Annotated in this window: 41 protein-coding genes, 1 tRNA gene and 1 pseudogene (2 of these 43 running past the window's edge); 26 read left to right on the forward strand and 17 right to left on the reverse strand. The window is 62.0% G+C overall.

Annotation, left to right across the window (positions count from 1 at the left end):
* From G1C98_RS01570 to G1C98_RS01615, 10 genes are all read left to right on the forward strand, one after another.
* Positions 1–727 carry the 3' portion of a glycosyltransferase family 2 protein gene (locus G1C98_RS01570; protein WP_169078605.1) on the forward strand. 497 nt of this gene lie to the left of the window's left edge, so the window shows 727 of its 1,224 coding nt (coding positions 498–1,224); its start codon lies beyond the left edge, outside the window; the stop codon is at positions 725–727.
* A 114-nt stretch (positions 728–841) separates the two neighbouring features.
* The gene (locus tag G1C98_RS01575; RefSeq protein ID WP_169078607.1) at positions 842–1,660 is read left to right on the forward strand and encodes an ABC transporter ATP-binding protein; all 819 of its coding nucleotides are present in this window, start codon (positions 842–844) and stop codon (positions 1,658–1,660) included.
* Complete coding sequence (locus tag G1C98_RS01580) at positions 1,657–3,264, forward strand: ABC transporter permease (RefSeq protein WP_169078609.1); 1,608 nt, start codon at positions 1,657–1,659, stop codon at positions 3,262–3,264. Before G1C98_RS01575 ends, G1C98_RS01580 begins: the two co-directional genes overlap by 4 nt.
* Before the next feature lie 23 nt (positions 3,265–3,287).
* Complete coding sequence (locus tag G1C98_RS01585; protein WP_417852286.1) at positions 3,288–4,724, forward strand: D-alanyl-D-alanine carboxypeptidase/D-alanyl-D-alanine-endopeptidase; 1,437 nt, start codon at positions 3,288–3,290, stop codon at positions 4,722–4,724.
* 77 nt (positions 4,725–4,801) lie between these two features.
* Positions 4,802–5,365: a hypoxanthine phosphoribosyltransferase gene (gene hpt / locus G1C98_RS01590; RefSeq protein WP_205831830.1), complete on the forward strand. Its 564-nt coding sequence runs from the start codon at positions 4,802–4,804 to the stop codon at positions 5,363–5,365.
* Positions 5,362–7,440, forward strand: coding sequence for an ATP-dependent zinc metalloprotease FtsH (gene ftsH / locus G1C98_RS01595; RefSeq protein ID WP_169078611.1), 2,079 nt, complete (start codon positions 5,362–5,364; stop codon positions 7,438–7,440). The genes hpt and ftsH overlap by 4 nt, the downstream gene beginning before the upstream one ends.
* A 4-nt stretch (positions 7,441–7,444) precedes the next feature.
* A complete protein-coding gene (gene folE / locus G1C98_RS01600) occupies positions 7,445–8,044 on the forward strand; it encodes a GTP cyclohydrolase I FolE (protein ID WP_169078613.1) in 600 nt (199 codons plus the stop codon).
* Positions 8,045–8,155: 111 nt separating this feature from the next.
* On the forward strand, positions 8,156–9,028 hold the full coding sequence (folP, locus tag G1C98_RS01605; protein WP_169078615.1) for a dihydropteroate synthase: 873 nt from the start codon (positions 8,156–8,158) through the stop codon (positions 9,026–9,028).
* A gap of 82 nt (positions 9,029–9,110) precedes the next feature.
* Positions 9,111–10,727, forward strand: coding sequence for a 2-amino-4-hydroxy-6-hydroxymethyldihydropteridine diphosphokinase (folK, locus tag G1C98_RS01610; RefSeq protein ID WP_169078617.1), 1,617 nt, complete (start codon positions 9,111–9,113; stop codon positions 10,725–10,727).
* Between the two features lie 36 nt (positions 10,728–10,763).
* A complete protein-coding gene (locus G1C98_RS01615) occupies positions 10,764–11,300 on the forward strand; it encodes a DUF3180 domain-containing protein (protein WP_169078619.1) in 537 nt (178 codons plus the stop codon).
* 169 nt (positions 11,301–11,469) lie between these two features.
* Here G1C98_RS01615 and G1C98_RS01620 read toward each other — a convergent pair whose 3' ends face one another.
* The 8 genes from G1C98_RS01620 to G1C98_RS01655 all read right to left on the reverse strand — a co-directional run bounded on the left by G1C98_RS01620 (position 11,470) and on the right by G1C98_RS01655 (position 19,573).
* The gene (locus tag G1C98_RS01620) at positions 11,470–12,372 is read right to left on the reverse strand and encodes an acyl-CoA thioesterase (RefSeq protein ID WP_169078621.1); all 903 of its coding nucleotides are present in this window, start codon (positions 12,370–12,372) and stop codon (positions 11,470–11,472) included.
* A gap of 312 nt (positions 12,373–12,684) precedes the next feature.
* Complete coding sequence (gene ettA / locus G1C98_RS01625) at positions 12,685–14,364, reverse strand: energy-dependent translational throttle protein EttA (RefSeq protein ID WP_169078623.1); 1,680 nt, start codon at positions 14,362–14,364, stop codon at positions 12,685–12,687.
* Between the two features lie 250 nt (positions 14,365–14,614).
* Positions 14,615–14,917, reverse strand: coding sequence for a HigA family addiction module antitoxin (locus G1C98_RS01630; protein ID WP_169078625.1), 303 nt, complete (start codon positions 14,915–14,917; stop codon positions 14,615–14,617).
* The gene (locus tag G1C98_RS01635) at positions 14,889–15,104 is read right to left on the reverse strand and encodes a type II toxin-antitoxin system RelE/ParE family toxin (RefSeq protein ID WP_240944876.1); all 216 of its coding nucleotides are present in this window, start codon (positions 15,102–15,104) and stop codon (positions 14,889–14,891) included. Before G1C98_RS01635 ends, G1C98_RS01630 begins: the two co-directional genes overlap by 29 nt.
* 223 nt (positions 15,105–15,327) lie before the next feature.
* Positions 15,328–15,762, reverse strand: coding sequence for a hypothetical protein (locus G1C98_RS01640; protein WP_169078629.1), 435 nt, complete (start codon positions 15,760–15,762; stop codon positions 15,328–15,330).
* Between the two features lie 168 nt (positions 15,763–15,930).
* A complete protein-coding gene (locus G1C98_RS01645) occupies positions 15,931–16,356 on the reverse strand; it encodes a peptide deformylase (RefSeq protein ID WP_169078631.1) in 426 nt (141 codons plus the stop codon).
* A 103-nt stretch (positions 16,357–16,459) separates the two neighbouring features.
* Positions 16,460–17,779 carry an ATP-binding protein gene (locus G1C98_RS01650; RefSeq protein WP_169078633.1) on the reverse strand — a complete coding sequence of 440 codons (1,320 nt, stop codon included), beginning with the start codon at positions 17,777–17,779 and terminating at the stop codon, positions 16,460–16,462.
* Positions 17,780–18,121: 342 nt separating this feature from the next.
* On the reverse strand, positions 18,122–19,573 hold the full coding sequence (locus G1C98_RS01655; protein WP_169078708.1) for an amidohydrolase: 1,452 nt from the start codon (positions 19,571–19,573) through the stop codon (positions 18,122–18,124).
* A 279-nt stretch (positions 19,574–19,852) separates the two neighbouring features.
* Here G1C98_RS01655 and G1C98_RS01660 point away from each other — a divergent pair, with 279 nt between their 5' ends.
* Positions 19,853–20,761, forward strand: coding sequence for a DUF559 domain-containing protein (locus G1C98_RS01660; protein ID WP_169078635.1), 909 nt, complete (start codon positions 19,853–19,855; stop codon positions 20,759–20,761).
* Between the two features lie 334 nt (positions 20,762–21,095).
* Here G1C98_RS01660 and G1C98_RS01665 read toward each other — a convergent pair whose 3' ends face one another.
* Both G1C98_RS01665 and bilR read right to left on the reverse strand, forming a co-directional pair.
* Complete coding sequence (locus G1C98_RS01665) at positions 21,096–22,379, reverse strand: O-acetylhomoserine aminocarboxypropyltransferase/cysteine synthase family protein (RefSeq protein WP_169078636.1); 1,284 nt, start codon at positions 22,377–22,379, stop codon at positions 21,096–21,098.
* 214 nt (positions 22,380–22,593) lie between these two features.
* Entirely contained in the window at positions 22,594–24,687 is a 2,094-nt protein-coding gene (gene bilR, locus G1C98_RS01670) for a bilirubin reductase, long form (RefSeq protein ID WP_205831831.1), read from the reverse strand.
* Between the two features lie 195 nt (positions 24,688–24,882).
* Here bilR and xylA point away from each other — a divergent pair, with 195 nt between their 5' ends.
* Together xylA and G1C98_RS01680 are read left to right on the forward strand one after the other, a co-directional pair.
* Positions 24,883–26,232, forward strand: coding sequence for a xylose isomerase (gene xylA / locus G1C98_RS01675; protein WP_169078638.1), 1,350 nt, complete (start codon positions 24,883–24,885; stop codon positions 26,230–26,232).
* A 641-nt stretch (positions 26,233–26,873) separates the two neighbouring features.
* On the forward strand, positions 26,874–28,238 hold the full coding sequence (locus G1C98_RS01680; RefSeq protein WP_169078640.1) for a sugar porter family MFS transporter: 1,365 nt from the start codon (positions 26,874–26,876) through the stop codon (positions 28,236–28,238).
* 289 nt (positions 28,239–28,527) lie between these two features.
* Here the strand turns inward: G1C98_RS01680 and G1C98_RS01685 are convergent.
* Positions 28,528–30,049, reverse strand: a pseudogene (locus tag G1C98_RS01685) (xylulokinase).
* Positions 30,050–30,208: 159 nt separating this feature from the next.
* Between G1C98_RS01685 and G1C98_RS01690 the strand changes: the two are divergent.
* On the forward strand, positions 30,209–31,441 hold the full coding sequence (locus G1C98_RS01690) for an ROK family transcriptional regulator (protein ID WP_169078642.1): 1,233 nt from the start codon (positions 30,209–30,211) through the stop codon (positions 31,439–31,441).
* Between the two features lie 28 nt (positions 31,442–31,469).
* Here G1C98_RS01690 and G1C98_RS01695 read toward each other — a convergent pair whose 3' ends face one another.
* Positions 31,470–32,117, reverse strand: a complete 648-nt coding sequence (locus G1C98_RS01695; protein ID WP_169078644.1) for a YesL family protein — start codon at positions 32,115–32,117, stop codon at positions 31,470–31,472.
* Between the two features lie 295 nt (positions 32,118–32,412).
* On the opposite strand from G1C98_RS01695, the gene G1C98_RS01700 reads away from it, so the two are divergent.
* The 8 genes from G1C98_RS01700 to G1C98_RS01735 all read left to right on the forward strand — a co-directional run bounded on the left by G1C98_RS01700 (position 32,413) and on the right by G1C98_RS01735 (position 45,807).
* Positions 32,413–33,456 (forward strand): ABC transporter permease, encoded by a 1,044-nt coding sequence (locus tag G1C98_RS01700; RefSeq protein ID WP_205831832.1) that lies wholly within the window; start codon positions 32,413–32,415, stop codon positions 33,454–33,456.
* A 34-nt stretch (positions 33,457–33,490) separates the two neighbouring features.
* Positions 33,491–34,411, forward strand: coding sequence for a carbohydrate ABC transporter permease (locus tag G1C98_RS01705; protein WP_240944877.1), 921 nt, complete (start codon positions 33,491–33,493; stop codon positions 34,409–34,411).
* A gap of 392 nt (positions 34,412–34,803) precedes the next feature.
* Positions 34,804–36,558 carry an ABC transporter substrate-binding protein gene (locus G1C98_RS01710; protein WP_169078646.1) on the forward strand — a complete coding sequence of 585 codons (1,755 nt, stop codon included), beginning with the start codon at positions 34,804–34,806 and terminating at the stop codon, positions 36,556–36,558.
* A 172-nt stretch (positions 36,559–36,730) separates the two neighbouring features.
* The gene (locus G1C98_RS01715) at positions 36,731–38,212 is read left to right on the forward strand and encodes an alpha-L-fucosidase (RefSeq protein WP_169078648.1); all 1,482 of its coding nucleotides are present in this window, start codon (positions 36,731–36,733) and stop codon (positions 38,210–38,212) included.
* A gap of 73 nt (positions 38,213–38,285) precedes the next feature.
* Entirely contained in the window at positions 38,286–40,415 is a 2,130-nt protein-coding gene (locus G1C98_RS01720) for a beta-glucosidase family protein (RefSeq protein ID WP_169078650.1), read from the forward strand.
* Between the two features lie 91 nt (positions 40,416–40,506).
* Complete coding sequence (gene yicI / locus G1C98_RS01725) at positions 40,507–42,537, forward strand: alpha-xylosidase (RefSeq protein WP_169078652.1); 2,031 nt, start codon at positions 40,507–40,509, stop codon at positions 42,535–42,537.
* 123 nt (positions 42,538–42,660) lie between these two features.
* Positions 42,661–43,749, forward strand: a complete 1,089-nt coding sequence (locus tag G1C98_RS01730; RefSeq protein WP_169078654.1) for a glycoside hydrolase family 5 protein — start codon at positions 42,661–42,663, stop codon at positions 43,747–43,749.
* Between the two features lie 27 nt (positions 43,750–43,776).
* Positions 43,777–45,807, forward strand: a complete 2,031-nt coding sequence (locus G1C98_RS01735) for a beta-galactosidase (RefSeq protein WP_169078656.1) — start codon at positions 43,777–43,779, stop codon at positions 45,805–45,807.
* A gap of 212 nt (positions 45,808–46,019) precedes the next feature.
* Here G1C98_RS01735 and G1C98_RS01740 read toward each other — a convergent pair whose 3' ends face one another.
* Positions 46,020–48,812 (reverse strand): InlB B-repeat-containing protein, encoded by a 2,793-nt coding sequence (locus G1C98_RS01740; RefSeq protein ID WP_169078658.1) that lies wholly within the window; start codon positions 48,810–48,812, stop codon positions 46,020–46,022.
* 353 nt (positions 48,813–49,165) lie between these two features.
* Here G1C98_RS01740 and G1C98_RS01745 point away from each other — a divergent pair, with 353 nt between their 5' ends.
* Positions 49,166–50,077, forward strand: a complete 912-nt coding sequence (locus tag G1C98_RS01745; RefSeq protein ID WP_169078660.1) for an ROK family protein — start codon at positions 49,166–49,168, stop codon at positions 50,075–50,077.
* 55 nt (positions 50,078–50,132) lie between these two features.
* Here G1C98_RS01745 and G1C98_RS01750 read toward each other — a convergent pair whose 3' ends face one another.
* The 3 genes from G1C98_RS01750 to G1C98_RS01760 all read right to left on the reverse strand — a co-directional run bounded on the left by G1C98_RS01750 (position 50,133) and on the right by G1C98_RS01760 (position 54,504).
* Positions 50,133–50,939: a TetR/AcrR family transcriptional regulator gene (locus G1C98_RS01750; protein WP_169078662.1), complete on the reverse strand. Its 807-nt coding sequence runs from the start codon at positions 50,937–50,939 to the stop codon at positions 50,133–50,135.
* A 96-nt stretch (positions 50,940–51,035) separates the two neighbouring features.
* The gene (locus tag G1C98_RS01755; protein ID WP_169078664.1) at positions 51,036–51,857 is read right to left on the reverse strand and encodes an alpha/beta hydrolase; all 822 of its coding nucleotides are present in this window, start codon (positions 51,855–51,857) and stop codon (positions 51,036–51,038) included.
* 142 nt (positions 51,858–51,999) lie between these two features.
* Positions 52,000–54,504: a glycoside hydrolase family 94 protein gene (locus G1C98_RS01760; protein ID WP_169078666.1), complete on the reverse strand. Its 2,505-nt coding sequence runs from the start codon at positions 54,502–54,504 to the stop codon at positions 52,000–52,002.
* Between the two features lie 185 nt (positions 54,505–54,689).
* Here G1C98_RS01760 and G1C98_RS01765 point away from each other — a divergent pair.
* Positions 54,690–54,763, forward strand: a tRNA-Ile gene (locus tag G1C98_RS01765).
* Positions 54,764–54,854: 91 nt separating this feature from the next.
* Here the strand turns inward: G1C98_RS01765 and G1C98_RS01770 are convergent.
* Entirely contained in the window at positions 54,855–56,450 is a 1,596-nt protein-coding gene (locus tag G1C98_RS01770; protein ID WP_169078668.1) for a PucR family transcriptional regulator, read from the reverse strand.
* 146 nt (positions 56,451–56,596) lie between these two features.
* On the opposite strand from G1C98_RS01770, the gene G1C98_RS01775 reads away from it, so the two are divergent.
* Both G1C98_RS01775 and G1C98_RS01780 read left to right on the forward strand, forming a co-directional pair.
* Positions 56,597–57,487 (forward strand): carbon-nitrogen hydrolase family protein, encoded by an 891-nt coding sequence (locus tag G1C98_RS01775; RefSeq protein WP_169078669.1) that lies wholly within the window; start codon positions 56,597–56,599, stop codon positions 57,485–57,487.
* A 59-nt stretch (positions 57,488–57,546) separates the two neighbouring features.
* On the forward strand, positions 57,547–57,671 hold the 5' end (the start) of the coding sequence (locus G1C98_RS01780) for an APC family permease (RefSeq protein WP_169078671.1). The gene runs 1,276 nt beyond the window's last position; 125 of the gene's 1,401 nt are visible here — the first part of the coding sequence; its start codon is at positions 57,547–57,549; its stop codon lies off the right edge, out of view.

Below are 57,671 nucleotides of genomic sequence, written 5' to 3' on the forward strand. Positions count from 1 at the left end.
CAACTCGGTGAACCTGGCCGACAATTGGGTCTCGTCCGGCTCCGCACTATGGTTCATCCGCGAATCGAGGTTCCTGAACAACTCCCGCATGCTGTTCGGTTCCAGCTGCCACGTGGGCGGCACCGGCTTCATGTTCTCCAAGGAGATCATGAAGCGCAACAAGGGCTGGAAGTTCCATCTGCTCACCGAGGATCTCGAATTCACCATGGACTCGGTGCTGCACGGCGACCGCGTCGGCTATTGCGGTAGCGCCATCCTCTACGACGAACAGCCCATCACCTTCGCGCAGAGCTGGCGTCAGCGCCTGCGCTGGAGCAAGGGCTTCCTGCAGGTCTTCCGCTATTACGGCCCGCAGCTGATCCGCCGCGCCATCAAGGAACGCGACTTTTCCGCGGTCGACTTCACGTTGCTGCTGTGCCCGTTCACCATGCTCGGCGTGATCCGCGTGGCGTTGGGAATCATCTTCGCCGCCTGCGGCTTCGTCACCTGGCAAAGCCAGCTGGGCGCGGTCAGCGGCTGGGGCAGCGGCATCGTGCTCGCCGTGCTGGGCATGATGGCGCTCGCGGGCCTCACGATCATCGCCGAACGCAAGCAGATCGGCGCGACGAACAAGGAGCTGTTCGCCTACGTGCTGAGCTTCCCGATCTACATGCTCAGCTATGTGCCGATCTCTTTCCAGGCCATCTTCTCCAAGGTGCAGTGGAAGCCCATCGAGCATAAGGGTTGAAGCCGGGCGAGCGATGCGAGGCGGGGCGGAAGGCCCGGAACGGCCCCGAATGCCGCCCCGCTCCGCCACGCGTAGCGTCCCGTGTTATTCGTTGCGGCACCTACCATGGGGAGTATGAGCAATACCACAGCAGTTCCCCATGTTTCCGCGGTTCCGGGCACCGCGCCGGACCCGCATATGGCCGTCTCCATGCGCGGTCTGGTCAAGCGGTTCGATACCAAGATCGCAGTGAACAATCTGAGTCTCGATATCCCCATTTCCTCTTTCTATGGCGTGGTCGGTCCGAACGGTGCCGGCAAGACCACGACGCTGCGCATGCTGACCGGTTTGCTGCAGCCGGATGCGGGAAGCGCCATGATTCTCGGCCATGATGTGTGGAGCGACGTGAATGCCGCCAAGCGCATGATCGGCGTGATGCCGGATTCCAGCCAGATCTTCGACCGGCTGACCGGCTTCCAGCTGCTGGTGTACTCGGGCATGCTGCGCGGCATGAAGCGCAGGGAATCCGCCGCACGTGCGCGCGATCTGCTCAAGGCGTTCGATCTGCAGGGTTCCTCGGACGTGATGGTCGCCGACTATTCCGCCGGTATGACGAAGAAAATCTGCCTGGCCACCGCCATGATCCACAGTCCGCGCGTCCTGGTGCTCGACGAGCCGTTCGAGGCGGTCGACCCGGTCTCCAGCGCCAACCTGAAGGACATTCTGCTGGAATACGCCGCCACCGGCGGTACGGTCATCATCTCCTCGCATGTCATGGCCCTGGTGGAGCGTATGTGCACGCATGTGGCCGTGGTGAGCAACGGCGCCGTCTGCGCCTGTGGAACCGTGGAGGAGGTGGCCGCGGGTCAGGATCTGGAGGATCGGTTCCTGCAACTGGTCGGCGGACGCCATTCGGCCGCCCACCTTTCGTGGCTCGACGGCGGTGCCCGATGAGCGATATCGTGTCGATCGTACGTCTGCGCTGGGCGATGCAGATCTCGGCCCTACGTAAAAACCCCAGGGCGCTGGTGTCGCTTGTTCTTGGTCTGCTGCTCGGTGTGGCCGTCATCGCCATCGCCGGGGTGCTGGGCTGGTATGCCGTCGGCGTCGCCGATTCCGAGGCGTTCCGTTCGGCGATGATAATGGCCGGCGCGTTCCTGATCTTGTTTGCGCTGCTGGTGCAGATCATGAGCCTTGGTCAGGGGACCACGCTGAGCCCGTCGAAATTCGCCCTGTACGGCATCTCGGACGGCAAGCTGACCGTCGGCCTGCTGGCGGCCAGGCTGAGCGGCGCACCCAGCATCGCCATCTTCGTCGCCTTGTCGCTGATGGCGTTGTCCTACCGTTCCGCCGGGCCCGCGGCGGCGGTTGTCGGCGTGGTCTGTGCGGCCCTGACGGTCATCACCATGTTCGCGATGACCAGCACCCTCACGGCGCTGCTGTCTTCGGTGAGCGTTTCGAAAAAGGGCAAGAACATCCTGTATGTGGTGATCTCCGTCATAGTGATAGCGTTCAGCCAGCTGGGCAGCTTCCTTGGCGACCAATTCACCTCCGTGATGCTGCAAAGCAAGGCGGCGCTCATGGTGTTCGCCATCCTGGCGTGGACGCCGTTCGCGGCGACGTTCCAGATTCCGTTCGATGTAATCGACGGCGCCTGGTTCGCCGTTGCGGGCAGGGGTGCCGTCCTGCTGGCGACATGGGTCGTCTGCTATCTGATCTGCACGTGGCATCTGCGTACGGAACGCCTGGCCTCCGGCACGAGCGGAGCGAAGACCAAGTCCGGCAAGCGCCGGATCGACATGTTCCGCCTCATGCCGGACGGTGTGTCCGGTGCCGTCAGCGCTCGCCTGGCCTTGTATCTGGGCAAGGATGCCCGCCAGGTCTTTCCGATGACGGTCCCCGTGCTGCTGGTGGTGCTTGCCGCATTCCGCGCTCCCGGTCTGGTATGGCAGGCGTTGGCCATCGGGCCGATGTTTGCGCTGGTCTATGAGGGCAACGGGCTCGCCAGCGACGGGCGCGGGCTCTATATGGCCGCGATGAGTGGCATTTCGGGGTGGAAGGAACGCATCGGACGCGCCCGCGTGTACGGCGTGATGATCACCGTATACATGCTGGTGCTTGCGCTGGTGTCGTTCGCGATCACGGGGTATTGGAAGACGTCGGAGCTCGTCATGCACGGTCTGGCGTTCACCGTGGCGAGCGTCGCGGTGGGGCTGTGCTGCGTGGGCGTCGCCGAGACCGTCTCCTGCATCATGATGTATCCGATGCCTCCGATCGACCGTCCGTTCTCGACCCCGCAGGGTCGCGGTGCCCTGCAGATCGTGTCTCCCGCCATCCAGATCGTCGTCTCCGCGGTGTGCGCGCTGCCGACATTGCTCCTGGTGCTCCTGCTGCCGAATATCGGCACCCCCATGGCGCTGGGCGTCATAACGCTCGTCTCGCTTATCGACGGTCTGGTCGTGCTGGTCGTCGGTTCATGGCTAGGCGGTAAGCTGTTGGATGCTCGGATGCCGAAGATCCTCGCGACGCTCGACGACTTCGCCTCCCTGCAGCAGTAGACGAAGATTTCCTAAACCCAGAGGTGAGATGCGTGCGTAGAGCTGCTGTCCGTCCGAATCATCGGATCGCCGTGGTCGCGGTGAGCGTGGTGGTCACGCTGGCCGTCTGCATCGGCTATACCATCGCGGACATCTACGACGTGGCGCCCGGCCTGCTGACCGCCAAGTCGGCGCCCACACGCACCTACACCTCCGTCCCCGAACCGGTCGCCGCCGGTGCCGTGGCGGGCAAGGTCGACCGTTCCGTGCCCATCGACGCGAAGAAGGCCAAAGCGCTGGTGGACGAGCTGATCAAGTCGCAGGGCGTGGGGGACGGCACCTCCGTGGCGATCGCCTCGGCGGACGGCACGGTGGTGGCCGAACGCAATCTCGATACGGAACGCGAACCGGCCTCCACAGTCAAGACGCTCACCGCCTTCGCCGCCGCCAACACCTTGGAGATGAGCGGCACACTGGACACTGAGGTCTACCTGACCCATGCGGATTCCACGCCGACCATCGTGTTGCAGGGGCATGGCGATATGCTGCTCGGGGCCGGGCAGAACGATCCGTCCCATATCAACGGCCGTGCCGGGCTGGCCACGCTCGCCCAGCGCACGGCCCAGGCGCTTGCCCAGCGCGGCATCGGCCAGGTGGCGCTCGCCGTGGACGATACGCTGTTCGGCGACGACAACATCTCCTCGGCGCTGGAGCAGAACAACGACGGCGACGCGATGTACACGCCGCTGTCGAGCATGGCCGTCGACGGCGGTCGCATGAGGTACGGCATGGCCGCCGACCCCGACGCGTTCACCGACTATCCGACGCTGTCGCGCACCACGGCGAGCGATGCCGCGGAAACCTTCAGGGAACTGCTCTCCGCGCAGGGCATCACCGTCACCGACTCGTCCGATACCAGCGGCATCGACGCCTCGGCACGTATCGCCACGGTCAGCTCGGCGCCGTTGAACGAGATCATGGCGTTCATGCTGCGCCATTCCGACAACACGCTCGCCGAACTGTTCGCCCGTCTCACCGCATTGAAGCTCGGCACGGGCAACTCCATGAGCGCCGACATCCAGGCGGTCACGCAGGTGCTGCGCAAACAGGGCATTCCGACGCAGGGGCTTCGCCTGACCAGTTGTTCGGGGCTTGCGGCCGGCACTCGCCTGCGCATCCCCACACTGCTCGCCGTGCAGCGGTCCCTTGTCGCCCTGGATACGCCAGGTGCCGCCGAACTCGAAGGGCTTTCCGTGCCGGGGCTGACCGGCACCGCGAAGAACAGGGCCGCCAGCGACGGGGTCAAGGGGCTCGCCCGTGTCAAGACGGGAAGCCTCGGCGGTGTGAGGGCCATGGCTGGCAATGTGTCGCGCGAACACGGGGGAGTGCTGCTGTTCGCCGTAATCGTCAACGACTCGTCCGACGAGCTGGCGGCCAACGACGCCATCGACGAGTTCATGGCGGGGCTGGCCAAGCTATAAAACAAGCCGTCGGATTCCCAGCTTTCCTTCAGGTAACGGCTAGAAACACGTCATTCGCCTGTGACAATATAGTGCCCATGCGAATCGCTGATGTACAAGAAGATATCGACTACGAACTGATCAGTTCCGAGGAAATCCACGCCATCATCGCCAAGGCCGCGGCTCAGGCGAGCAAGGATTATGCGGGCAAGGACCCGCTGCTCATCGCGGTGCTGAAGGGCGCGATCAACACCCTGGCGGCGTTTTCCCAGGCAATGTCCATTCCCTGCCAGCTCGACTTCATGAGCCTGTCGAGCTACGGTTCGGGAACCACGTCATCCGGCACCATCACCGTCCGTCAGGACCTGTCGACCGATGTTCGCGGTCGGCACATTCTCATCGTTGAGGATATCGTGGATTCGGGGCGTACGCTGGCATGGCTTGTCGAGGAGCTCAAGAGGCGCGGAGCCGCGTCCGTCGAGGTCTTCGCACTGCTCGAGAAGCCGTCCCGCCGCGAGGTCGAGGTCGACGTGAAGTACCCGGGCAAGGAGATTCCCGACGAATTCGTCGTCGGATTCGGTCTTGACTATGACGAGCGATACCGCAACCTCGACTCCATCGCGGTGCTGAAGCCCGAAGTGTATCAAGGAGAACAAGCATGAGCGTTCCTCAGGGACCGGGGCAGCCGAACAACAACGGCAACCCCTTCAACAACCCGTTCCGCCAGAACGGGAACAAGAACGGCGGGGGCAACAAGCAGAACCAGAACAATGGGGGCAATAAGCCGTTCTGGCAGTCCCCGTGGCTGTGGGGTGCGGTGATCGTCGTTCTCGTCATCACGATGTTCCAGATGTTCGCCGGCATGGGCACCCAGACCATCGACACCAAGGACGGCCTGGACCTGCTGAAGGACGGTCAGGTGAATTACGCCAAGATCGTGGACAACAAGCAGAAGGTCACGCTGCAGCTGAACAGCGACTTCACCAAGCGCGACGCCAACACCGGCAAGATGCACAACTACGGCAAGAGCGTGCAGTTCTATTACACGTTCGCGCAGGGGCAGGATGTCGTCAAGGCCGTGGAGAAGGCGGATCCGTCCAAGGGCTGGAGCGCCGACATCGAGTCCAGCAGCATGATGACCTACCTGATCCAGTCGATCCTGCCGTTCATCATCTTCTTCGCCTTCGCATGGTTCCTGATGAGCCGCATGGGTGCCGGCAACATGCTCGGCATGGGCGGCAAGAAGAACAATGGCAAGCTGCTCGAAGGCCAGACCCCGACCACCAAGTTCTCCGACGTGGCCGGCGAGGACGAGGCCCTGGCCGAGGTGGAGGAGATCAAGGACTTCCTGAAGGATCCCTCCAAGTACAAGGCGCTGGGTGCGCGCATTCCGCGAGGCGTGCTGCTGTATGGCCCTCCGGGCACCGGTAAGACGCTGCTGGCGCGAGCGATCGCAGGCGAGGCCGGTGTGCCGTTCTATTCGATGGCGGGCTCCGACTTCGTGGAGATGTTCGTCGGCCTTGGTGCCTCCCGTGTGCGTGACCTGTTCGACGAGGCGAAGAAGAACGCCCCGGCCATCATCTTCATCGACGAGATCGACGCCGTCGGCCGCAAGCGTGGCTCCGGTATGGGCGGCGGCCACGACGAGCGCGAGCAGACGCTGAACCAGCTGCTGGTCGAGATGGACGGCTTCGACAACGACACCAACCTCATCATCATCGCCGCCACCAACCGCCCCGACGTGCTCGACCCGGCACTGCTGCGCCCCGGCCGTTTCGACCGCCAGGTGGGCGTCGCGGCCCCCGATCTGGAAGGCCGCGAGGCGATCCTGAAGGTGCACGCCAAGGGCAAGCCGTTTGTGCCCGACGTGGATCTGCACATGGTCGCCGTGCGTACGCCCGGTTTCACCGGCGCCGATCTGGCCAACGTACTCAACGAGGCCGCGCTGCTGTGCGCACGCGCCGGTGCCCAGCTCATCGACAACAGGGCCATCGACGAGGCCATCGACCGCGTTCAGGCCGGCCCGAAGAAGCAGTCGAAGGGCATGGCGCTGGAGGAGCTGCGCAACACCGCATACCATGAGGGCGGCCATGCCCTGGTCGCGGCGGCGCTCAACGACACCGACCCGGTGACCAAGGTGACGATCCTGCCGCGTGGCCGTGCACTCGGCTACACCGCTGTCATGCCGACCTCCGACCGGTACTCCCAGTCGCGCAACCAGCTGCTCGACCAGATGGCCTACGCCATGGGCGGCCGCACCGCCGAGGAGATCGTGTTCCACGACCCGACCACCGGTGCCTCCAACGACATCGAAAAGGCCACGAACATCGCCCGCACCATGGTCGGCGAATACGGCTTCTCCGATCGTCTGGGCGCCATCAAATGGACCGAGGACGACGATCAGAGTGATATGGGCGGGCTCGCGCCGCACAAGTACTCCGAGCGCACTGCGGAGACCATCGACGAGGAAGTGCTCAAGCTGGTGGAGACCGCGCACACCGAGGCGTGGACGATCATCAACGAGAACCGCGACATCCTCGACGAGCTCGTTCGCCAGCTGCTGGTGAAGGAGACACTGAACGAGAAGGAGCTGGCCGAGATCTTCGCCCCCATCAAGAAGGCGCCGAAGCGCGAGGTGTGGCTGTCCAACGAGCATCGCCCCGATTCGGACAAGCCTCCGGTGGAGATCCCCGAATCGCTCAAGAAGTCCGTTGGCATGAAGGCCGAGGAGCACTGACGGTATGGCGGAACAGGCGCAAGGCACGGGCATTGCCCGCGGAACATACGATGAGGAGGGCGTGCGCCGGGCCGTACGCCTGTTCCTGCAATCCATCGGCGAGGACCCGGAACGCGAGGGACTGCTCGAAACCCCGGATCGCATCGCGCGTGCATGCAAGGAGATATTCTCCGGGCTTGACGCCTCGCCGGCCGATGTGCTGGAGAAGCATTTCGACGTGGACACCGACGAGCTGGTGCTGGTCAAGGACATCGAACTGTATTCGGTGTGCGAGCATCACCTGCTGCCCTTCCACGGCGTGGCGCATGTGGGGTACATCCCCGCAAAGAACGGCGTGATGGGACTGAGCAAACTGGCCCGGCTGGTCGAGGTGTACGCCAGACGTCCGCAGGTGCAGGAACGGTTGACCCAGCAGATCGCCGACGCCCTGGTGGATTACGCGGGGGCGCGTGGCGTGATCGTGGTCACCGAATGCGAGCATCTGTGCATGTCGATGCGCGGCATCAAGAAATCCGAGGCGCGAACGGTGACGTCCGCGGTAAGAGGTCTGCTGCGCAACCCCGCCACGCGAGCCGAGGCGATGAGTCTCATCCTCAACCACTAACGTCCAAGGCCCCGTTGCCGGCGCAGCAGAGACTGCCGGCACGGGGCCGCCTTATTAGAGGACTGGAAGCGTGATAGCCGATATCCGTTCAAAGGATTCAGAAAGGAAGCAATGACCGATCTGCAATCGATCCGCAATGCCGGGCGCACGCTGGTCATGGGCGTGCTGAACATCACCGAGGACTCGTTCTCCGACGGCGGCCTGTGGCTGGAACCGGGCAAGGCGGCGGAACACGGCCGCGCCATGCTGGCCGCCGGCGCGGACATCATCGATATCGGCGCGGAATCCACCAGGCCCGGCGCCAAGCGCGTGTCCGAAGAGGACGAGCTGACTCGCGTCCGCGGCGCGGTCGGGGCGTTGATCGAGCAGGGGGCGGTGCTGTCCATCGACACCACGCGGTCGAGCGTGGCCGCCGGCGCGCTGGAACTCGGCGCGCAGATCATCAACGACGTATCCGGCGGCACGCTGGACAAGGACCTGCCGCGGGTCGTCGCCGACCACGATTGCCTGTACATCGTGCAGCATTGGCGCGGCTGGCTGGCCGGTTCGCACGGTTCCACGCCGGACGCCGACACCTCGCATTACGAGCATGGCGTGCTCGCCGACGTGAAGGACGAGCTTATGCGGCAGGTGGACGCGGTGATCGCGGCGGGCGTCGACCCGGAACGCATCATCATCGACCCGGGACTGGGCTTCTCCAAGCCTGGTGTGGAGCACAACCTGCCGCTGCTGGCGGGACTGGAGACCTTCACCGGCACCGGCTATCCCGTGCTCATCGGGCAGTCGCGCAAACGCTTCGTCTCGTCCATGCTGGCCGATGCCGGCTTCGAACACGTCGATATGGACGATCGGGACAACGCCACCGCCGCGATCTCCGCGCTGTGCGCCGAACACGGAGCGTGGGCCGTGCGCGTGCACGATGTGGCACGATCACGGGCCGCCGTCGCCGTAGGAAACGCCTGGCGCGCCTACTCGAATCGGTGAACACGATTCACCGCGAACACGGTTTCATATGGATTCGGCGCAGCCGGTACGGCATGCGCCTAGCGAATGGGGAAGGACATCTATGGATCGCATCGTTCTTACCGGTGTACGCGCCAACGGAACGCACGGCGTGCTTGACTTCGAGCATGAGCGTGCGCAGCCGTTCGTCGTGGACGCCACGCTGTATCTCGACCTTGAGGCGGCCGGGGCAAGCGACGACCTGAACGACACCGTCGACTACGGTCGTGCAGCCAAGGAGATCGTCGCCGTCATCGAAGGCGAGCACGCCGACCTGATCGAGCATCTCGCGCAGCGCATCGCGGACAGGCTGCTGGGCATACCGCCCATCCGCCAGGTGGACGTGACCGTGCACAAGCCGCACGCGCCCATCACCGTGCCATTCGATGACGTGGCAGTCAGCATCAGCCGGTCATGCAAGGCGCAGCACGAGGCGGACGACGCCTCGAATGCGGAAGGTGACGTTCGACGTGGTGGAACCCATCATGCCGTCATCGCACTCGGCGGCAACCAGGGCGATGTGGCGGGCACGCTGCGCGACGCCGTCCGCCGCATCGACGCGCTTTCCGGCACGCAGGTCACCGGGGTGTCGCCGCTGTACCGTACCGCCGCGTGGGGCATGGCTGACGGCACGCCTGACTTCCTGAACGCCGTGGTGGAGGTGACGACCGCTCTGGGAGCGCATGATCTTCTCGAAGGTCTGCAGCGCATCGAACACGATCATGGCCGCACACGCGAAACGCATTGGTCCGACCGCACACTCGACTTGGACATCATCGACTACGACGGCGTCGAATCGGACGATACGGCGCTTACCCTGCCCCATCCGCGCGCATGGCAGCGGGCCTTCGTGCTGGTGCCATGGGCCGCGCTCGACCCGGATGCCGATCTGCCGGGCGTGCATGGCGGCCCGGTGATCGAACTCGCCGAAGGGCTGATGGACGAATCCGACGAACCGCCTGTCGAACTGATGGCCTCCGACTGGCTGACCGGCACGAACGGCTCGCATGGCTCGCACGGCAGGCACGGAACCGATGACGGCAAGCCCGAACGCCGGCAGTCCGGTCAAGCGGAACGCCGCCCACGGCATGCCGCGGATCACAGGCGGCCCAGCGCACCAGCAATGCAAGATGAGTCCCGCCGCAGCGCCTCCCATAGCGCATCCCGTGCCGGCATGGACGGCGCGGACGGCATGGACGGTATGCAGACCAGACCCGCCGTCATCTCGCTCGAATCCTCCAGCACCAATGCGGAGAACCTGTTCCGCGAGGCCATCGTCGCCATCGACGGCATTCCCGGCAACCAGGTCGAAGGCATTTCGCCGCTCTACCATGTCAGCAATCTCGACGGTCCGGACTCCATGAGCGCCGTCATCCAGATTCTCACCAAGCTTGGGCCGAGCGAACTCATTGAGGCGCTGGGCACCATCGACGCCATGCACGACAAGGCGGTGGACCTCGATCTGGTCGACATGCACGGCGTCACCTCCGATGAGCCGGATTGCCGGGTGCCCTGGCCTTCGGCCGGCAAACGTGCCGCCGTACTTGCCCCATGGATGGACATGGATCCCAACGCCACGCTGGGCGGTGACCCGGTATCGTTCCTGCTGGCCATGGCACAGGATGCCGGGCGCGTGGGCATGCTCAGCGACGCCTGGATCCTTGGAGCCGGAGCGCAGTGACGGGCGGCGAAGCGACAACGGGAAGGAGACCCGAGAATGAACGCGCGTAGGACGCCATGGTGGCATGCGGCCATCGCGATGGTGCTTGGACTGGGTGCCGGTGCGGGCGTTGCCATCCTGGGCGAAAGCTCTGGCACAACGCTTATCGGCACGCCATGGTTCGTGCCCGTGGCGCTGGGCGTGATCGGCGTGATCGCGCTGGTGCTGGCCGTCAACGTGCACCAATACGCCGCCACGGACCCGAAGAAACGCCCCAAGACCTTCGTGAACCCGTCGGTGGCCTTCAACACGCTCGTATTGTGCAAGGCGATGATCCTGGCCGGTGCGGCGCTCGCCGGTTGGTACGGCGGGCAGATCATCCCCACCATCACCCATATCGAGGGTTCGTTCTATGAGCAGGCGGTGCTGCAGTGCGCGGTGACCGCCGCCGTGTGCCTGGCGGATATGGTGATCGGCTTCGTGGGGGAGTGGCTGTGTAAGCTGCCGCCCACCGAGGGGCCGGAAAATCCCAAGATGAAGGAGCAGCAGCGCCAGAGCGGTCTTGCCGGGGCCGCCGCGAAGACCACGCGCTGACCGTGCCGCCGGCTGTACCACTGTTCGTTGTGCCACGGCAATACGGGGCATGCGGGAACGCGTGGCATACCCCGTGGAACATGCTATGGAAAAACGCCGAGGGGCATCTGTCATCAGCATTGACGGATGCCCCTCGGCGTTCCTGAAATAGGAATCGGAAGCCTGCCGATCAGTGCTGCGGCACGCGCAGCATGGCCTCCTGGCAGATCACGGCGACCAGCTCGCCATCCTGCGAATACACCTTCGCCTCGCACAGACCGCGCCCATGCGCCGCGGTGGGCGTATCCTGCACGTACAGGTGCCACTGGTTGATATCCACGTCACGGTACCACCACATCGAATGGTCGATCGACGCATACGAAATGCCCGGCGTGGCGATGCTCAGGCCGGCACGGCGCAGCACCGGTTCCATCATCACCTGATCGCAGCCCAAGGCCAGCAGCGCACGGTGCATGGTCTGCGGCACGTCCACCTCACCATCGCTGCGCATCCATACCATCTGCTTGCCGGAATCGGCTTCGGCGGAAGCCTTGTCGGGCTTGAGCATCACGGTCGGCGTGACATGGCGGATATCGAACGGCGACTGCTGCGCATAGAACCGCGCGAACGGCGACTTGTCGGAATACGGTGCCATCAGCTGCTTGGCGCTGGTCAGACCTTCCGGATCGGGCACGTCCTCCGGCATCGGATCGGCGAATTCCACGCCGGTCTGCCCGGCCTCCTGGAAGCTGGCGATCGCGGTCAGAATGGACCCGTCGGCCTGCGTCACATTCACTCGACGGGCGGAGAAGGAACGGCCGTCGCGCAGCTTCTCCACATCGAACAGCAGATCCTGGCGAATATCGCCGGGCGCGACGAAATAGCCGTGAATGGAATGAGGCAGGCGGGAAGGCGTCACGGTCTTGGCCGCGGCCATCAGCGACTGTGCGATGACCTGGCCGCCATACACGCGACCGGTGGGGAAATACATGCTTTCGCCGTTGATATACGTGTGATCGCGATATTCGGACGGGGTGCCGAGAGCCAGAACCTTCACGATGTGTTCCAATGGGGTGAGGGTCTCTTGGGTCATGGTATCTCTCGATTCGACGTTGGTTCGATTTGGACTTTCGATGCTGCCACTCTATACCGCACGTGTTACACCCCGCCGGACGCCTATGTTGTGACGGTGTTACAGGCGCAGCGCGGGGAGGTGTTGCCGTGCACCGCCTGTTTGCCCATACGGAAAGCCGTTTGAACCGGGTACAGGTGCGCCTAGCGAGACGGTCCGTCAGACATGCGTTCCCGTCTTATACGCCGAATGGCGGCCTCCCGAAAGGAAGAGCCGCCATTCGATTTCGCTGAAAGCCGAGCGGACCACCGCACCGGAACCATCGGCTGTGAATCAGCCGCGCACCAGCTTCTTGTGCAGACGGTGCGGACGGGCCGCGTCCTCGCCCAGACGCGCGACCTTGTTCTCCTGATAGGCCTGGAAGTTACCCTCGAACCAGTACCACTTGGCCGGGTTCTCGTCATCGCCCTCCCATGCGAGGATATGCGTGGCCACGCGGTCGAGGAACCAACGGTCGTGGGAGATGACCACGGCGCAGCCCGGGAACTGCAGCAGTGCGTTCTCCAGCGACTCCAGGGTCTCCACGTCAAGATCGTTCGTAGGCTCGTCGAGCAGCAGCAGGTTGCCGCCCTGCTTCAGGGTCAGGGCCAGGTTCAGACGGTTGCGCTCGCCGCCGGAGAGCACGCCCACGAGCTTCTGCTGGTCGGCACCCTTGAAGCCGAAGGACGCCACGTAGGCGCGGGTCGGTACCTCGACGCCGGCCACCTCGATGAAGTCGAGTCCATCGGACACGGCCTCCCACAGGTTCTTGTTCGGGTCAAGACCGGCGCGGTTCTGATCCACATAGCTGATCTTGACGGTGTCGCCGATCTTGAGCGAGCCGGAAGTCAGCGGCTCAAGGCCGACGATCGTCTTGAACAGCGTGGACTTGCCCACGCCGTTCGGACCGATCACGCCGACGATGCCGTTGCGCGGCAGGGTGAAGCTCAGATCGTCGATAAGCACGCGATCGCCGAACGCCTTGTGAATGTGCTCGGCTTCCAACACGGTGGAGCCCAGACGCGGGCCGGCCGGAATCTGGATCTCGGAGAAGTCGAGCTTCTTGTTGTTGCGTGCCTCCTGCTCCATCTGGTCGTAACGTTCCAGACGAGCCTTGTTCTTGGCCTGACGGGCCTTCGGCGAGGAACGCACCCAGTCGAGCTCGTTCTTGAGGCGCTTGGCGAGCTTGGCGTCCTTGGCGCCCTGGATCTCCATACGCTTGGCCTTGGTTTCCAGATAGGTGGAGTAGTTGCCCTTGTACGGGTACAGGTGGCCGCGGTCCACCTCGCAGATCCACTCGGCCACGTTGTCCATGAAGTAACGGTCGTGGGTGACGGCGATGACGGCGCCCTTGTACTGGTGCAGGAACTGCTCCAGCCACAGGATCGACTCGGCATCGAGATGATTGGTGGGCTCGTCGAGCAGCAGCAGGTCCGGAGCCTCAAGCAGCAGCTTGCACAGCGCCACACGACGGCGCTCGCCACCGGAGCACACGTTGACCGGGGTGTCCGGATCCGGGCACTGCAGGGCGTCCATGGCCTGTTCGAGCTGGGAATCGAGATCCCAGCCGTTCGCCGCGTCGATCTCGGTCTGCAGCTTGCCCATCTCTTCCATCAGGGCGTCGAAGTCGGCGTCCGGATCGGCCATTTCCTCGCCGATCTGATTGAATCGCGTGACCTTGTCCGCAATCGGGCCGAAGGCCATCTTGATGTTCTCGCCTACGGTCTTGGTGTCATCCAGCGGCGGTTCCTGCTGCAGAATGCCCACGGTGTAGCCCGGGGTGAGGGATGCCTCGCCGTTGGAGACGGTGTCGAGCCCGGCCATGATCTTCAGCAGCGTGGACTTACCCATGCCGTTGGGGCCGACGACGCCGATCTTCGCGCCGGGCAGGAAGCTCAGTGTCACGTCATCGAGGATCACGCGGTCGCCGTAGGCCTTGCGAGCCTTGATCATCTGATAAATGAATTCAGCCAATGTTGTGTTCCATCCTTAAGAAACGTTGGAATTCCAGCGTTTTGCGTAATCAGGTCGACGGATGCCCCGCTTTCGGATCGTCGTGTGAGGCGCTTCGGGTGCGATTGTGGCGGTGCACGAATCGCCAATCGACGCGCATCGACGAGAAGCTGGGATATTCCGGACCAGGACTTGCGCAAAGTACCGTCCGTAATTATCCCATACCCCGTCTACACGCCACGGCACGAGTCCCCGCCGCATTGCGCGCCCGTCAGGCGGAGACGAGCGGTTGGATGTCGCCTAGTTGGCTGGAATCGAAGCTCAGCAGGTCGTAGTCACGCTGAAGATTGACCCAGAACTCGGGGGTGGTGCCAAAGGCCTTGGCCAGTCGGTATGCCATGGGAATGGTGATGGCGCGTTTGCCGTTGATGATTTCGCTGATGGCGGTCTGCGACACGTTGATGGCCTTGGCAAGCCGGTAGCCGGTGATGCCGAGCGGCTGCATGAACTCCTCGCTCAGGATCTCGCCGGGCGTGCTGAGGAATTCATCGGTGGTAGTCGTCGAAGTAGACATCGTAGGCCTCCTTGGCTTCGTCGTCCCATTGGAAGATGAGACGCCATTGTTTGTTGACGCGGATGCTCCAGTGACCCAACAGATCGCCCTTCAATGGTTCGAGCATATTGCCGGGCGGAACCTTGAGATCCCTAAGCGCGTGGGCGGCCTTAAGCATCTGGAGCTTGCGCTTGAGGGGCTTTTCCATGCCAGCCGGATATCCTCTCGGATATGCACCGCCGTAAAGATAATCGTTGAGCTCCCGGTTCCGTGTTCTCATGCAACGATACTATCGCAAGACGTTAGTATCGTCAAACGTTACTATCGGATGCATGGCGTGGTCGCATGACTAAGTCAATCAACGACGGTAACGGAGCACAGGCAAAAGCGGAATCGAATCCTCAAAGCGTCTAAAGCGTCAGCCTTGTGCGTCACCCGATAAGCATCAACACGCAGAGACCGAGGAAAAATCCCTGTATCAGCGTTGCCAACAGAACAATTGCCGTGACGCAGCCGGCAAGGATACGGGCTGCCATCATGTCCTGTTTCAATGATGGGGCCGCATGCTCGTATTCCGGATCCGTTCCCGTATACATGCGAAGCGCTGCGACGACTATCCAACAGAAGACGCCTATGGCCAACACAAGAAATACTCGAATAGTGAGCGGGTCAGACTGCCCATGCGTGTCGCGCGTCAAATCCAATAGCGATGGATGCTCGTCCAGTATGGGCGGGATAAGACATAATATCCGCTCCATCAGAAGGTAGAAATCATTGAAGTGCAACAACGTCAGATCGATTGGCAGTTGCAGCAACAGACCGAGCCACCACAGCACACGGCGCCAAACGCGTAACGCAGGTTTCATCTTGATGGTCTCCCCTCTGTATCGCGTGGGCAGAAAGCCCCTGCCGGCGAGTATACGTTCCGGTTCAGAACCTGCGCAAAGTAGACATGTTCCGTGTCTACCCCGTCTACACGCCACGGCGTGAATCCCCTGCACAATAGCGGTTGCTCGGTTGCTTCCGCCGAGACCTCAGATGATCACGCCGTCGCAGTGGTCGATCTCATGCTGGATGATCTGCGTGGTAAAACCGGTGAACGCGGCATGATGCTCGCGCCAGCGGCGATCGAGATACGTGACCTCGATGCGCTGATAACGCAGCGTGCGGCGCTCGCCATTCAGCGAGAGACACCCTTCGGCGGTGTCGTAAGCGCCATCCTGCGCGGTGATGCGCGGATTGAACATGACGGTGATGCGGCCGCCCAGATCCTCGTCCACGAACGCGATGATGCGCTTGGACACGCCGATCATATTGGCCGCCATACCCACGCAGCCCTCGCGGTGCGCGTCGAGCGTATCCTTCAGATCCTGCGCCACGGCAAGATCGGCCTCGGTGTTCCGCGCATCCTCGGACGGCTGGCTGAGAAACGGGATCGATGTCATGATCGGACGCTGCATGGGGCTCCTTATATGTGTGGTTATTGTTGCGGCCGGTATGGTATGGCCGGTCGGTTCGATTGTATGCGTTGTGCACGCCGGGTGCGTGCCGGAAGGCTCAGGCTCAAGCCTGGTTTGTGGAATCCGCTAGCATCGCCGGAATCGTGATGCGGAACGAGTCGATGGAATTGTCGATCCGCGCGGCCGGTCGATGCTCGTTGCGCAGTATCGCCTCGATACGCCGATAGCCGGTGCCATTGTCCTGAAGCACCATGCCGTCACCCGGGTAGGGGACGGCATTCAGCAACGAGAACAGGAACGGGTTGCGTGTGGAACCGGAAATCGGCTGCCTTAGCGTGTGCTTGGTCACTGCGCCGAACAAGCCGCCCGGATTGGTGATTTCGATGCGGTCGGTGAACATGTCGACATGCACCGGTGTGCCCACGGCGTCGGGGGAGTAGTCGCGGTGGATGAGCGCATTGGAAATGGCCTCGCGTAGTACCGTTTCCGGGTATTGCGGGCGTCCGGCCGCACCGCTTGTACCAGGCGTGCCGGCGGAACGGCTCCAATCAAGCAGCGTTTCGACCGCATCGCTGACCATGGTGGGAATAGGGCCTACGAACACAGCAGTGCGTACCAGTTCGCGGCCGGTGGAGAACACCTCGTCGCGTGAGATGCCGGGGAACATGGCCGCGGATATGGTTAGGCGCGGGTAGAACTTCTGCGGATAGCGTCCCAAGGCCAGCAGGCCGGCCAAAGTGGGCCGAAGCATGGCCTCGCCGCTCTCGCCACCTTCACGGTCTTCGTTGGCGAAGGAACGTCCGACCGCACGCAGATCCAGCAGCATCTCCTCGTCGCTCGTATCCGCGAACACGTGGCCGTGCCTTGCGCGTTCGTCGGCGAGCAGCGCCCGTACCAGCGCCGGGGAGAGATCGTCGAGCGTGGCGTCATCGACCACCGCGATGTCATGCTCCGGCTGGCGCTGCTCCTCCAGCAGACGATCCACCTCATAAGTGGTCATGCGCCGATCGCCGTCGCCGGTACGGATGTACGAGCCGTTGTAGGGGCCGGCGGCGGTGAAATAGCAAGGCTTCTCGCGTGGCAGCATCTCGTCGACCACGGCGAAGACCAGATTGGCACCCTCGAACGGGCAGGTCACGATCACCGGGCGCACCACGGGGGTGAGCTTCTCGCAGGCCTGGCTGAGCGACTCCTGCATGGATCGCGCGTTGAACCCCTCCACTGGGGTGAAGCCGTTCTTCTCGCTCAGTCCGAGGATGATATAGCCGCCGTTGCCGTTGGAGAACGCCGAAAGGGTGTCGGTGATGGTGGTGCTGATCTTGTGGGCGCACTCCTTGACCTCGCACTGCTGCGTGTCATTGCCGATGGCGCGCATGAGCCGGATCAGCTCGGTCATCTTGGCCGTGTAGTCGTCATTGTCCATAATCCGCCGCCTTGCCTAGATATGTTCCCAGCATACCCGCGCGAATCATACTGTCGGGTGGTGTGGATTACGGCATGTGCACCGACCTGTGGGTGCAGCGTTGGCGATACGCCCCTGTATTTCGCTTACGTGTGGCAGATATGACGTCATGACGCGATGTATTTCGCTTACGTGTGGCACTTGCTTGGAGAGTTCTCGTTCTTCGTCGTTGGAACTGCGTCATTCTCATGGGTGAACGGCACAGCTAGGTGCCACACGTAAGCGAAATAGAACCCGTCCAAACCGCAAATCTGCCACACGTAAGCGAGATAGTCGTTATGAGCAGGTTGATTCCGCTATTTGCTACTTCCGGTACGTCCACCGACCTGCGAGCATGGTGGCCTGCACATGCCGCGGCATCGCGCGCATCTCCTCGGGCGAATCCACCGCCGAGGGGTCGCGGTCCAACAGCACCAAATCAGCGGCGTCGCCCGCCTTGAGGCATTTACGCCCCACCGCCGTGGACGAGGCCAGCGCCGTGCCGAAGTCGAGGCACTGCTCCGGCTGGAACGGCTCGCGCGCAGAACTCTCGGTGCCGAACACCGCCGCGGAAATGGCCAGCCACGGGTCAAGCGGTGCCACAGGCGCGTCGGAACCCATGAGCAGACGGGTCCCGGCATCGCGCAACGACCTGAACGCATAGGGGATGCCGGCCGGACGGCCCCAGAAACGGGCGATGACATCTCGATCATCCATGGCATGCTGCGGCTGGATGCTCGCGGCAAGCCCAAGCTGGGCCAGACGCGGGATATCGGTGGGTTTGAGCATCTGGGCATGTTCGATGGAGCCATGCGCCTTGGTGCGCTCGGCGCAGTCAAGCACAATGGTGTTCGCCTCGTCGCCGATGGCATGGCAGGCGATATCAAATCCGTGTTTCGTCGCCACGAACATATAGGACTCGATCTGCTCTGGCGTGTAGCTCATCGTGCCGAAGGTCTCGGGTTCGATGCCGGAGTATGGCGTCGAGCAGTATGCGGAACGGGTGTTGAGCGATCCGTCGGAAATGAGCTTCATCGCGCCCACATGCCCAAGACCATTGCTGCCGGGCAATTCGTCGCCGGTATGCCAGCCGTCGTCGATGGCTTGGTTCAGACGTTCCGGATATACGCCCGACTGGACCCGCAAACCATTGATGCCCTTGGCGAATCGGCCAATCCAGGTATCGATGTTTTCGGCCATTTCGTAGTCGCGGATGCCGACGATGCCCTTGCTTGCGGCATCATGTTCGGCCTCGCGCAGCAGACGGTCCAGCTCTTCGTCCGCGCCCGGAGCGTTGTCAAGACGGCAGTATGCGTCGAACCATTCCAGCTCGCCCACCAATCCGGATTCCCCGACCTGCACGCCGAGCATGCGCGCCGCCACCGAATTCACCCAGCCGCAATGCATGTCCGCGCTGGACAGCGCCACGGGCTGGTCGCCCGAAGCCTCGTCGATGGCCGCGAGCGTGGGCTGCTCGTCATCGGCCCACAGCGAGTGACGGAACCGCATGCCGACCACAAAGCGGTTTGGGTCGAGCCGCCCTTCGGAGCGCAGCTGGGAAAGATGATCGCGCAGCATATCCATCGCCTCGTGCGCGCTGCTGGCCCCGATAAGATCCAGTCGTCCCAACGTATACGACCATTGCGTGAAATGCGTATGGCAGTCCCATAGGCCGGGGATGACCCACATGCCTTCGGCATCAACCGTGGCAAGAGTGCGGTTCCGTTCCGCCTCACCGGGCGCGATGGCGGCGATCCGTCCCTCGTTGATCACCATGTCCATGGGTTCGCTGGAGCCCGGTGTCCTGACATTCCGGATGCAAAGCGATTCATTCACGACTGTGTGTCCTTCTCTCGATGCCTTTCCGACATGCCATGATATGCCGCAGATGCACATGGAGCGTCTGTTTTTCTACAGTGCGGAATCCATGATCGATTGGGTGGCAGCTGCTTAATTCGCGCGATCGCCGCCCGAGGATGTCGACGGTTATCCACATATCCACATTTTCGCAGGGCGCTGTGGACGGGTGTCTTGATATTTCCTATTCTCGGGCTCATGGGTAATGGGGCACGATATTCGCAGGAACTGCATGACCTCAGAGGGTCGGCGCTGGTTTCATGCAAGGCGGCAATGCGGCGGACCGCGCGTAATTTGGTATTCACGCTGTCCACGGCATTGGCACTGATGGGGATCGAACAGCCGCGGGAGCCGGGAGACGGCAGATGCTCGGATTGCCTGTATGTAGTGGTCGGCGGCAACTCGGGAAGAACGCATCTCAAAGGTGTTTGCTTTGTTATCTGGGGTGTGGAATTGGATACGGTGTTCGTCGATCACGGAAGAATCGAGTGCGCGGCCCCGGTATATGTGTGGGCCATGTATTCGGCCAGGTTGTCTCTTGAGGAACTGATTGCGCTTGGGGATTCGATGATGCGAAGGGACGGGCGTGTGAGAAGAGCCTGCCTTGAGGATTTCCGCGCGATGTTGAATCGTCTGAGGGAATGTGCCGAACAAAGCGGTCGTAAACGCGCCGTTCGAGGCATTCGCAACATGGAGCTGGCTCTGCGCGCTATGCGAGAGGGAACGGACTCCTCGCAGGAAACTAGGACGAGACTTGCGCTTATGAAGTATGGTCTGCCATGCCCGGAAGTCAATTATCTTATCCGCGATGAGAAGACGGGAAGAGTGTTTCTGCTGGACATGGCGTATCCGGAGTGGAAAGTCGTTGTCGAATATGATGGCGGGCACCATGCCGGTCAATGGCTGGCCGACAGCGAGCGGCGAAAGAGAATCGAGGATATGGGATGGCTGTACGTTCAGGCCACGAAGCTTGACCTTGGCGATGAGGAACGGGAGCGTGAATTGGCCGAACGAGTCGCTTCGAGGATTCGGGAGTGTAATCCACGGCTGGCGAAGCTTTGCGATCGGATGACGATGGAGCAGGTGCTTGACCGGAGACGGCGGTGAAGAAGCCGGGCTATTGCTAGGAAGCGAGAGGTAGCGATGCGCCAATCGGTCTATTTCGCTTACGTGTGGCAGATACGGGAGTGTGACGCGATATATCTCGCCTACGTGTGGCAGAGGATAGCGGAGACTCGTGAATCAAATGGCATGATTTCAACGGGAAAGGACGGTAAACCGCGATGTACGTGCCACACGTAAGCGAAATAGAACCGGTCGAAAGCGTATATCTGCCACATGTAAGCGAAATGGGGGTTCGTAGAGCGGAATCGGCATAGACAGGTGAGGCCCCGGAAAGAAAAGATCCTGTGTCTCACCTGTCTAAAGAAAGGATGCCGTATTACTCCTGCACGGCGGCCAGCGCCTGGTCAATGTCGGCGATGATGTCGGCCGCGTTCTCGATGCCGCAGCTCAGTCGCACCAAATCAATACCCACGCCGGCTTCCTCAAGCTGTTCCTCGGTGAGCTGACGGTGCGTGGTGCCTGCTGGATACAGCGTACAGCTGCGAGCGTCGGCCACATGCGTGGCGATGGACACCATCTTCAGATGGTCGAGGAACGCGGAGACCTTCGCGCGGCCGCCCGGCACGCCGAAGGAGATTACGCCGCAGGTGCCGTTCGGCATGTACTTGTTCGCCAGCACATGGTACTTGTCGCCCTCAAGCCCCGGGTAGCTCACCCAACTCACGCGCGGGTCGGCATCGAGCCACTTCGCTACTGCCAAGGCATTGGCGCAATGGCGTTCCATGCGCACTCCCAGCGATTCCAGATGCATGCCCATGATCCACGAATTGATCGGAGCCGGCGTGGAACCGAAGTCGCGCATGAGCTGCGCGGTGGCCTTGGTGATGTATGCGGCCTTGCCGAATTCCTTCGCGTAGGTCACGCCATGGTACGAGTCGTCCGGAGTGGTGAGTCCGGGGAACTTCTCGGCATGCGCCATCCAATCGAAGTTGCCGGAATCCACGATCGCTCCGCCCACGCAGGAGCCATGCCCATCCATATATTTGGTGGTGGCGTGCGTGACGATGTCCACGCCGTACTGGAACGGGCGGCAGTTGATCGGGGTGGGGAAGGTGTTGTCCACGATCAGGGGCACGCCATGGCGGTGCGCGGCGCTCACGAATTTCTCGAAGTCGAGCACGATGAGTGCCGGGTTGGAGATGGATTCGCCGAACACGGCCTTGGTGTTCGGACGGAATGCGGCTTCCAGTTCCTCTTCGCTGCAGTCCGGGCTCACGAAGGTGCACTCGATGCCCATTTTGCGCATGGTGACGTTGATGAGGTTGAACGTGCCGCCGTAGATGGCGGACGATGCGACGATATGGTCGCCGTTGTTGCAGATGTTGAACAGTGCGAAGAAGTTCGCGGCCTGGCCGGACGAGGTGAGCATGGCAGCCGCGCCGCCCTCAAGCTCGCAGATCTTGGCGGCGACGGTGTCATTGGTCGGGTTCTGCAGGCGCGTGTAGAAGTAGCCGGACTCGGACAGGTCGAACAGGCGGCTCATCTGTTCGCTCGACTGGTATTTGAAGGTGGTGGCCTGAATGATCGGGGGAGTGCGTGATTCGCCGTTTCCGGGCTGATAGCCTCCCTGTACACAGATGGTGTCGACGTTTTCTGTCATTGATTCCTTCTTTCGTTTTTTTCGCGCGTCTTTGCGTTGCGCCTCGTTGCAGACAAACATGCACACTCTACCACCGCTGTGCGGGTTCCAATGGAATGGACGGATAAATGGATAATGATATGGCAAGACGAACAATGGGCTAAGAACGTGATTCGCCTGTCCGCGCATTTGTAGGGAATGCGCGGACAGGCGAATTCATGTGAAAGGCAGCGACTCAGGCGGTTGCTGCCAGGTACCCTTCCTCGACGGCTCGATCGATATCGGCGGTCTTGCCGTTGCAATCGCCGATTCGACGCACCGTGATGTTGGCCGATTCAAGGGCGGAGACATCGAATTCTGCCGGCATGGTGCCGATGGCCATCACCACGCTGTCGCATGGCAGGGTGATCTGCGTCGATTCCGAGGAGTCATCATCCGTATTCTTGCGGCTGGCTATGATTTGCCCTGGCTCGATTCTTTCGACTTTGGTGTCGGTATACAGCGCCACCTTGTGATCGGCGAAATCCTGCATCATAACCGGTTTGATGGTGCTGGACTCCTCGGCGGCGATCTGCCCTGTCATCTCCACGATGCTCACCTCGCAGTCCGGGTGGTTCTGTGCAATGAACTCCGCGGTTTCCGCGCCTACCAGTCCTCCGCCGATGACGATGGTGCGACCAGTGGGAGCTGCGTTCCCTGCGAGCAGATTCCATGCACTGATGACGTGCGGCAGATCGGCCCCCTCGATGTGCGGTTCCGCGTTGCGTCCGCCAACCGCCACAATCACCTCATCCGGTGATTGTCCCACCAGCATTTTGGCATCGGCGGCGGTGTTGAGCTTCACTTCGACGCCGGCAGCTTCCAGCGACCTTGAATACCATGCGACAACGCGTGACATTTCCTTCTTGCGCGGTGGAGTGCACGCGATTCCGAGTTGTCCTCCAAGATGGTCGCTTTGCTCGAACAGAGTCACGTGATTGCCGCGTAGTGCCGCTACGCGGGCTGCTTCCATGCCGGCCGGGCCGCCGCCGACGACAATGATGTTGCGCTGCTGTTTCACTGGTTGGATGGTGCGCTGATATTCGTACCCGCCTTCCGCGTTGAGAACGCAGGAGATGAATCGGCGGCTGGCTATGGCGTCGGTGCAGCCGCGGTTGCACATCATGCAGGGGCGAATGAGCTCGGTCTGATTTTCGGCTACTTTATTGGCATAGTCGGGATCGCAAAGCATGGGGCGGCCGAGTCCGATATAGTCGCAGGCGCCGCTTTCGATGAGCTCTGCGCCCTGCTCGGGCGTGAGAATCCGTCCCACGGTGGAGACCGGAACACTCACGGCTTCCTTGATTCGGCGTGCGTAGGGCTCCATGAAACAGGCGGGACGTGTGCCCATGGCCGGGATGGTGTCGTTGAGATTGCCGGTGTGATTGGCTTGGGCTACGTGGAAGGTGTCGACGCCGTCTTCTTCGAGCAATTTGGCGAGTTTGACAGCTTCGTCGATAAACAGGCCTCCACGACCTATTTGCGGATTTTCGGTGACGATGGGCAGCTTGTAATCGATGCAGATATCCGGCGATCCTTCGCGAATCGCATGGACCACGGCTCTTGCGAAGCGAGTGCGGTTTTCGAATGAGCCGCCGTATTCATCTGTTCGCTGGTTGATCAGGGTCGAGCAGAGGGATCCGATAAGTCGGTCGCCGTGCACTTCGATGGCGTCGACTCCGGCTTTGGTGGCACGTGCGGCCAGAGCCTTGATGCTGTCGAGGATTTCCCCGAGCCGTTGTGCGCTCACTTCGTTGATGTAGTGGCTCATATCATGATGCAACTTGGCCCGTGCGCCGGCCATGTCTCCCTGTCTGAACAGCTCGGCTACGGCCACGGTGTCGTATTCGGGATGAAATACCTGGATGCCGAGTTTGCAGTCGAATTCGTGCAGGGCGTCCGCAAGTGCGGCGAAAGATGGGATTTGTTCGTCGGTCACGAGTTTTGGTGTGGGGGAGATGGTGTATACGGGTGCTACGTCTCCCAGCACGATGTATGAGGCTCCGCCCTGCGCCACGCGTCTATAGAAGTTGATGCTTTGCTGGGTGATGGAGCCGTCCCTTGCCTCATAGCCAGTGGTCATCGGAGGGAACATGATGCGGTTCTTCAGCTGCATGTGGTTGATTTCCAATGGGTTCATGAGAGTGGTCAGCGACATTCTCTCCTCCTTGAGTGGTATGTGCCTGTGGCTTTTTTTGTGCATGACGGTGGTGTTTTTTCTAGGGCGGAGGCCCTGATCATGCGATACCTGCACATTATCACCGTAGATAAGAAGGGGATGGTTGAGCATGTTGAAGCATCGCATCAAGGTGTGAGAGGCCTGTCAGGGTAAGTGCGGAAACGGTGATATCCCAAGCGAAACACCGTAAAAGTAAAACGAATTGACAAAGATAGGTAATTCATTTTATTATGTATCGCAAGACGGGTTCAGGCCCGCCAGAACAAAACGCTTGTAAGGCAAAGCCAAATAGCAAAGGAGCAACCCATGGGTCTGTGGGATATTGACAAGATTCCGTACGTCGGCCGCGAAAAGGGACCGCAGGAGGGTCTGGCCTTCCATTACTACGATGCCGACCGCGTCGTCGCCGGCAAGAAGATGAAGGATTGGCTGCGTTTCGGTGTCGCTTGGTGGCACACCTTCGATCAGCAGCTCGTTGATCCGTTCGGCACCGGCACCGCCCAGCGTCCGTGGTACGGCAAGTACTCCGATCCGGAGGACGAGGCCCTGGCCAAGGTTGATTACGCCTTCGAGTTCTTCCAGAAGCTCGGCGTCGAGTACTTCTGCTTCCATGATCGCGATATCGCTCCGGAAGGCGATACCCTGCGCGAGACCGACAAGAACCTGGACAAGGTCGTCGACAAGATCGAAGAGAACATGAAGTCCACCGGCATCAAGCTGCTGTGGAACACCTCTTCCCTGTTCACCAACCCGCGCTTCGTGTCCGGCGCTTCCACCTCCCCGTTCGCGGACATCTACGCCTACGCAGGCGGCCAGCTGAAGCACTCCCTGGAGATCGCAAAGCGCCTGGGCGCTGAGAACTACGTGTTCTGGGGCGGCCGTGAAGGCTACGAGAACCTGTGGAACACCCAGATGAAGCGCGAGCAGGAGCACATGGCCAAGTTCTTCCACATGTGCCATGACTACGCGAAGGAAATCGGCCTGGATGCCCAGTTCCTGATCGAGCCGAAGGCCAAGGAACCGACGATGTTCCAGTACGACTTCGACGCCGCCACCGCCATCAACTTCCTGCGCACCTACGACCTGATGGACGTCTTCAAGCTGAACCTGGAAGGCAACCACGCCAACCTGGCCGGCCACACCTACCAGCACGAGATCCGCACCGCCCGCGAGGCCGGTGTGCTCGGCTCCCTCGACGCCAACCAGGGCGACAAGCTCATCGGCTGGGATATGGATGAGTTCCCGACCGACCTGTACGAGACCTCCACCGTCATGTGGGAAGTCCTCGCCGAAGGCCAGATCGGCCCTCACGGTGGTCTGAACTTCGATGCCAAGCCGCGTCGTACCTCCTTCACCGCCGAGGATCTGTTCCGTTCCCACATCGCCGGCATGGATTCCTTCGCAGCCGGCCTCCTGGTCGCCGCCAAGATGCACGAGGACAAGGTCATCGAGAACCTGCAGGCCGAGCGCTACAGCTCCTTCGATTCCGGCATCGGCGCAACCGTCGAGAACGGCACCGCCTCCCTGGCTTCCCTGGAGGAGTACGCTCTGGACATCCCGCAGTCCAAGCTCATCGCCGCCACCAAGTCCGATCACCTCGAGTCCGTCAAGGCCACGATCAACAACTACATGATCGACGCTCTGGCCGAGGCATGAGCCGAAACCCCTGTGGGGTTTCGGGTAGCCTCGGGCGATGTCCGAGACGATAGTCGAGGACGAGCAAAAAATGGGTGCGTGTAGCGCTCCGAAATTGCCGGACCGGGCGTGAGCCGAAACCCCGGGTTACGGGGCTTGGCACGGCCTCAGGCGAAAGCCGGGTAACGTCCAAGCCCCACGGGGCTTACATAATCGAGATAACTGAGATAACTGAAAAACGAAAAGCCGACCGGTGCTTACGGAAAATGTGCGATTGATACGGCAAGCGCCGGCGGTTTGAAGGTCATTGACGCTGCGCCTGCACGCGTAGAGAGGTCAGCTGCATGCGGGCGTGCGTCGATGCCGATACGAAAACGATGGCCGCTGGACTTTCTGCACGGCTCAGCGGCCATCGCGTAGTACATGGAAACACTGTGGTTGCCATGACGAGTTTCATTGTAGCAGTGGGTGCCGCAACGACTTCTCGCGATGACGCGATGATCACCTCTCGTATGCCTGTCTCGACGTATGCCATGATGCGCTTTCGTGCGCGTTTGGCGGCGGTTTCGAAGATGACTGGCTGTTCGCTCCCGCAGTGTTCCGCATGGCCGTGTGCCATGCGCGGTCCCGAGGATCGCATGCCTCAAAGAAGGGAGAAACCAATGAAACATATGCCTAAGGGTGTCGTGTATTTCTTCGGCGCGTTGGGTGGCCTGCTGTTCGGTTACAACACGGGCGTGATTTCCGGAGCCATTCTGTTCATTCAAAAGCAGATGCATCTTGGCGAATGGCAGCAGGGATGGGTCGTCAGCGCGGTGCTGCTTGGCGCAGTGCTCGGCGCGGCGTTCATCAGCCCGCTGTCCGATTCCCTGGGCCGCCGCAAGCTGCTGCTGATCTCGGCCGTCATCTTCGTTGTCGGCGCGTTGGGTTCCGGCTTCGCGCTGGGCTACTGGGCGCTGATCATCTTCCGTATTATCCTTGGTCTGGCCGTCGGCGCGGCGTCCGCACTGATCCCGACCTATCTTGCCGAGCTGTCCCAGGCGCATAAGCGTGGCACCGTTTCCGGTCTGTTCCAGCTCATGGTGATGACGGGCATCTTCCTCGCCTATGTCACCAACTACACTTTCTCCGGCATGTACACCGGCTGGCGCTGGATGCTTGGCTGCGCCGCCATCCCGGCCGTCATTCTGTTCCTTGGCGGTCTATTCCTCCCCGAATCCCCGCGTTTCCTGGCTCGCCGCGGCGAGATCGACAAGGCGCACGAGGTGCTGCTGTCCATCTATGACGAGGACGACAAGCGTGCCAGCCACGAGCTTGAGGAGATCGAGAAGCAGGCCAAGATCGAAAGCAAGGGTCTTGCCGAACTGTTCGGTCCGACCGTCCGCCCGGCACTGGTCATCGGCATCGGCCTAGCCATCTTCCAGCAGATCATGGGCTGCAACACCGTGCTGTACTATGCCCCGACCATCTTCACCGAAGTCGGCTTCGGCGTCTCCGCCGCACTGCTTGCGCATATCGGCATCGGCATCTTCAACGTCATCGTCACCGCCGTGGCCATCGCCATCATGGATAAGGTCGATCGCCGCAAGATGCTGATCGTCGGCGCCATCGGCATGGGCGTCTCGCTGTTCGTGATGAGCATCTGCATGAAGTTCTCCGGCAACAACATGACCGCCGCCATCATCTGCGTAATCGCACTGACCGTCTACATCGCGTTCTTCTCCGGCACGTGGGGTCCGGTCATGTGGATCATGATCGGCGAGGTGTTCCCGCTGAACATCCGTGGCCTGGGCAACTCCTTCTCCAGTGTGATCAACTGGGCCGCCAACGCCCTGGTCTCCCTGACCTTCCCCTACTTGCTGAACCTGTTCGGCACCGGCAGCCTGTTCATCGGCTACGGCGTGCTGTGCTTCCTGTCCATCTGGTTCGTGCACTCCTACGTGTTCGAGACCCGTGGCCGCTCCCTTGAGGAGATCGAGTCCGAGCTTCGCAAGCGCATGCACAACACGAAGAAGGTGAACGCCTGATAACGCACCGGGTGCCTGCCTTAGGCACGGCACCCGCCTTGAATTCTTCCCCCTGAACTCCTTCCAAACAGCCGGCCGTGGATTCGTCCGCGGCCGGCTTTCCTTATCTGTGCAGCCAGCGGATGTGCCTGGGCGCGCTGATGAGTCGGTTGCTGATTACTGTTGCCGGTTACTGGTTGCCGTGATCCGGGGGAGCGCGAGGATCTGCACATATACGAAACGGGCCGTGCGGCGATCGAATCGCTGCACGGCCCGTTTCTCTGGAAGGAAGGAGAAAAGGAGAAATGAATCAGCCGCGGGCCTTGGCGTAGGCCTCGTAGACGGCTTCGGTCGGCTCGCCGGTCTCCACGCCGTCGATGGTGAGCTTCCATGCCGGAGGCTCGGCTTCGCCGGACAGGACCCAGGCGGCCTGACGCGCGGCGCCGATGGCCACGTATTCGTCGGTTGCCGGGCGGGTCACGTCCATGCCGAGGATGCTCGGGGCCAGTGTGCGGATGGCTTCGGACTTCGCGCCGCCGCCGATGAGCAGGATGCGGTTGATCGTGGCACCCAGGGAGCGGATGAGCTCCAGGCAGTCGCGCTGGGAGCACAGCAGGCCTTCGACGAAGGCGCGCGCCAGATTCTCTTTGGTGGTGTTGGCCAGCGTCAGGCCGGAAAGCGTGGCGGTGGCGTCCGGGCGGTTCGGGGTGCGTTCGCCGTCGAAGTACGGCACCAGGGTGATGCCTTCGGCACCCGGCTTGGAGGCGAAGGCCAGCTTGGCCAGTTCGTCGTAGTCCACGCCGAGGGCCGCGCGGCCGGCGTCGAGGATGCGCGATCCGTTGATGGTGCAGGCGAGCGGCAGGTAGTGGCCGGTGCAGTCGGCGAAGCCGGATACCGCGCCGGTCAGGTCGTAGGTCGGGTTCTCGGAGATGGCCGCGGCCACGCCGGAGGTGCCCAGGGAAATGGATACGTCGCCGACGCCCATGCCCAGGCCCAGCGAGGCCATGGCGTTATCGCCGCCGCCGGGGGCGAGCGTGCAGCCGCCTTCGACGTTCTTGCCTGCGATTGCCGGATCGGCCTTGACCGGCGCGGCGTCACGCGGGCCCAGCACGGTGGGCAGCACGATCGCGTCGGCGTGCGCCTTGGCGGCATCGGCGCCTTCGGCGGCTTCGAGCACCATGGCGATCAGGTCGCGGCGGTATTCGTTCGATGCGGCATCGTAGTAAGATGGTGCCGGAGGCGTCGGAACGGTCGGTGAACAGGGCGTCGAGATGCGCGTCCTCGCCCTCGGCGACCGGTCCGTACCCGGCGATGCGCCAGCTCAGCCAGTCGTGAGGCAGGCAGATCGCTGCGATCTTCTTGGCATTCTCGGGTTCGTTTTCGGCGACCCATGCCACCTTGGTCAGGGTGTAGGAGGCGACGGGGGAGGAGCCCACGGCCTTCACCCAGCGCTGCTTGCCGCGGGCGATCGGGTCTTCCGGCTCATCGCCCTGCGCAGGTGCCTCGCCCATCTTCTCGATCAGTGCGGCCGCCTGCGGGGCGGAGCTCACGTCGTTCCACAGCATGGCGTCGCGGATCACGTTGCCCTGCTTGTCGAGGATCACCATGCCGTGCTGCTGGCCGCCGACGGCCAGTGCGGCCACGTCGTCCAGTCCGCCGGCCTGCTGTGCGGCCTCCTGGAACGCCTCCCACCAGTACTTCGGGTCGATGGACGTGCCGTTCGGGTGCTTGGCCTGGCCGAAGCGGACGAGTTCGCCGGTCTCGGCGTCCGTCACGCGTACCTTGCAGGACTGGGTCGAGGTGTCGACGCCAGCCACCAGAGTCTGTGCCATGTGTGTGCTGCCTCCTTGCATGCCGTCCGCCAATGGCGCACGGTTAATAGTTAGATGAATAAACTATACTATAGTAGTGTAGCATCAGGAATGGCTTCGGAACATCGGTTCGTGGATATTCCTCGGCATACAAACGGACAGGGCAGGAACGGGACGACTATGGCTTCTCTTCGCAGGATCAACCAGGACGATTTGCGCAATCACAATCTTTCCGTGGTGATCGACACGTTGTTGCGCGCCTCATCGCCGATGAGCCGTGCCGCTCTGGCCAAGGAGACCGGTCTGACCAAGGCGACGATGTCGTTGCTGGTGTCGCTGCTGATCGACGCGGGCGTCGTCAAGGAAGGCGAGCCGCAGACCTCGTCCAATTACGGTCGTCCCTCCACGCCGCTGACGATTGGCGGCGGCAAGGTGTGCGGCATCGGCATGCAGGTCAACACCGACGGCTACGGCTGCATCGCATTGGACATCAACCGTGACACCCTGGGGTATGAGTGGGTCGATGCCGATATGAGCGGTGCGGCTCCGGAAGTCGTATTCGACAAGCTCAGCACCATGGCAGAATCCATGGAGCGCCGGCTCAAGCGCAAGGGGTGCCTCATCGCCGGTGCCGCCTGCGCGCTGCCGGGCCTGATCACATCAAGAAAACAGCTGCTCATGGCGCGCAACCTGGGGTGGGAGAACATCGACCTGACGCGTTTCCCGGTCATGCAGCACTATGACGTAAGCCCGGGCAACGAGGCGAAGATGGCCGCCATCGCGCAGATTCCCGGCTATGCATGCGCCCGCGCCGACTTCCTGGACGCCGTGGACTGCATGGATTCCTTCATCTATCTGTCCTGCGATATCGGCATCGGCGGCGCGATCGTGCGTGACGGCGAGGTCGTGGCCGGCTCTCATGGGTTTGCCGGCGAGATCGGCCACCTGTCGGTTGCGTTGGACGGGCCGCTGTGCAGGTGCGGCCGCAAGGGGTGCCTTGAGGCGTACGCCGGCCGCCGTTCGTTGGTGGAGGCCTCCGGTGTGGCCAGCGGCGAGGAGGCGTCCACGGCCCAGGCGCTGGACAGGATGCTGGATGCCTGGCATGCCGGCGACGCACAGACCGTGGAAGCGGTCGATCGCGCCGTCGACGCGCTGACTTCGGCCATCGGTTCGGCGGTGAATCTGGTTGATGTCGACACCGTGCTGCTGGGCGGCTGGTGGATCAATTTCGGCCAGCCGTTCTACGAGATGCTTGAGTCCCGTCTCAAGGAGCAGGTGCTGGGCGCTTCCGATATGCAGGTGAGCGTATCCATGCCGCCGGTCGCCGATCATCCGGCGCTGTACGGTGCGGCGGAAGTGGGTCTGCGTCGGTTCATCGACAATCCGTTGGGATTCATCGCCGACAAGGCGTGATGTTCTACCGCGTTTCCGCGCCGCGGCGTCAGTCGTGGGCGTTGACGAAGGTTGGTTCCTCCACTGGGCCGATTTGGCCGTAGCGCTTGAAGGCCCATAGCAGCAGCAGCGACTTCGCGTAGGCCACCCATGAGATGCCGAAGATCAGCGCGAGCACGCGGATGAACGGCACATAGAACGCGATGCCCAGCGCGATGACGTCGATGCACAGCAGCGCGAGCGTGGCGGGCCATGCGCGCCACGGGAAGAGGGCGGCGAGTCTCCATTCGGTGCCGAGGGTGTTGGTGAAGCGCGCCTGCAGGGGGAAGAGGTATTCGGCGATGAACACGACCACCACGGCGGCGATGATGAAGATCACCAGCGGTACGTACGAGACGTTGGAGTCGTACACGGCCCAGAACACGATGCCGAAGATGATGACGGCCGCAAGCGCGACGAGGATGATCCAGGAGACGACGGCCTGTTTGAATTCGCGCTTGAAGCGCTTGAGGTATTCCTTGACGAGCGGGATGTCGTCGTGCTCGTCGTAGGCGAACATCGTCGAATAGAGTGCGGTGCGGGCGGGGCCGATGGTGATGACGGGGACCATGGTGATCAGGTAGACCAGGTTCAGCCCGGTGAAGCGCAGCAGGGTGTCCATGAAGCGCCAGAACGGTGCGTTGATGTTGAAGTGCATAAATCCTCCCTGATTTACCTTCCGAATACAGCTGATATTATCGTGCCGCAGACACGCGACACGCCCTATTTATCATTTTATAAATAAGGATTTTTCCCCACTTAGTTCGTTGGAATAACAATAGTTTGGGGTGATATGCCAACGTTTGTCGGGGGTCGGTTCGCCAAGGTGGTTTGACGAAGGCCAATGTTGTTTATAAACTGATAAATAACAGATTTGGAGCTGAGAGAGAAACATCCGATGCGTTTTCCCCGGTTTCAACCAGCAGTTATCTGCATGTTTCAAAGGAGACAAGATGCAGTCCGTAACAACTACGCCGGCTGGCGGTTCGGTTGCCAACGAGGCTGAGGCAGCGGTTGTGGGTTCGCCTGCACCGAGAAGCCGTAAGGATCGTCGCGCAGCCAACAAGGCCAAGAAGATGGCCGGCAATATCGACTACAACAAGAGGCACGGCAAGAGGCTATTCCTGCTGGTCGCCCCCTTGCTGATCATGGTGGTGCTGTTCAGCTATCTGCCGCTGCTCGGCTGGGTGTACGCGTTCTTCGATTATCAGCCGCCGCTGCCGCTGAGCGAATGCGATTTCGTGGGCTTCCACTGGTTCACCTTCCTGGTGTCCAGCCCGGCGCAGCTCAAGACCATCGGCCAGGTGCTCATCAACACCTTCGCCATGTCCGGATTGAACATCCTGACCTCGTTCATCCCGGTGATCTTCGCCATCGCCCTCAACGAGATCCGCTGCAAGTGGTTCAAGAACCTCATCCAGACGCTCACCACGCTGCCGAACTTCATCTCCTGGGTGTTGGTCTACTCCATCGCCTTCGCGATGTTCTCCTCCTCCGGCATGGTCAACGAGCTGCTGCAGAACCTGCACATCATCAGCGCGCCTATCAAGTTCCTTGATTCCGGCGACCACACGTGGCTCAAGATGCTGCTGTGGAACATGTGGAAGGGCATCGGCTGGGGCTCGATCATGTACCTGGCAGGCATCGCCGGCATCGATCAGGAGCTCTACGAGGCCGCCCAGGTGGACGGCGCCAACCGCTTCCAGCAGATCATCCACGTCACGGTCCCGCAGCTGCTGCCGACCTACTTCGTGCTGCTGATGCTCTCGATCTCCAACTTCCTCAACAACGGCATGGATCAGTACTACGTCTTCCAGAACTCCTTCAACAAGGATTGGATCCAGGTGCTCGATCTGTACGTGTACAACGTCGGCCTTGGCCAGTCCAGCCTGTCGCTCGGTACCGCAATCTCGATTCTGAAGTCCCTGGTCTCCGTGGCCCTGCTCTTCACCGTCAATTGGCTCTCCAAGCGCACCCGCGGTGTGGGCATCGTCTGATCGGCATAAGTCCAAGGAACGTTAAGGATAAATCATGGCAAAGGTAAAGAAGGGCATTTCCCCCGCGATGCGTCGCACCCCGGGCGAGAAAGCATACAACGTCTTCAACATCATCTTCCTGTCCCTGTTCGCGCTGATCTGCGCGTACCCGTTCTATTACCTCATCATCAACTCGTTCTCCGATAACAACGCATCGGCGGCGGGCGACGTGATGTGGTGGTTCAAGGGCTTCCACCTGGAGAACTACAAGAACGTACTCTCGCTTGACGGTCTGGCAACCGCGGCCTGGATCTCCGTGGCACGTACCATCATCGGCACCGTGCTCACCGTGCTGGCCAGCGCCTACCTCGGCTTCATGTTCACGCAGAAGAGCATGTGGCACCGTACCTTCTGGTACCGCTTCGTGATCATCACCATGTACTTCAACGCAGGTCTGATCCCGATGTTCATCACGATGAAGAACCTGCACCTGACCAATAACTTCTGGGTGTATATCCTGCCTGCGGTCGTGCAGCCGTTCAACATCATCCTGGTGAAGACCTTCATCGAGTCCATTCCGCCTTCGCTGCAGGAGGCCGCCGAGATGGATGGCGCCGGCACGCTGACCGTGTTCACGCGCATCATCCTGCCGATGTGCACCCCGATCCTGGCTACCGTGGGCATCTTCTCGGCCGTGAACCAGTGGAACTCCTTCCAGGACACCCTGATCTACATGACCGACTCGAAGCTCTACTCGCTGCAGTACCTGCTGTACACCTACATCAACCAGGCGTCCGCATTGGCCAACGCGGCCAAGGCGAGCTCGGCGAATGTGGCGGCCCTGGCCAGCGCGGCCACCCCGACCTCGATCCGTATGACGGTCTCCGTCATCGTGGTGCTGCCGATCATGTTCACCTACCCGTTCTTCCAGCGCTTCTTCGTCAAGGGCATGATGCTGGGAGCGGTAAAGGGCTGAGCCGTAATGAACAGTCCTGTGGACTGTTCATAGGCTCAGCCTGAGCAGGGGCGACAGCCCCTGCGAAGGCAGCATTGAGCCTCGCGCAAAGCGCGAGTCCTCAATTGCAGTGGGCAGGCTCGTGCAGGCAGGGTGGTCTCACCGCCCTCCCTGCAGGAGCAGGACACAAGTCCATACCCGCAAGTGGGCAGGCCACCCAGCTCCGGGTAGCCTTTACCCATCCCCTCGGGGCAGGCCAGACCACCGGCCTTGCATCTGCCCCAACCGGGAATCGACAACCGGCCCCATACAACCAACAAGGGTTGGCCTCCCAGCAAAGGAGGCCAACCCGGAACACAGATTCTTCCCCCATAACTGAATATAAACAAAGGAATACAAGGAGGTTTCCACACATGGAACTGAAGAAGATCACCACCCGCGTGCTCGCGGCAGGTGTGGCGGCGGCCACGCTGTTCTCCGTCGCGGCCTGCGGTAGCAGCAGCAACAGTGCTGATACCAAGGACGACGGCTCGGAAATGACCGTTGATGTCTTCGATTCGCTGGCCAACAGCCAGGGCGTGCAGAAGGGTTGGTACGCCAAGCTCATCAAGGATAAGTTCAACATCAAGCTGAACATCATCGCGCCGAACGTCTCCGGTGGCGACACCGTGTTCGATACCCGTTCCGCCGCAGGCAACCTGGGCGACCTCGTCATCACCAGCACCGGCAATGGCCGTCTAAACAAGCTGGTCAAGGCCAAGCTCATCGAGGATATGACCCCGTACTACTCCAGCATGAAGAATGTGAAGAAGTACGATAACGCGGTCAAGTCCATCACCAAGGAAGCCGGCAAGGACGGCGTGTGGGGCATCCCGCAGGCCGCGTCCTCCCAGTCCCCGACCGACCCGAGCGAAGGCATCGAGCCCGGTTCCGCGCCGTACATCCGTTGGGAATACTACAAGGAGGTCGGCTACCCGGAGATCAAGGATCTCGACAGCTTCCTTGACGTGCTCAAGCAGATGCAGGACAAGGCCCGTCAGGAGACCGGCCAGAACGACATCTACGCGTTCTCCCTGTTCAAGGATTGGGATAGCGATGTGATGCAGAACGCCGCTGCCATCTGCAGCTGGTACGGCTACAAGCAGCAGGGCTCCCTGTTCATCGGCCCTGACGGCAAGGACATCCAGTCCGCCACCAAGGAAGGCGGCATCTATCAGAAGGCTCTGGCCTTCCTGAACAAGGCCGAGTCCATGGGCCTGGTCGATCCGGATTCCACCACCCAGGATTGGGATACCATGCAGACCAAGGTCTCCAACGGCAAGACGCTGGTCTCCCTGTGGAGCTGGCTGGGCAAGCCGCGTATGAACTCCAACGAGAACAAGGCCAAGGGCGTCGGCTTCATGCTGGCTCCGCTGGAGGATATGGACGTCTACTCCGACGGCTTCACCCCGGACGGCGACGGCTCCTACATGATCGCCATCGGTTCCAAGGCCAAGAACAAGGCTCGTCTGGCCAAGTTCATCGATTGGCTGTACTCTCCTGAAGGCATCTACGCCTCCGCTTCCAACGCCGGCGGCGCCGCCTGCCCGAAGGATCTCGGCTGCTTCACCACCGATTCCGACGGCAAGAACCCGAAGCTCACCGAGTTCGGCAACACCGCTATGAACGGCGACCACGCCAACCTGAAGGTTCCCGCGAAGCTCGGCGGCGGCACCTATGATGACGGCCTGTCCAAGCTGAACTTCAAGGCCGTCCAGCAGAACGATATCGATCCGAACACCGGCGAGGCCTACAACGCTCAGATGTGGAAGTCCGAACAGGACGATTCCGCCCTGTTCAAGGATTGGTCCGCTCACATGGGCAACGCCAAGAACGACATCGACTACCTGCAGACCAACAACAAGCTGGCTGTCGCGGCCGGTGCCTCCTACACCGCTCCGGAAGAGGATTCCACCATCTCCGCAACCCGTAGCTCCATCAAGAGCGCCACCGTCCAGGCCTCTTGGCAGTCGGTCACCGCCAAGAACGACGCCGCCTTCACCAAGACCCTGAAGGATCTGCGCACCAAGGTCGACGAGCTCGGCTACAAGAGCGTGCTGAAGGTCGATCAGGACAACGCCAAGGCCCTGGTCAAGGCCCGCGAGGCGGTTATCAAGGAAGCCAAGTGATTCGTCACTAGTCTTCTGTAAGACCGGGGCGCCAAACGTTGAACCGGGTTCGGCGCCCCACTCCTTATACGGTTCTTTTTCGGCGAGCGTTTCTTTCTCTTTTTCCTTTACGCTCGCCGAAATTCATATTCGTTTCTTTTCGATCCCCATGCGATTCGGTGAGGTATGTTCAATGATGAATCTCGAAACCGTCGAGTCGGTCATCGACTCCGGTCCGTACACCGATGACTGGTCCTCGTTGTGCCATGCGCCCGTTCCCGGTTGGTTCGCGGACGCCAAGTTCGGCATCTTCACCCATTGGGGGCTGTATACGGTTCCCGAATACCGCAACGAGTGGTATTCGCGCAACATGTATATCAAGGGGTATCCGGAATTCGACCATCATGTCGCCACCTACGGGGCGCAGACGGATTTCGGCTACAAGGATTTCATCCCGCTGTTCGCCGCCGAACGCTTCGACGCCGACGAATGGCTCGATCTGTTTCGCGCCTCCGGCGCACGGTACTACATGCCCGTGTCGGAGCATCATGACGGATTCCAGATGTACCGCAGCGAGCTGTCCCGTTGGAACGCCTACGACATGGGCCCGCATCGCGACATTCTGGGAGAGTTGTGCGATTCCACGCAACGGCATGGCATGCATTTCGCCACGTCGAACCATCGCGCCGAGCATTGGTGGTTCATGGGTCATGGCCGCGAGTTCGACTCCGATGTGCGCGAGCCGATGCATCGGGGCGATTTCTACTGGCCTGCCATGCCCGAGCCGAACGAGTTCGATGTGCACAGCACGCCGGCCCCGACCGACGAGTTCCTGGAGGATTGGCTGCTGCGCGTGTGCGAGATCATCGACGCGTACCGGCCTGAACTGCTGTACTTCGATTGGTGGGTGCAGCATGAGGCGTTCAAGCCGTATATGAGGAAGCTTGCCGCGTTCTACTACAATCGCGGCGCACAGTGGGACAGGCCCGTCTCCATCTGCTACAAGTACGACGGCATGGCATGGGGCAGCGGCATCGTCGACGTGGAACGCGGCGGTTTCGCCGATGCGACTCCGTTCGTGTGGCAGACCGATACTGCCATCGCACGCAACTCGTGGTGCTATACGGATTCGCTGGAATACAAGACGGCCGGCGAGCTGATCGTGTCGCTGATCGACGCGGTGTCGAAGAACGGCAATCTGTTGCTGAACGTCGGGCCGCGTGCCGACGGTTCGATCTCAAGCCGTGATCGTGAGCTGCTGGAGACCATCGGGCGCTGGCTGCAGTCCAATGGCGAGGGCATCTACGGGACCCGTCCGTGGCGCATCACGCAGGAAGGCCCGACCAAGCAGAGCGATGGCATGTTCGCGGATCAGAAGCCGACCGAGTGGACGGCCGGCGATTGGCGATTCACCGCCAAGGACGGCGACATCTACGCATTCTGTCTCAACCCTGCGGCGGTGGAAGGGGTGGCCGGCGAACTTCGCTTGACATCCTTCGCCGCATACCACGACGGCATCAAACCGCCGTTCAACGGCATCGTGGAACGGGTGGAGCAGCTGGGCGGCGGCGTGGTCGCGCATAGACGCGACGAGAACGGGATGAGCGTCACACCGCTGCCGCGAGAATCGGCCATGGAGGAGCTGCCGATCGGCTTCAGAATCACCGTCCGATAGACGCGCGGCTCAGACGAGACGGCACGGACACGACCTCGCAGACGAGACTTCAATCATTAAGGAGAACGAACACATGACTGTAATCACCGAAGCCAACAAGGCCAAGGCCAAAGACCTGACCGCCAAGCTCACTCTGGACGAGAAGATCGCCATCGTGCACGCCGCCGGCCTGTTCCGCAGCGGTGGCGCCGAACGTCTGGGCATTCCGTCGCTCAAGATGGACGACGGCCCGATGGGTGTGCGCGCGGAACTGCACAACGACAACTGGATGCCGCTGTACAACACCCGCGATTACGTGACCTACCTGCCGTCCGGTTCGGCGGTCGCATCCACCTGGAACCGCGAACTGGCCAAAAAGACCGGCGAAGTGCTGGGCGAAGAGGCGCGAGGTCGCGGCAAGGATGTGATTCTCGGCCCGTCCATCAACATCAAGCGCAGCCCGCTGTGCGGCCGCAACTTCGAGTACATGAGCGAGGACCCGGTGCTCACCGCGGCCCAGGGCGTGGCCTACATCAAGGGCGTGCAGGAAAGCGACGTGGCCGCCTGCGCCAAGCATTACGCGGTCAACAGCCAGGAGACCGACCGTCTTGACGTGGACGAGACCGTCAGCGAGCGTGCGCTGCGCGAACTGTACCTGCCGGCGTTCGAGGCCGCGGTGCGCGACGGCGGTGTGCTGTCCGTGATGGGCGCATACAACCTGGTCAACGGCGAGCAGTGCTGCGAATCCAGGAAGCTGCTCGACGATATCCTGCGTGACGAATACGGCTTCGACGGCTTCGTCGTCTCCGACTGGAGCGCGGTCAAGCGCACCAAGGAAAGCGCCGAGGTCGGCCTTGATGTCGAGATGTCGGTCACGCCGAACTTCGATGAATACTATTTCGCGCAGCCGCTTAAGAAGGCCGTGGAGGCCGGCGAGGTCAAGGAATCCGACGTGGACAAGAAGGTCGTGCGCGTGCTGTCCGTGATGGATGCGCTGCACATGCTCGGCGATGCGAGGAAGACCCGCAAGACCGGCAGCTATGCGACGCTCGACCACGCGGCCAAGGCGCTGGACGTCGCCCGCGAATCCATCGTGCTGCTCAAGAACGACGGCGGCCTGCTGCCACTCGACGAGCATGCGATGACGCGTCTGCTGGTCATCGGCGCCAACGCCGACCGCATCCATTCCAACGGCGGCGGCTCGGCGGTCATCAAGGCGCTGCACGAGGTGTCGCCGCTGCTGGGTCTCAACGGTGCGCTCGGCGGCAACGTCGAGATCGAATACGTGCTCGGCTACGACGCCAAGCAGGTTAATCAGGACGAAAGCTGGCAGGAGGAGAGCTTGGAGAACTCCAAGGGATCCGACACTCAGGACGAGGAACATGCCAAGGCGCTGCGCGACGAGGCCGTGGCCAAGGCGCGCGAATACGCGGCGGCCGGCGACCCGGTGCTCTTCATCGGCGGCCTCGACCACGAGCATGACCTTGAGGGGCGCGACCGCACCGATATGCGTCTGCCCTATGGTCAGGACAAGCTCATCGAGGCTCTGCTTGACGCCGCCCCGAATACGATTCTCGCCTTCGTGGCCGGCTCCCCGGTCGAAATGCCTTGGGTGGACAAGGCCAAGGCCATCGTATGGAACTGGTATGCGGGCTGCGAGTCCGGCATCGCGCTGGCCGAAGTGCTGCTCGGTCGGGTGAACCCGAGCGGCCACCTGCCCGAGACCTTCCCCGTGGCGCTGGCGGACGAGCCCGCGCATAGGATTGGCACGTTCGGCCTTAAGGGGCACGTCGACTACAAGGAGGACATCTACGTCGGCTACCGCTACTTCGACACGAAGCAGGTTCCGGTGCTCTTCCCGTTCGGCCATGGCCTGAGCTACACCAGCTTCGAGTATTCCGACATGACCGTGCGCCGCGTGGACGACGAGATCCGCGTGTCGTTCGCCGTGAGGAATGCGGGGGAGCGTGCGGGCAAGACCGTCGCGCAGGTCTATCTGGGTCTTGAAGGCACCGGCGAGGATCGCCCCGCCAAGGAGCTCAAGGGTTTTGCGAAGGTGGCGTTGGAAGCGGGTGAAAGTCGCCAGGTCGAGGTTGCCATGCCTGCGGCCAAGGCGTTGCGCTACTGGTCCAATGCGTCCGGCGCATATGCGCTCGCCCCGCAGGCCAAGGTATACGTTGGAGAATCCGTGGAAGATATTCGTCTTTCCGGACGTGTCGCGTGATTGTTATCTATAGACTTATAAATAAGTTAATTCACCAAACATACGCCCTGTCGCACCCGGCGGGGCGCCACCCCATGCAAAGGAGCAACGAATGAAGTTTCTGAACGGTGGCTGGCTCGTCAAGGACGGCTTCGACGTCAAGTACGCGGCCAACGTGTATACCGCCAACATCGAGCCGAAGAAGCTCACCCTGTTCTGCCCGTTCGGTTCCCCGATCTACAACGCCGGCATGACGCTCGACGGCGGCATCCTGACCATCGAGGTCACCTCGCCGCGCCCCGACATCATCACCACCAGGCTCATCAACTTCAAGAAGGACCGCAGCCACTGCCCGAAGTTCGGCCTGAACGAGACCGACCCGGACGTCGAGATCACCGAGGACGACGACAAGTGGAGCTTCACCTCCGGCCGCCTGACCCTCCAGATCGCCAAGGGCGAGACCATCGACTTCAAGTACCTGTACGACGGCAAGGTCATCGCGCACTCCGGCTGGCGCGCCAAGAGCCTGGTCACCGATCCGGAAGGCAAGCTGCACGTCTCCGAGCAGCTCGACCTCGGCGTGGGCGAGAAGATCTACGGCCTGGGCGAGCGCTTCACCAACTTCATCAAGAACGGCCAGACCGTCGACATCTGGAACGAGGACGGCGGCACCGGCACCGAGCAGGCATACAAGAACATCCCGTTCTATCTGTCCAACAGGAAGTACGGCCTGTTCGTCGACAACCCGGGCAAGGTCAGCTTCGAGGTCGGTTCCGAAAAGGTCTCCCGCGTCCAGTTCTCCGTGCCGGGCGAGGAAATGAGCTACTCCGTCATCGGCGGCACAAGCCTCAAGGACATCCTCAACACCTACACCGACCTGACCGGCAAGCCGCCGCTGGTTCCGGAATGGAGCTACGGCCTGTGGCTGTCCACCTCCTTCACCACCGACTACGACGAGAAGACCGTGCTCGACTTCGTCGACGGCATGGCCAAGCGCAATATCCCGCTGTCCGTGTTCCACTTCGACTGCCGTTGGATGAAGGAACTCGAATGGTGCAACTTCGAGTGGGACAAGTCCAAGTTCCCCGATCCGGAAGGCCTGCTCAAGAAGCTGCACGACCGCGGTCTGAAGATCTGCGTGTGGATCAACTCCTACATCGGCCAGAAGTCCCCGCTGTTCGAGGAAGGCGCCAAGAACGGCTACTTCATCAAGAACGAGGACGGTTCCGTCTGGCAGTGGGACAAGTGGCAGGCCGGCATGGCCATCGTCGACTTCACCAACCCGGAGGCCACCAAGTGGTACCAGGGCTACCTGAAGAAGCTCGTGGCCATGGGCGTCGACTGCTTCAAGACCGACTTCGGCGAGCGTATCCCGACCGAAGGCGTGAAGTACTATGACGGTTCCGACCCGGAGCTGATGCACAACTACTACACCTACCTGTACAACAAGGCCGTCTACGACGTGCTCGTGGAGACCAAGGGCGCCGACCAGGCCATCCTGTTCGCCCGCTCCGCCACCGTCGGCGGCCAGCAGTTCCCGGTCCACTGGGGCGGCGATTGCTCCTCCAACTACCCGTCCATGGCGGAAGCCCTGCGCGCCGGCCTGTCCTTCGGCATGTCCGGCTTCGGCTACTGGAGCCACGACATCGCCGGCTTCGAGGATCAGGCCACCCCGGATCTGTACAAGCGCTGGACCCAGTTCGGCCTGCTCAGCTCCCACTCCCGCTACCACGGCTCCACCGCCTACAAGGTGCCGTGGCTGTATGGCGACGAGGCCGTCGACGTGACCCGCGAGTTCGTGGACCTCAAGCTGCAGCTCAAGCCGTACCTGCTCAAGATGGCCCAGGAGACCCACGAGACCGGCGTTCCGATGATGCGTGCCATGGTGCTCGAATTCCCGGACGACCCGACCTGCGAGGACATCGACACCCAGTACATGCTGGGCGACGACCTGCTGGTCGCCCCGATCTTCCGCGAGGACGGCGTGGCCCGCTTCTACGTGCCGGACGACGGCAGCGGCCAGCCGTGGACCAACATCATCACCAAGACCGCCTACGAGCCGGGCAAGTGGTACACCGAACAGTACGACTACCACACCCTGCCGGTGCTGGCGCGTCCGGGCACCGATCCGCTGCACGCGTGAGCCGTGTCGGATCGCATAGTCCGTTGACGGACTGAAAAAATCGCCTGAACGGCTCCCGTTGATCAATTGGTTGCGGGAGCCGTTTTTTGGCGGACGCTTTGGGAAAGGAGAAACGGCAAGGGTATGGTCACCGCACTCGAATTCGTCAGCCGATTGGGCCTTGGATGGAATCTGGGCAATACTTTCGATCCGATTCCCCTGAACGACGAACGGAACAGAAAAATCACCACCGGGGGAGTGTGGACTCCCGACGACCAGCAGCGACTATGGTTCAACAAGCCCTTCACCCGTCAATGCGCGTGCTACGTCAAACAGGCGGGCTTCGACACCATCCGCATCCCCGTGACATGGAAGGACTGGCAGGACCCGATCACCGGCGACGTGGACGACGTGTGGATGGACGCCGTGCAGCAAGCGGTCGATTGGAGTTACGAGGCCGGTCTGAACGTGATCATCAACGTGCACCACGACGGCGGCAACGGGCCGTTCGGCTGGATCAGAACCGCCGAGAAACACTATCTTGGCGTCAGTTCGCGCTTCTCCGAACTCTGGCGGCAGATCGCCGCGCGATTCGCCGACTACGACCATCATCTGATCTTCGAAGGCGGCAACGAGATCTGCTTCCCGAGCGCATCCCATCAGGACACCGCCTACGAACTGCTCAACCAGCTCAACCAGACCTTCGTGGACGTGGTGCGCGCCAGCGGTTCCAAAAACGTGGACCGTTTCCTGCTCATCCCCGGCTACAACACCGACACAGCGCTCACCTGCGATGCGCGCTTCCGTCTGCCGAAGGACTCCGCGCACGACAGGCTCATGGTCTCCATCCACTACTATTCGCCAGCCGAATTCGTGCTCGCCGAACACGACAGCACCTGGTGCACGCCGGTCGATCATTGGGGCAGCGACGCCGAAATCGCCGCCGTCGAAGCGGACTTCGCCAAGCAGAAGACACGATTCATCGACAACGGCGTGCCGGTCATCATCGGCGAATACGGCCTGCTGACCGAACCGATCGACCATAAGGACCACGACAGCAACCTCGCCTGGCTGCGCACCGTCATCCGCTGCGCGCTCGGCAACGGCTCCTGCCCGATCCTGTGGGACACCTCCACCAAGGAGATGCGGTTCCTCGACCGCGAAACCGGTCGCTTCTTCGACCCGCAGGTCGAAGAGCTCTTCGCGCAGGCACGCGCATATTTGAAATCCTGACAACAACAAGGCAAAAGGAGAGACAACATGAAGCCGACATTCAGCAGCTTCCTGTTCGGCGGCGATTGGAATCCGGAACAGTGGCCCGAAGACACCTGGGAACATGACATCGAAATGCTTGAGGACGCGCATATCAACGAGGCCACCATCAACGTGTTCTCGTGGGCGCTGCTTCAGCCCGCGGAGGACCGCTACGATTTCAGCATGCTCGACAGGATTGTCGCACTGCTGGTCAAGCACCATTTCAATATCGTGATGGCCACCGGCACCGCGGCACTGCCCGGCTGGATGGTACGCGAGCACCCCGAAGTGATCCGTACCGAGCAGAACGGCACCCGCCACGTCTTCGGCGGCCGCCATAATTTCTGCCCCACCTCCCCGTACTTCCGCAAGGTCTCCCGCGTGCTCGCGGCCCATGTGGCAGAACGCTACGCCGGCACCCCGGGTCTGGTCACCTGGCACGTGTGCAACGAGTACGGCGGCGGTGGCGGTCTGTGCTACTGCGAGCAGTGCGCCGAATCCTTCCGCGAGTGGCTCAAGGCCAAGTACGGTACCGTGGAGAACCTGAACAAGGCATGGTGCGCGAACTTCTGGAGCCACACGATCTACGACTGGGCCGACGTGGTGCCGCCCGTCAGCTACGGCGACGGCATCAGCGACGCCAAATGCGTGGTCTCCGGCCTGCAGATGGATTACCGCCGTTTCCAAAGCCAGGCCCAGCTCGAATGCTACAAGAACGAGCGCGACGCAATCCGCGAATACGACGCCGCCACTCCGATCACCACGAACCTCATGGGCACGTTCAAGGACCTCGACTACTTCGAGTGGGCCAAGGAGATGGACGTGGTCAGCTGGGACAACTACCCGGGCATGGACACTCCGCCGAGCTACACCGCCATGTGCCATGATCTGATGCGCGGCATCGGCGGCAACAAGCCGTTCATGTTGATGGAGCAGACCCCGAACCAGCAGAACTGGTTCCCGTTCTGCAAGGTCAAGCGCCCAGGCGAGGTGCGCAAGCTCAGCTGGCAGGCCGTGGCCCATGGCGCCGACACCGTGCAGTTCTTCCAGATGAAGCAGTCCATCGGCGGCTGCGAACGCTTCCATGGCGCGGTCATCGCACACGACGGCACCGAGGAATCCCGCGTGTTCAAGGAGACTGCGGCGCTGGGCGAGGAACTGAGCCGCATCGGCAAGCGGATCATGGGCTCGCGCATCGAATCGCGCGTGGCCATCATGTTCGACTGGCAGAGCTACTGGTCGCTTGAGGGCTGCGTGGGCCCGACCGCCGGCTTCAACTATCCGAACGAGGTGCATCGCTTCTATCGCGCCCTGTGGCGTCGCAACGTGCCGGTCGATTTCATCGAGAGCACGGCATCGCTTGACGAACTCAAGAACTACGATCTGGTCATCGCGCCAGCGCTTATCACCGTGCTTCCGGGCGTGGCGGAAACGCTGGAATCCTATGTGGCCGATGGCGGCAGCTTCATCACCGGTTACATGGCCGGCATCCACGACGAGCATGATCTCGTGGTGCCCGGAGGCTACCCGGGCAAGCTGCGTAAGCTCATGGGCGTGTGGGTAGAGGAGATCGACGCGCTCGCACCGGACGAGACCATCGAAGTGCACGGCGATGTGGTCGATGCCAAGGGCGAGATCGTGGCGAGCATCATCCACCGTGAGGGTGCCGAACGGCTTGCCTCGTATGGCGGCAACGAATTCTATGCCGGCCATTCCGCGCTCACCGTCAACACGTACGGCAAGGGCAAGGCCTATTTCGTCGGCACCCCGCTGGACGAGACCGGCATGAGCGCCTTCATGGCGCCGATCATCCAGCAGCTCGGGCTGAAGTCGTTCGACACCCCGGAGGACGTGAGCCTGTCCATCCGCCATGCCGATGACGGCACACGGTACGCGTTCCTGATCAACCAGTCGGCCAATGGCAAGCAGCTGTACCTCAGCGAGCTTGACGGCGGCAAGGAGCTGCTTGGCGACTCCGTTGTCGACGGCGTGATCTCGCTCAAGCCGTACGGTGTGGATGTGATCGCGTTGCAGTGATCGAAGGCCTGTATCGGTTGGCAACGGCCGATACAGGCCGATACGGACCGAACGGTGCCTTTGGATAGCGCCTTTGGATAGCACCGAATGTTTCAGCATATGAAGGAAGGCCGATGCCCTGATGGACATCGGCCTTCTCTCATATCACCTTAGAGGAATCAGCCTTGTGATTCCGGTTCCACGTAGGCGGTCGCGGAATCACAGGACAGGCGTCACGCCTGCTTCTTCCTCAGCATGATGGCAGCGCCAAGCAGCAGTGCCGCGGCACCCGCGATCACGATGGCGGCGATCGGCGCACCGGTGTTGGCGGTCTCCGCATCGCTCTTCGCGCCGTTGCCGTCGTTCTTGCCGTCGGTCTTGGTGTTGTTCTTGCTGTCGGCGGGCTTGGTCGGCTGGCTCGGGGTCACGGGTTCGGCGGAATCCTTCTCGAACACGGCCTGGACGGAAACGCTGCCGTCGGGCATGGTGAAGGCGTTGTCCTCAACGGTGACGCCGCCCTTGAGCACCTTCCATTCCTTGAAGTGGTAGCCCTTGTCCGCGGTCGCGGTCAGCGTGACCTTGTCGCCCTTGGCTGCGCGCTCGGCGCTCGCGGAGGCGGAGCCGCCCTCGGTGACGGAGACGTTCACGGCGTACTGCGTATCGCGCACGCGCCACAGCTGGGTGCCGTAGAACGGGTTCGCGGTGCCGACCACCATGTAGTCGTCGGTGTCGCAGAAGATACGCAGGCCGTGGTTGAACGGGTCGCCGAAGCCTTCATCGGTGACGGTGCCGACGGTCACGCCCTCGTTCGCGGCGGAACGGTCGGTGATCTCGAACAGGTTGAAGCCGCGCTTGGACTTGGTCAGGTACGGCAGGGACTTGGCGTAGGCCTTGAGGTTGGCCTTGCTGGTCAGCTTGACGAGCATCTCGTACAGACCCTTGAACTTGTCGGGGATGATGTCGGAGATGCCGGAGAATGCGTCCACGACCTCGCCGTAGGCGTTGGCGAAGTCGGCGGAGCCCTTGTCGCCCAGCTGGGAGCCGAGGGTGTCGAGCTCGTTGTTGATGTCGAAGAGCTGCGAGGCCTCATCGGCGGAATTGGAGGCGGCCAGGCTGCCGGGAACGATGCTGCCGTCCTTGATGCCGTCGACCAGTTCCTGGGTCTGCTCCTTGGTCAGGTCGATCGCCTTGGCGGAGGAGACGGACTTGGAGTCGGCGGTCTGCGGCTGGGCTGCGGAGGCGTCCTTGCCGGCCTGGGTGCGGGCCCAATCGACCAGCGCTTCCGGATCGTCGGTGGACGGCATGGCCTGGGTGGACACCTTGGCATTCTGATCGGCGCTTTGCGTGCTGACGGCGGAGGCCGGATCGGTCGGGCCCATGCCCCACAGCAGGCGCAGGAACACGCGCAGGTAGTGGACGGTGTTGTTCCAGTCCTTCTCGCTCATGTTGAGGATGTCGCCGTTGGTGAACTGGGCGATCGGCTCCAGCAGGGTGGTGGTGTTCATGGTGGACAGGTACATCTTGCCCTCGTGAACGGTGGTCTGCCAGGTGTACTGGTTCATGTGGTTGTCGTAACCGCTGCCCAGGCCGGTGGAGCCGCCCTTCGGGAAGGTGTCGTTGGCGTCGCCCACGAGCATCTCGACGTTCTCGTTCTTGTCCATACGGTACAGGTTGACGGACTGTTCGAGGTTGGTGGCCTGGGTCACGAAGTTGCTCTTGGTGACGAAGCCCTGCAGAGCGCTGGACACGTCGTTGTAGTCGCCGATGTACAGGTGGTCGCCGTAGACCTGCAGGGTGCAGGCGCCGGCGCTCACGCGGCTCTTATCAAGACCGTAGTAGTACTTGGCGCCCTTGGAGGTGTCGCCCGCAAGCGGACGCCAGGTCCAGTCGGCCTTGTTGGTGGAATCGCCCTTGTTCTCGCCCACGTAGATGGCGAAGGAGCGCATGGTGCCGGTCTTCTCGTTCAGGGTGCTGGTGTCGCCGGTGCAGACCACGACGTACAGCTTGCCGTTGAATTCCTGCACCTGGTAGATGCCGCCGCCGCCATTGACGTCCTGGCGGTGGATGGCGGGCAGGTTGTCGAAGCTCGCCATGTCGGCGATCACCTTGTAGGAGTTCGGATCGGACGGGGTCTTGGAGGCCACGAGCAGCGCCTGGCCCTTGCCGTCGGCGGTCGGCTTGAGGTCGCCGGCGATCAGGGTGTTGCCGAAGGAGCCGATGGCGCGGGTGGAGGTGAACACGTTGCCCTTGACCAGGGAGCGGAAGCCGTCGACGTCGACGCTGTCGTACACCTTGGTGAGCTTGTCGTTATTGGCCGGGTCGATCTCGTAGATGCACGGGAAGCCGTTCTGCACGGCCATGGCGGTCTGGATCTCCTGCTGGCTCAGGTCCTTGTTGTTGGTATCCATGACCATGCCCTCGAAGTACAGCTTGCCGTTCATCTTGAAGGCGCTGCGGAAGGTCGGGATCACGCCCTTGCCACCGGCGATGCCGGCGCTCTTGGACATGAGGATCTTGGTCTCGCCGGTCTTCACGTTGAACTTGAACAGCATGCCGCCGGCGCTGTTGCCGTCCGGCTCGCCGAGGTACATGTTGCCCGCGTACATGGTCTGGATGAGCGCGGTGGCCTGCTTGGCGGTCAGGCCCATGCCCGTCATGTCACGGCTCAGGATGGCCTGCACGCCGAGGCCGCCGTACATGGTGCCGATGTAGACCCAGTCGCCGGAGGATGCGGCGGCGTAGCTGTAGGACTGGCCGCGGTCGCCGTTGCCGGTGGCGCTCAGGCCCGCGGTGTAGGGGGCGATGGTGCCGTTGCCGGCGTAATCGACCACGCCGTCGGCCTGGCTCAGTCCCTGATCGGCATGGCTGATCTTCTCGAAGGTCATGCCGTTGCTGTTCTGGGAATTGTAGGTGTACTGGGGAGTCAGGCTGGCGGATTCGTCAGCCATGGCGGTGGCCGGGATGCCGGCGAGGGCCGTTGCACAAGCGACAATTGCGCCAAGGCATGCGATTGCCTTGTTTCTCATCTATTTCTCCTGTCTTGACGAGACGCGATGCGTCATCGGTGGAGGCAACGAGGGGGCTCCTGCCATGCCGGGCGGGGAGTCATGAAATCGTAAAAAAGACGGTGCCTCCGGCATTCAACGGTATCGACAATTGTTGACAAGGCGTCATGGTCGATGTCTCGTGGAAGCAGACGGATATGGTACGGAATCGATGGTGATTGCGTTGTCTCCGGCGTGCATGCACGTCTGTTCAAGGCGCGGAAGGGGGGATTGACGGGGGTGTATCGAGGGGTGAGCGGAAGCGCTTGAGTAGAATCGCAAACGCTATAATATTCAAAGGCCGGAATTCTATTAAAGACAGGTTAGATAACGATATGACTGCGAAGAAGCGCATCCTTGCGTTCGAGATCGGAACGTTCTTCACCCGGTATGTGGTGTTCGAGGACGGGCGAATGGGTATCCCCGGCACTATCGCCACGCCGGTCGACAGCATCGAATCCTTCTATCAGGCGCTCGCGCACATCGCCAACGGGCAGCGTTTCCCCATTGACGGCATCGCCATGAGCGTGCCTGGCTTCATCGACGTGGATAAGCAGGTGGCGGTCACCGCCGGCGCATTGGGCATGCTGTACAAGCATGAGATCGGCAAGGAACTGCAGGAATATCTCGACAACCCGGTGCCCACCTGGATGGAGAACGACGCCAACTGCGCGGCCATGGCGGAAAAGCTCAGCGGCAATGCCGTCAAGCTTGACGATTTCGCGCTGATCACCATCGACAGCGGCGTGGGCGGCGCGCTGTTCCTGGACGGCAAGATCCGCCGCGGCAAGGATTGGCGTGCCGGCGAGCTCGGCATGATGATCCCGAACTACGAGACCGGCGGGTTCAGCACCATGCAGGATTACCTGTCGACCATCGTGCTTGCGGAGGACTATTCCAAGGAATTCGACGTGCCGACCGGCTCCATCGTGCCGGCCACGTTGTTCCACCGTCTCGACGAGCCGCGCGTGCGCAAGATCGTGGATCGCTGGATCGACTATCTCGCCATCGGCATCTTCAACATCGTCGCCGTGACCGACCCGGAATGCGTGCTGCTGGGCGGAGGCATCTGCCGCGAGCAGCAGCTGTTGCCGCTGGTGAACGCCGCGCTCGACAAGATCGCGCAGTGGAGCGATTTCCGCACGGTCATCAAGCGTTGCCGTCACACGAACAACGCCGGTCTGATCGGTGCCTACTACGCCTTCGAAACCGAAGTCGAGGGCCTGGAAAAGGTTCCGATCCACTGATTCACGGGACCACGCGGCTCGGGGGAGGCGAATGCCTTTCGAGGCTTGAATGACGCTACTGGCGTGCCGACAGGGTGAGCGGCAGCAGGCAGCGGTCCGGTGCCGGGTCGTATTCGCTCGGGTCGGTGAAGCCAGCCCACTCGCTTGGCGGGAAGATGATGTCGGAGATCGATATCCATTCCTCAAGCAGATTCAGCGAATCGTCGCCCAGCCAACGGTACTGCAAGCCGTCCATGGCGCTCATCGCCAGCGTATACAGGTCATAGAACCGGTCCTCGTCCACATCGGGCGGCAGGATCCAGTTCATCGAACCGATCATCTCCCAATTGCGCATATGACGGCCGATGAAGAAACTGTGCGCCGGATGCGTCGGGCTGAGCGCCTCGCCGTTGAGCACGGAATACAGCTGCACCAGCTCCGGTCGCTGCAGATTGTACAGCGCTATGTTCAGGCAGTAGCGGGGGTAGAAGTACACGCGGTGGCCGTCATTGTCGGTGACGCCTGCGGTCACCGCGTTGTATTCGTCGGCATCGGGGGTGTCGTAGCATTCCGACAGCACCATGTTGAGCAGGTCGTCCTTCGACGAGATGTAGTGGTAGAGCGCGGCCTCGGTGATGCCGATCTCATCGGCGATGTCCTGCAGGCTCATGCCCCAGAATCCCTTGGTGGCAAGGATCTTGACCGCCGCCTGGAGGATCTGCAGGTGGCGCTCCTCCTGGCTCATGCGCTTCTTCTTCTCGAAGGTCTTGCCGGCCAGGGCGTTGCGCGCCTGGACGGCATATGGGGTCGAGCTGTTGACGCGTGAAGCCGCAGGCCAGTTGTCCTGTTCCTGCAGAAACCGGTTCCATGCCGCGACGCTCATTCGATCTCCTTCGAAAACGGTGGTGCTTGGGGTGTTGTCCTTACTGTACTCCGGCGCATGATTATCGGAATATGCGGCCGCGCGATGCCGCCGCGATCACTTCGCGAACGTCCTGTGCATCCAGGCGATCGCAAGTTTCGGCCATACCTGCACGCACGGTTCGATGCCGTTCACGCCCTGCCAGGCCGTTTCGGCGTTGCCCAGCGCCAGGCCGTGGCCGCCTTCGGGGAACAGATGCGCCTCGATGCTCACGCCGGCCTTCTTGCAGGCGTCGATGAGCATCAGCGTGTTCTCGCACGGCACGCAGCCGTCGGGGAGCGTGTGCCAGACAAAGACCGGCGGGGTCTTGGCGTCGATGTGCTTCTCGATGGAGACGGCGTCAAGCGCCTCCTTGTCGTCCTTCTTCTCGCCGAGCAGCGCGTCGAAGCTGCCGCGGTGCGCAAGAGGACCGGAGGTGATCACCGGGTAGGAGAGCATCAGGGCGTTCGGACGCACGCCATCCGGGTCGTAGCCGTGTGCCGCGATCACGTCGTCGCTGGCGCTGGTCGCCAGGTTGGCGGCGAGATGGCCGCCTGCGGAGAAGCCGATCACGGCGATCGCGTCGGCGTCCACATGCCATTCGGCGGCATGGTCGCGGATGCGCTTCATCGCCTCGGCCGCTTCCAGCAGCGCGACGGGGAACACGGAGGGCTTGACGGAATAGCGCAGCACGAAGGCGTTGAAGCCCGCTGCAAGGAACTGCATGGCGATCGGCTCGGCCTCGCGGTCGGAGGTCATCTCATAGCCGCCGCCGGGAATCACCAGCACGGACGGACGTACACGGTCGGGAACGATCTCCTCGCTGTTGTCGAGACAATATCCGACGAACTTGGCACGGCTGCCGTCGATGCCGGCGATCTCATCTTCGAAGTACTGCATTGATTCATCCTTTCATCGGTGCGGACGCACCGCATTGAAGACTTCCATGCTATGCGCATGGGTACGGAATGTTGCGGAAACGCCGTGGCGGGCGGGCACCGTTTCGGGTACCCGCCCGCCACGGCGTTCATATCGCGACCCGTCAGAACGTGACTTCCACGCTGACATTGCCGCCGTTGGCTGCGGGAGCCGGCACGACGTTGCCGTCCAGCTGCTTGCCGTCGATGCTCACCGTGCGCTCGCCGGTGCGCGTCATGTGGATGCGGTAGGTGGTTCCGCGGAACACGCGGGTCACCACCAGGTCGGTGAAGCGTTCCGGCAGGTGCGGTTCGATGGCCAGGCCGTCGAGCGTCGGTCGGACGCCCAGCAGGTACTGCGACACGTCCACGAAGGTCCATGCGGCGGTGCCGGTCAGCCAGGAGTTCTTGCCCTCGCCGGGGGTGGCGGCTTCGGGGCCGGCCACCATCTGGCAATACACGTACGGTTCCACCTTGCGCACGTCGGACTTGTCCTCCACATAGGCCGGGCAGTTGCGCTGGTAGACGGCGAAGGCCTCGTCGTCGTTGCCGGCCAGGGCGTTCGCAATGGAGATCCACGGGTTGTTGTGGCAGAAGATGCCGCCGTTCTCCTTGTAGCCGCGCGGGTAGGAGGAGATCTCGCCGAGCTCGATGCGGTAGGTGGAGTAGGCGGGGGCGAGGATGGCGGTGCCCCAATCGCAGGTCAGGCGTTCCTTGACGGACTTCAGGGCCTGCTGCGCCTTGCCGTCGTCCAGACCGATGCCGGCCATCACGCACATGCCCTGCGGTTCGATGTAGATCTGGCCTTCGGTGTCCTCATGCGTGCCGACCTTGCGCGAGTAGGCGTCGTAGGCGCGCACGAACCATTCGCCGTCCCAGCCGGCGGTCTTCACGGCCTGATTCACCGCTTCGATTTCGGTGCGCATGCTGGCCGCTTCCTTGGCCGCGTCGGCGCCGGTCATGCCGGCCGCCTGGCCGTAGTGTTCGAGGATGTCCACGTACTGGCCGCCGTAGAGCACGAACATGCCGCCGATGAACACGGATTCGGCCACGCCGGTGTCGTTGTTCTCCACGGTCTGGAAGCTTTCGCCCGGGGTGTCGGAGAAGCAGTTGAGGTTCAGGCAGTCGTTCCAGTCGGCGCGGCCGATCAGCGGGATGCCGTGCGGGCCCTTGTGCGTGACGGTGAAGTTCACGGAGCGGCGCAGGTGCTCGAGCAGCGGCACTTCGGAGCCTTCGACGTTGTTGAACGGCACGGGCTCGGTCAGGATGCTCGCGTCACCGGTTTCGGCGAGGTAGGCGTAGGTGCCGGCGACCAGCCACAGCGGATCGTCGTTGAAGCCGCCGCCGATGTCGGCGTTGCCCTTCTTGGTGAGCGGCTGGTACTGGTGCCATGCGGAACCGTCCTCCATCTGGGTGGAGGCGATGTCGATGATGCGCTGGCGTGCGCGGCCCGGGATCAGGTGCACGAAGCCGAGCAGGTCCTGGTTGGAATCGCGGAAGCCCATGCCGCGACCCATGCCGGATTCGAAGTAGGAGGCGGAACGGGACATGTTGAACGTGACCATGCACTGGTACTGGTGCCAGATGTTGACCATGCGGTCGAGCTTCTCGTCGCCGGATTCGACGCTGTAGGTGCTCAGCAGTTCGGTCCAGTAGGCGTTCAGTTCCTTCAGAGCGGCCTCGACCTGCTCGACGGTGGCGAAGCGACGGAACAGCTCGTGCGCCGGCTTCTTGTTGATGATGCCGACCTTGGAGGGGTTGTTCGGGTCCTCCCACTTCTGGTCCTTGGCGACCTCGATGTAGCCGAGCACGAAGACCAGCGACTTGGTCTCGCCGGGCTGGAGGGTCAGGCGCACGCGGTTGGCCGCGATCGGGAACCAGCCGTGGGCCACGGAGTCGTGGGCCTTGCCTTCCGCGATGACCTGCGGGGTGTCCCAGCCGTTGAACTGGCCGAGGAATTCGTCGCGGCTGGTGTCGAAGCCGACGACGGGGGAGTTCACGGCGTAGAAGGCGTAGTGGTTGCGGCGCTCCTTGAACTCGGTCTTGTGGTACAGCAGCGTGGCGTCGTCCTCGCGCTCGACCTCCACCTCGCCGGTGGACAGGTTGCGCTGGAAGTTGGAGGAATCGTCCACGGCGTTCCACAGGCACCATTCCACGGAACCGGTCACGTCGATGACCGCCGGCTTGTCGGTCGTGTTGGTCACGTCAAGGCGGTTGATCTCGGCGTGGGTGTGCAGCGGCACGAACGCGGTGAGCTTGGATTCGATGCCGTTCTTGGCGGCTTCGAACACGGTGTAGCCGATGCCCTGACGGCACTTGTAGGAGTCGAGCGGGGTCTTGCACGGCAGGAAGGTGGGGAACCAGGTCTCGACCGGCTTGGCATCGGCCGCGTCGGAGTCCATCAGGCTCAGGTAGTAGCAGCGCGAGCCGTTATCGGCGGGAACGTTGTTGTAGCGGTAACGGGTGATGCGGCGCAGCTTGGCGTCCTTGTAGAAGGAGTAGCCGCCGCCGGTGTTGGAGATCAGGGAGAAGAAGTCCTCGTTGCCGAGGTAGTTGATCCACGGCAGCGGGGTGGCCGGGGTCTCGATTACGTATTCCTTAGCGGCGTCGTCGAAATGACCGTAGCGCATGGGGGGTCCTTTCATCAGTGAAATGGCTTGAACGGAACGTGTTGTGCGATACATCGTTCATTGATGTAACAATAGATTAGCATGTTATTTATAAACTTATAAATAGCGATTTGCAAGCGTGTTGTATGTGTGCGCCCAGCGCCCGTCCGTCAATATTCCGTGGTCGGCGTATACTTCCCCAAGTTGCCCTCGTAGCTCAGTCGGTTAGAGCAGCACCCTTATAAGGTGTTTGTCCTGGGTTCAAGTCCCAGCGAGGGCACGCGCAAGACCCGCCGAAACGGCGGGTCTTTTCGTATTCGCAACGGTTCGTTCGTCTGCCGTTCGCTGCGTTCCGTATCGTTGTGCGCCGTTCAATCCGATTCCGGCTGCGCCAGCGTATGCCCGAAGCGCGAGAAGCGGCATGCATACCACAGTTCAGCGGTCGTGCCCGGATCGGACAGGTCGGCCTTCAGCGCCTTGGCGATGACGCCAAGATACTTGGTCAGCGTATGCCGGTGCATGCCGGTCATGCGTGCGGCCTCCTCGGTCCGGCCACGGCTGCGCAGCCAGGCCCACAGCACATCCACGGCGCGGATCGCCGTATCGGAGTCCGGGTGTGCGCCATGTGGTCCGGTGGACAGGTCGAACGTGAGATCGGCTATGGGCGCAAGCCGCAGATCGGCGAAGGCCCTCATCAGCGACGGCTCCACCACGCTTTCCAGGTGCGCGGCGTTTTGCCCGCTGCCATAGCGGATCAACGGCACCCCGGCGGTCAGCGCCTCCGCGCCCGCCTGATAGGCCTCATGCCTCGCCCTGGGCATGTCGTGCCAGGTCACCCCCGACGACTGGCCCACGGTCAACCGCCCGTCATGCGTCAGCTGCTCCGTCCACGTCCGTGCGTTCCGTTGCGAGACGATGGCCCACATATCGCCGTCGACCATGCCGAACACCGCCAGATTCGTGTTCTTGGCCAGCGTGCGGCGGAACGGTTCGAACAGCCGCCCGGCATCCTCAAGCGCATCCTGCTGGCCGATGATGCGCAAAGCCGCCAACGGTTGCACCGGCAGCCCGTTCCATACGTCGTCGGCGAACTGGCGTACCGTGTCGGCCTCGCCTTCCAGACACATCCGGGTCATGGTGGAGCGCAGATTGGTCAGGGCACGGTTGGAGTCGGCGGTTCCGTTGACGGCCAGAGACAGCAGGCTGGCCGCTTCCGCGGCAAGCGGATGGTCGATGCTGCCCTTTTCACCCTTGCGGCCCGAAACGAGATAGCCAAGCGTCTGCCCGGTGGGGGAGGCGATATGGAAAATGGCGATGTCATAGCCCTTCGCCACCGTGAATTTCGCCTCGCCGAGCACACTGAAGGCCAAAGCATCGCCCAACGAATCCATGTCGACGGGCAGCGAGTGGTGCGATGAGGCGACGATGGCGCCGACGGGGTTCAGCAGCGCCGCCCAGCCGCCGATAAGCTCCGCCAGACGGGAGACGATCGTGCTCACCGGGTCCAAGGTGTGCACGCTGCGCAGCAGACGCTGCTGATTGCGGTACATGCGTGCGAAATTCTGGCTGGTGTCGTTGGAGATGCCGCGTGCCACCGCCTTGGATATGGCGATGAACGGCGTGGCGAGCGGCACGCAGAACAGCGGGACACCCGAGGCCTCGCACTGGTAGACCAGCCATTGCGGGATGGAGGCATGCTGCACGCCGATGCCGAAACCGACGCCCCTTACCCCGGCCTCGGCCAGACGCGAGGCGAACAGCCGGTGCGGTTCGTCCGGCTTGTCCGCTGGCATCAGCAGGCCGGTGGTGAGCAGGATCTCGCCGCCCTCCAGGTACGGGGTGGGGTCGGGGGATTCCGAGAAATGCATCCACGAGATCGGCACGTCCAATGCGCCGGCCTCCCCTTCGGCAACCAGGGAAAGATCAAGGGAACGCTGGCCCAGCAGCGTGTTCAACGTCATCGCCATACCGCCCAATGTAGCGTCGCTCAATCCGCTATGGACAAGCCGGCCGCATATCGAGCATATTTTCAACGAATCGTCCATATCAATCACCGTCGCGACTTTCTATGGTGAAAACCAACAACGGAGGAACCACAGGAAAGGGGCACACGATGACCGCTCGTGGAACGCTCACCATCGCACTGGCCCAGATGAGCCAGATGCCCATCGGCAAGCCGTTCGGTGCGTTCGAGAACAGCGTCCGCTACGTGGCGTCCCAGCTCGGCGACGACGGTCGCAGCCCCGAACTCGTGGTCTTTCCCGAAATGCACCTGTACGGCACGGAACACTTCGACGAGGAGCGCTCGTACCGCATGCAGTGCGCGGCCGCGACCGATCTGCACGACGAATTCACGGCCAGACTCGGCAAACTCGCCCGGGAACTCGGCATCTGGCTCATCCCCGGCACCGTCGCGGAAAAGAACCCCGAAGGCGGCATCTTCAACACCGCCCCCGTATTCTCCCCGGAAGGCGAACTCGTCGTCTCGTACCGCAAGATCTGCCCGTGGCGTCCATACGAACGCTACACACCAGGCAGCGGCTTCACCGTATTCGACATTCCCGGCAAGGGCCGCGTCGGCATCATGATCTGCTACGACGCCTGGTTCCCCGAGATCAGCCGCCAGATCGCCTGGATGGGCGCCGACATCATCATCAACCCCGTGCGCACCACCACCTCTGACCGTGCACAGGAGCTGATCCTCGCCCGTGCGAACGCCATCGTCAACCAGACCTTCATCGCAAGCCTCAACGCCCCCGCCCCGCAAGGCGTCGGCCGCTCACTTCTCGTAGACCCCGAAGGCGGCATCATCGACGCCACCGAAGACGAGGGCGAACACCTCATCATCCGCACCATCGACCTTGACGAGGTGAGGCGGGTGCACGAGCAAGGCACCGCAGGCAGCAACCGCATGTGGGAGCAATTCCGTCCCGGCGAGCCGCCCATCGAACTTCCCCTGTACGAAGGCTCCATCAGCCCGAACCGGTGGCACATCCGCCGGTAACCGCTTCAAGTCGCACAGGAACCGCACAGCATCATCCGCACCACACGAAAGGAACCGACATGACAGCACAGATCGTCGACAGCTCGGCCATCGCACGCCCCATCGCAGGCAGCGTCGAATCCGAAGGAACCTTGAAGCGCACCTTGGGATTGCGTTCCGTGGTGTTGTTCGGCCTGGCCTACAT

Origin of the sequence: Bifidobacterium erythrocebi (assembly GCF_012932675.1) — a bacterium.
GTDB lineage: Bacteria > Actinomycetota > Actinomycetes > Actinomycetales > Bifidobacteriaceae > Bifidobacterium > Bifidobacterium erythrocebi.

Excerpts from the sequence above, each read along its gene's own strand:
- G1C98_RS01690 (WP_169078642.1), top strand. The coding sequence starts at position 30,209 with ATGGCTTCTCTTCGCAGGATCAACCAGGACGATTTGCGCAATCACAAT.
- G1C98_RS01700 (WP_205831832.1), top strand. The coding sequence starts at position 32,413 with ATGCAGTCCGTAACAACTACGCCGGCTGGCGGTTCGGTTGCCAACGAG.
- bilR (WP_205831831.1), bottom strand. The coding sequence starts at position 24,687 with ATGCTCAACCATCCCCTTCTTATCTACGGTGATAATGTGCAGGTATCG.
- G1C98_RS01750 (WP_169078662.1), bottom strand. The coding sequence starts at position 50,939 with ATGAGCGTCGCGGCATGGAACCGGTTTCTGCAGGAACAGGACAACTGG.
- xylA (WP_169078638.1), top strand. The coding sequence starts at position 24,883 with ATGGGTCTGTGGGATATTGACAAGATTCCGTACGTCGGCCGCGAAAAG.
- G1C98_RS01630 (WP_169078625.1), bottom strand. The coding sequence starts at position 14,917 with ATGTCTACTTCGACGACTACCACCGATGAATTCCTCAGCACGCCCGGC.
- G1C98_RS01715 (WP_169078648.1), top strand. The coding sequence starts at position 36,731 with ATGATGAATCTCGAAACCGTCGAGTCGGTCATCGACTCCGGTCCGTAC.
- G1C98_RS01680 (WP_169078640.1), top strand. The coding sequence starts at position 26,874 with ATGAAACATATGCCTAAGGGTGTCGTGTATTTCTTCGGCGCGTTGGGT.
- G1C98_RS01635 (WP_240944876.1), bottom strand. The coding sequence starts at position 15,104 with ATGGAAAAGCCCCTCAAGCGCAAGCTCCAGATGCTTAAGGCCGCCCAC.
- G1C98_RS01665 (WP_169078636.1), bottom strand. The coding sequence starts at position 22,379 with ATGACAGAAAACGTCGACACCATCTGTGTACAGGGAGGCTATCAGCCC.
- G1C98_RS01615 (WP_169078619.1), top strand. The coding sequence starts at position 10,764 with ATGAACGCGCGTAGGACGCCATGGTGGCATGCGGCCATCGCGATGGTG.
- G1C98_RS01720 (WP_169078650.1), top strand. The coding sequence starts at position 38,286 with ATGACTGTAATCACCGAAGCCAACAAGGCCAAGGCCAAAGACCTGACC.
- G1C98_RS01755 (WP_169078664.1), bottom strand. The coding sequence starts at position 51,857 with ATGCAGTACTTCGAAGATGAGATCGCCGGCATCGACGGCAGCCGTGCC.
- folE (WP_169078613.1), top strand. The coding sequence starts at position 7,445 with ATGGCGGAACAGGCGCAAGGCACGGGCATTGCCCGCGGAACATACGAT.
- G1C98_RS01740 (WP_169078658.1), bottom strand. The coding sequence starts at position 48,812 with ATGAGAAACAAGGCAATCGCATGCCTTGGCGCAATTGTCGCTTGTGCA.
- hpt (WP_205831830.1), top strand. The coding sequence starts at position 4,802 with ATGCGAATCGCTGATGTACAAGAAGATATCGACTACGAACTGATCAGT.
- G1C98_RS01640 (WP_169078629.1), bottom strand. The coding sequence starts at position 15,762 with ATGAAACCTGCGTTACGCGTTTGGCGCCGTGTGCTGTGGTGGCTCGGT.
- G1C98_RS01655 (WP_169078708.1), bottom strand. The coding sequence starts at position 19,573 with ATGGTGATCAACGAGGGACGGATCGCCGCCATCGCGCCCGGTGAGGCG.
- G1C98_RS01645 (WP_169078631.1), bottom strand. The coding sequence starts at position 16,356 with ATGCAGCGTCCGATCATGACATCGATCCCGTTTCTCAGCCAGCCGTCC.
- G1C98_RS01695 (WP_169078644.1), bottom strand. The coding sequence starts at position 32,117 with ATGCACTTCAACATCAACGCACCGTTCTGGCGCTTCATGGACACCCTG.
- G1C98_RS01730 (WP_169078654.1), top strand. The coding sequence starts at position 42,661 with ATGGTCACCGCACTCGAATTCGTCAGCCGATTGGGCCTTGGATGGAAT.
- G1C98_RS01710 (WP_169078646.1), top strand. The coding sequence starts at position 34,804 with ATGGAACTGAAGAAGATCACCACCCGCGTGCTCGCGGCAGGTGTGGCG.
- folK (WP_169078617.1), top strand. The coding sequence starts at position 9,111 with ATGGATCGCATCGTTCTTACCGGTGTACGCGCCAACGGAACGCACGGC.
- folP (WP_169078615.1), top strand. The coding sequence starts at position 8,156 with ATGACCGATCTGCAATCGATCCGCAATGCCGGGCGCACGCTGGTCATG.
- G1C98_RS01745 (WP_169078660.1), top strand. The coding sequence starts at position 49,166 with ATGACTGCGAAGAAGCGCATCCTTGCGTTCGAGATCGGAACGTTCTTC.
- G1C98_RS01650 (WP_169078633.1), bottom strand. The coding sequence starts at position 17,779 with ATGGACAATGACGACTACACGGCCAAGATGACCGAGCTGATCCGGCTC.
- G1C98_RS01580 (WP_169078609.1), top strand. The coding sequence starts at position 1,657 with ATGAGCGATATCGTGTCGATCGTACGTCTGCGCTGGGCGATGCAGATC.
- G1C98_RS01575 (WP_169078607.1), top strand. The coding sequence starts at position 842 with ATGAGCAATACCACAGCAGTTCCCCATGTTTCCGCGGTTCCGGGCACC.
- ftsH (WP_169078611.1), top strand. The coding sequence starts at position 5,362 with ATGAGCGTTCCTCAGGGACCGGGGCAGCCGAACAACAACGGCAACCCC.
- G1C98_RS01735 (WP_169078656.1), top strand. The coding sequence starts at position 43,777 with ATGAAGCCGACATTCAGCAGCTTCCTGTTCGGCGGCGATTGGAATCCG.
- G1C98_RS01760 (WP_169078666.1), bottom strand. The coding sequence starts at position 54,504 with ATGCGCTACGGTCATTTCGACGACGCCGCTAAGGAATACGTAATCGAG.
- G1C98_RS01775 (WP_169078669.1), top strand. The coding sequence starts at position 56,597 with ATGACCGCTCGTGGAACGCTCACCATCGCACTGGCCCAGATGAGCCAG.
- G1C98_RS01705 (WP_240944877.1), top strand. The coding sequence starts at position 33,491 with ATGGCAAAGGTAAAGAAGGGCATTTCCCCCGCGATGCGTCGCACCCCG.
- G1C98_RS01620 (WP_169078621.1), bottom strand. The coding sequence starts at position 12,372 with ATGACCCAAGAGACCCTCACCCCATTGGAACACATCGTGAAGGTTCTG.
- yicI (WP_169078652.1), top strand. The coding sequence starts at position 40,507 with ATGAAGTTTCTGAACGGTGGCTGGCTCGTCAAGGACGGCTTCGACGTC.
- G1C98_RS01660 (WP_169078635.1), top strand. The coding sequence starts at position 19,853 with ATGGGTAATGGGGCACGATATTCGCAGGAACTGCATGACCTCAGAGGG.
- G1C98_RS01770 (WP_169078668.1), bottom strand. The coding sequence starts at position 56,450 with ATGGCGATGACGTTGAACACGCTGCTGGGCCAGCGTTCCCTTGATCTT.